A 57,671-nucleotide genomic window follows, 5' to 3' on the forward strand; every position below is an offset into this window, starting at 1 on the left:
GATGCGCTCGTACTGTATCCATAACCAGGATTACATCACCCAGGAGCCGTGTGCGGTGAAAGTCGCAAGCACGGTTTGTGCGGTTCGTTTCTATGAAACTAGCCTGTATGGGTTAGGGGATTAGAGCCTTTACGCCGCCTTGGGTGCAAGCCCTAAAAGATAGTAAAGGTAACTTCAGTTGAGTGTGAGTGCGTCAAACTCAAATTTGACAAGTCTTACCCGCTAGGAATGGCGTGATGCCAAAACTGCCCACATGGATAGAGAACAAACTCTAAAAATGAAGCTGGGGACAGAACGAGAATAACAAACCTGAGATGGGAGCAACTCGTATAGGTAAGTAGTCAAGGTTAAACATTAGTTGAACTCTCGGAAAAAGCGTCTGAGCGTGAACGACCGAAATCAAGGTCGAACAACGACACAACATAACACTTCAAGTGTGAAAATACCCGCATTATTTTGAACTGGATAAATGCAATTCTGGGAAATCGTGGGCGAAATGAGAGAACCTAAAACTACAAAATAACTCAACAGAGGAACGAATAAAACTGCTCTTTCAACCTTCAATTTTAGAAGATTAACTTTTCAAATTGTGGACTCCTTAAATAAGGGTTAGCGGGTAGAGTTGGTAAGATGTACTCAAAAATTCAAGAAATAAGGACTCTGGGAAAACTGGGTACGGTTTACATAGAAAATGTTCATTCAGGCGTAGAGAATGTTATGGCAACGGAGTTAAATCCAGTTGATAAATGGAAATCAATTCCTTGGCGCAAGCTGCGGAAAATTGTGTTTCGCCTACAAGTGAGAATATTCAAGGCTCAGAAGAACGGTAACGTGTTCCTAGTGCGTAAGCTTCAGAAACTTTTATTAAGCTCCAGAGCAGCGAAATTGCTTGCTGTTCGGCAAGTGACACAGTTAAATACTGGACGGAAAACCGCAGGGGTGGACGGAAAGAAAGCCCTCGAACCCTCACAAAGACTGGCACTATTTGAAGTGTTAGTTAAGAACTGGAAGCAATGGAAACATCAGCCCCTAAAGCGAGTGTACATACCCAAAGTAGACGGAACTAAAAGAGGACTAGGAATCCCGACCATTAGCGACAGAGCATATCAATGTCTCATCAAATATGCCTTGGAACCAGTAGCAGAAGCTACGTTCAACGCTCATTCTTATGGGTTTAGACCTAGCAGAAGCTGCCATGATATTCAGAGACAATTATTCAATAATCTCAACTCTAGCAGTAATGGGTTAGAAAAAAGAATTTTGGAATTGGATATTGAAAAATGTTTCGACAAGATTGACCACAAATTCTTAATGCAATCAGTCCAACTACCAAAGGCAGCAAAACAAGGGGTATTTCGGGCAATAAAAGCTGGAGTCAGAGGAGAATTTCCTTCATCAGAATCCGGTACGCCCCAAGGTGGAGTTTTCAGCCCATTACTAGCAAATATAGTCCTTCACGGATTAGAGAACGTTGGTCATGAGGTCAGATTAAAAATCAGAAATGGTGGCAGATATATAGACACTATTACTGGATTTCGTTATGCGGATGACGTTGTGTTTATTCTGAAACCAGAAGACGACCCTGAACCCCTCCGAGGACACATTGATAAATTCTTGGAAACAAGAGGATTAAAAGTTAAAGAAGCCAAAACCAAAGTCGTACATAGTACAGATGGTTTCGACTTCCTTGGGTGGAACTTCTCAGTTAAACCTGTCGGGTAAATTCATTTCAACACCAAGTCAAAAAGCTACAATTAGCATTAAGGCAAAAGTTAAAGAAGTGATAAAAGATAGTCGTTTCACTCTCGAACATCGCATCAACAAGTGTGGTTCGGTAGTAAGAGGGTGGAGAAATTACCATAGATTCTGCGATATGAGTCAACACAACCTGTGGTCACTGCGCTATTGGTTATGGAAATTCATTCGGAAACAAGGAAGATACAATCGTTATCAAACCAATAAGGTTATAAAAAGAGCAATTCCTGCAGTTAGTTGGTCAGCCTGCAAGTTTGTCATTGTCAAGGGAGATAAATCACCCTATGATGGCGATTTTGTTTACTGGTCAAAACGAGAGAATGCTCACTACGATGGGATAACGGCACGACTTCTCAAGAAACAGAATCACAAATGTACAGAATGTAATCTATCGTTCATTTCAGGTGATATTGCAGAATTACACCATATCGACGGCAACCATGACAATTGGAAACCTATAAATTTGGAAGTTCTACATCGTGAATGTCACCAGCATCAGACCGTTCATGGTCAGGTGAGAGTCCGAACAGCGGGTTAAACCCGACTTATTAGGTGTCAGACTAGGAGCCGGATGCAGTGAAAGCTGCACGTCCGCGTTCTGAACCAGAGGTGTCCCGTGGTAACACAGGCATCGACTCTAATTGTAGGAGAGATGGTGGGGGACACCCTACCATCGACTCTCTAACAGCATCGGAATTATTCCTCTCTGTATTCTCTCCCTCTGCGTTCTCTGCGCCCTCTGCGGTTAAATCATTCCGATACAACCGGAAACGATATGACTTGGGTGAAAATACTGATATTTGTCTGAGTGTGTCCGTTTAACCACCCCATATTTTGCAATCCACCGGGTTTGAGTGGATGTGATGCGTAACTTTTATAAGTAGGAGGATGTGGTGAGGCGGAGATTTTATACAATAACTAATGGCAGACTCATCTGATGCGTTAAAGTCGGCTATTGAGTTCTCCCTAAAAATAAAATGGCCCCACCGCTGAAGGGCTGTAGGGCGCAAGGACAGTTAAACGCTAACTTGATTGTCGGGAAATTTAGCATCAATGATACTCTGCTATGTGACGATTTTACGATCGTCCATTCACTAATCAACTCTCCCGTATCAAAAAATGTAACCCAGCACCGATCGAATTCAACCTGTCCTATTCTAAAAACAATACCTCATGCATTCTGACTAGCAGCTCCCTAAAGCTGCTTTTTTATTGCGATGAGTTTTTGGCTGCGGGACTTGCGGGTTCTTGGCAATAACATTTTGAGCAACAGTCGCTACACTTCAATACTGCCCTAGGGGTTTTCAGTTCCACTCCAGGTTTGTCGGTAATGGGTAATTAGTAATTGGGAATTAGTAACGCGCAACCGGGAATCGGCAATTGAGAAGCTTTACCTCACGAGGCTGGAAAACTGCTATGATTACGGCGCGGAACGGGGAATTAATCCGGGGGTGGGGGATTGAAAAAAAATAAGCTGTATTTATTGATGGGCGATCTGATAGTTTTCGGCTAAATATCCATTGCGAGTTATAGAATTTGGTTGGATGAATTTCCCGTTCCGAATTAAGAGAATACGAGCCTGCCTGTTTTTGCCCAAAACTCGATCGCTCCGCCCAACCCCACACCTGTTAAAGAAATGGTAGCTAATACCGCAAAAGCCCGCCAATTTTTCCAACCAGATATTTGAATATCGAGTCTTGCCAAAGCTCCGGCTGAAATCAAGAGTAAACAAGTAGCAAAAAGGTGCATCCAAGCAATAATTACTACTGCTACAAAAGCTCCTAAAATTATAGAAATAAAAGCACCCATATCACTCGAAAACCACCGCAAAATTAATGCTTTTATGTCTTTCAACGGGAACGAGAAGGCGGCAGTCAACACTAGAATTGAAGCTATGGCTAGAAACCAAGTCAGGTGCGGGGGAACATCAAACTCAGATAATTTCCAGCCAAAAGTGAAATAAGTAACAAAAAGTAGAGTTAGGGAAACCCAAGAGTTTTTTTTCATCCAATGGCACAATTAGGAGAACCAGGCAAAAAAAAAGATGATGCTCCCGATGAGTTTGTACAGGGCTTAGAGGTTAGTAGAAATAGCTTGCACCGGACAAGTAGGGATGCACTGCTCGCAAACGATACAGCGCGATCGAGCAAAACTTAGTTTAAAGCTTTCTGGGTCAAGGGTCAAGGCTTCTGTCGGGCAAACCCCCGTACATAAACCGCAGTCAACGCAGATATCTTCGTCTATAAGTATTTCCCGACTGGCTAGGGAAACGCCGATATTTTGCGATCGCATCCAGTCGATCGCGGCTTCTAGTTGGTCGATGTCCCCTGATAACTCTAGCACCAGTTTGCCCACCTGATTCGGAGCCACCTGAGCGCGGATAATGTTGGCTGCAACATTAAAATCCTTTGCCAGTCGATAGGTGACAGGCATTTGGATCGATCGTTGGGGAAACGTCAGTGTTACCCGTTTTTTCACCCTGCAAGTCCTCGGTAATTTACAAACAATCTTTGTTATCTTCTGTTTTAGCGCACTTAATCTAATTACTGCCTTTAGCACAAATTTTTATGAAATGGGTCTGATTATCTCAAAATGTGGTATAATCTGAATCTATTATTTAAAATAAAAACATAGAAATCAAAGCGCAATTTATTTTATGACCCAGAATTCGCCCAAGTCAACGGTCGCCCCCGTCGCCAAAAATCCCGAAACAAAAGTCGCCACGCGCCTCAGAAACTTATTGATCGTGTTAACAGCGATCGCCCTTTCAATATCCATCTTCTTCGGGCTGCAAACCCAAACGCCGTCAAGCAGTCTCACCGACATGGCAAAAGCTTCAACGCCATTAGAAACAGCTTTGGTAAATGGCAAACCGACACTCATGGAATTTTATGCTAATTGGTGCGGTAGCTGTCAGGCAATGGCTAAGGATCTGAGCGAAATCAAACAGAAATACGCCGAACCGATGAATTTTGTGATGCTGAATGTAGATAATGACAAATGGCTGCCCGAAATCACAAAATATCGAGTAGATGGCATTCCGCACTTTGTCTATTTGAACGATAAAGGCAGCGCCGTTGCTGAAACGATGGGCGAAATGCCGCGCAGTATTATGGAAGCTAACTTAGAAGCTTTAATTGCAGGAAAACCTCTGCCACACGCCCAAGCAGGCGGTCAAGTTTCTAATTTTACTCCCCCCACAGGGCCTGTGAAAACAAGTAGCTCCGACCCCCGCGCCCACGGCTCTCAAGTACAGTAAATGAAGGAAGTTCGGCAACGGATTCTGTAACGGATGTAACGGATGTCAGGAAGAAGGAAGAAGGAAGAAGGAATAAAGAAGAGGGAAAAGGGAAGAAGACTTTAGGAACAGGCAAGATTCCTGTTCCACAAGAAAGTTTATTTGTTGTGGAACAGGCATCTTGCCTGTTCCTGATGGCGATAAGTTAGAGAGATTCAAAAGCCCCTTGCAATTTCTGCCAATCTGCGTTGTGGGCGATCGACTACCTCTAAAGAAATATTCACAAAAACTTTTGGGAATATTTATTAAGATTTATTATACTCCTCGTAAGGTGCGTCAGTAGATATTCTCTCACCGCCTAGAAAAATTCAAGACTGACGCACCCTACTAGAATTAGTCTGAATGACGGGGCCGACTCTTCAATCTAAAATCTAAAATCTAAAATCTAAAATCGAATGACTCCTGACAAAACCGGATTCAGTATTAGCGCGACCGCGATTCGTCGCCACATCGGCACCCTCATGCTGACACTTGCTATCATAATCGTGGGCCTTTTCTACATCACCCAACTGCCCGTTGACTTGCTACCCTCCATCACCTATCCCCGCATCGGCGTGCGCTTGAACGCCCCAGGCGTATCCCCAGAAGTAGCAATAGACGAAGTTACTCGCCCCCTCGAACAAGGGCTGTCCGCCACTGAAGGCGTCATGCAAGTTTTCTCCCGCACTCGCGAAGGACAAGTCAGCGTCGATTTATTCTTCAGACCGGGGGGAAACATCGACCAGGCCCTCAACGACGCCACCGCCGCTGTCAACCGCATCCGCAACCGACTTCCCGATACAGTTGAATCGCCCACTCTCTTTAAAGTTGACCCTTCCCAGCAGCCGATTTACGAATTTGCCCTCACTTCCGACTCCCTGCAAGGAGTAGATTTGCGCGTATTTGCTGACGAAGAATTATCCAGAGAACTAAACGTAATTCCTGGAATCGCAGCAATTGACGTGGCCGGCGGCGTGCAAGAAGAAATTCAAGTAAATATTGACTTAAATCGCTTGCAATCTTTAGGTGTCAGTATTTCTGACGTTTTATCAGCGCTCGAATCCCGGAACCTGGACACTTCCGGCGGGCGGCTGCGGCAAGAAGCAGCAGAACCTTTAACCCGCACCGTCGGGCGATTTCAGAACGCGAAAGAAATTCAGGCAATTTCTTTTCAAGCATCGGGTTCCAATCCGCCAAAACGAGTTTTTCTGCGCGATTTTGCTCAGGTAATTGACGGTACAGAAGAAGAGCGAGTTAAAGTATTTCTCAATCAGAAATCAGCCGTAAAAATTAGCATTCAAAAGCAGCCAGACGCGAATACAATTTCAGTTGTAGATGGCATCAAAAAGCGGCTAGAAGAATTAAAAACATCCGGGGCAATTCCCGAAGGTACGACTATCGTTACTACTTTTGATGAGTCTAAATTTATCCGCGATTCTATTAGTAACGTCGTATTTTCTGGTTTAACCGGGGCTGTTTTAGCGGGGGCATCTGTATTGCTTTTCCTCGCTTCACTTCGCCAAACTTTGATTATTGTCCTGGCAATTCCCCTCGCAACTTTAATGGCGATTATCCTGATGGGAGTTTTTGGCCTATCTCTGAACGTTTTCAGTTTGGGTGGTTTGGCGCTGGGTGTGGGAATTGTGGTCGATAACTCGATCGTCATGCTGGAGAATATTGTCGAAGGAACCAGCAATGCAAACAGTGCCAACGGCAAGCAGCGTTTAAGTAACAAGCAGTTGATTCAGCAAGCAGAAAAAAGCAGCCAAGAATTAGAATCAGCTTTATTTGCTTCCACCATCACTAACTTAGTTGCCGTACTGCCATTTTTGCTCATCGGCGGCTTAGTTTCCTTACTTTTCAACGAATTAATTCTCACCATCACCTTTTCCGTCGCCGCCTCTCTGATTGTCGGATTGACAGTTGTACCGATGATGGCTTCTCGACTGCTAGCGCTGCGGGTATCCAGCGGTTTGAGCAACTTTTGGCCGCTGCGCGCATTCGATCGAGCTTTTACCAATGCTACCGCCGGCTACGGGAAATTTTTATCGGGAGTAGTGCGGTGGCGGTTGATTATCATTGCAGTAGCGATTATTGGATTGGGTGGCGGCAGTTGGCTGATGGCTGGTCAAATTCCCCAGGAAATATTGCCCAGAATTAATACCGGTCAAGCGAGATTGTTTGCTTTGTTTCCTGCAGGCACAAATTTGGCAACCAACCAAAAAATCATGGCAGAAGCTGATAAAATTATCCTCAGCCAACCAGAAACTCAATACACTTTGACGACGGTGGGCGGGCTGTTATTCGGCAACAATACGGTTGAGAATTTGCTGCGCGGCGGCTGCAACATTACGCTGAAACCGGGCACCAATACATTGGATTTTGTGCAGCGAGTTACGCAAGAATTGAATAAAATTGATTTGCCAAAAAACACTCGTTTGCGCCTGATTCCAGAAAATGTGCGGGGTTTGGTTTTAACTAATTCGCCAGTGCGGGGCGCTGAAGTAGATGTCCTGCTTCAGGGCGAAAATGAACAAATATTGCAGCAAACTGGCCGCGAGATATTGGCAACTTTGGATCAAAAGGTAAAATTAGCTCGTTTTCGCCCGGATGGAGACCCGCAGCAAACGGAAGTGCAGATTCGCCCCAACTGGGAACAAGCGGAAGTCTACGGGTTGAATGCGAGGCAAATTGGAGAGGCGATTCAGACAGCAATTCAAGGTTCTGTTCCCACGCAATTGCAGCGGGGAAACCGTTTGGTTGATGTGCGGGTACAGTTCGATCGCGATTCTGTCCAATCGGTTTCGGAACTAAAATTTATTCCTTTAACTGCTAGGGATAACAGCATTATCCGCTTGAGCGATGTGGCGAATATTGAACTGGGAAAAGCGCCGGGGGAAATTCAAAGGCTTAACCAGCGCCAAGTTTTCTTGATTGCGGGGAATATTAATAAGGGCGCGAGTTTGGGCGATGCTTTGAAACAAGTGGATGCAGTTTTGTCAGAAATAAAATTGCCGCAAGGAGTGCGAGTCATACCGAGTTCGGCGGCGGAAACCAACCGGGAATTGCAAAGTTCGCTGATTGTTTTGGGTTCTTTGGCGGCGTTTTTGGTATTTGTGGTAATGGCGGTGCAGTACAATTCGCTTGTCGATCCGCTGGTGATTATGTTAACGGTGCCCCTGGCTTTGGCTGGGGGGATTTTCGGGTTGTATGCGACTAAAACTCCGATCGGCGCAACGGTGATTGTGGGGGCGATTTTGCTGGTGGGAATTGTGGTAAATAATGCGATTATTATGGTGGAGTTGGCGAACCAAATTGGGGAAGATGAAAAGGTCGATCGCGCCACAGCAATTCTCAGGGCCGCACCTCAGCGCTTGCGTCCGATTTTGATGACAACTATTACTACAGTTTTGGGTTTATTCCCCCTAGCTTTGGGCATTGGCGACGGTTCGGAATTCTTGCAACCGCTGGGTGTGGTGGTGTTTTCCGGTTTGTCGCTGGCGACGCTGCTGACGCTGTTTATTATTCCGTGTTTTTACATTTTGCTGCACGATTTATTTGGTATGTTTGCAGGGAATAAGAAACCGCAGGCGGTTGCTATTCCTGTGCAGAAGGTGGGGAGAAAGACTCCGAATTTGTAATAATTTAGTGCCAGCAAATACGCGCTTTTCCCACAATCCGACAGGGAATGAATTCCCTGCCTCATAGCGAAAGTCGGTTAAAACCGACTGTAGATTTTGACGGGAAGTGCGATCGATTTTAGTCCTCTTTCAGAGGACTTTTGCTATGAGACAGGGAATTCATTCCCTGTCGGACTGTCGGTTAAAACCGACTGTAGATTTTGAGGAAAAATACGATCTATTTCAGTCCTCTTTCAGAGGACTTTCGCTATGAGACAGGGAATTCATTCCCTGTCGGACTGTCGGACTTACCAACAATACTGGTACGGCATTTGATGTTAAGTTGACGCGCCGATAATTAGTCGGTAAGGTGCGTCAGTAAACAGTCTCTGACTCCCCAAAGAAATTCCCGACTGACGCACCCTACGATAAATGCTGCAAGATTTCAGTTAAAATAGAGCTTATTTACGCTGAAATATCTTTATGCTGATTTTACCAAAACATGAAAGACAAATTGACTGGGGTATCTTAGCCATAAATCAACGCACTGATTCCGATTGGACTATTGCGACAAGTTGCGATAGCAAAAAAGTCACTTTAGTCGATCGCAACTTGTCCCCAAAATACGAATACCAGCTTCCCGACGAAATTAGCTGTTTAGCCATCAGTCCCAAAGGAGATTTGCTGGCAGCAATTATGGCAAATGGCAATCATTTAGCAATTGTGACAGCAGAAAACCAGCTAGTTTTTGAAGAACAGCTACCTCACCCTCCTGTTAAGTTTTCGTATAACAAAAATGGATTTCAGGACTGCTGGTTTGATGCAGACGGCGTGCGTTTTTGGTGCATGAAATTAATTGAAGGCGGGGAAGTCGAGATTCAAATTCGCGATACCAATTCGTGGCAAATTCAACGACAACTTTTGCTCGAAGACCCTTTTTGCTGGAGTTCCTTCTCGTTTCACCCGCACCCCGAAAATCAAATTTTAGCTCTTTGGGCTGCCGCAGGTCAGGACGGACAGCAAATCTACTGGCTTTATGACGATGGTACGGAAATTCACGCCGTGGAGGTTCCATGTCCCGATGACACAGGGCCTCCAGAATTTCATCCTGCTGGTGGCGAATTTGTGGTTGTACACGATTGCGATCGACAAATCAGCCGATTCAGTTTTCCTGACTGCAATCTACTTGGAATATGCGAATGCCCTTGTCCTGATTCGGATGACTGGTTTAGGTACTCTATGTGCTACCTATCAGACGATCGCCTTCTAATTGACACCGTTGAAGGGAGAATGTATTTAATCGATATTGACAAAATGGAAATGTTAGATGAACTGATTTTAAGCGGTCATGAACCGCGTCCTTCTCAAGAACTTTATCCTAATCTTAATGAGGAAGAAGGGCTTTGCAGCGACTTGGACTGCTTTTATAGATTTGATTCAGATAGGATTCTTTCGGTTCACTCACAACTGCCGAGTCAAAAGCCTGAGTCTAAACAGAAGACATTAGTTATCTTCGGCGGAAAAGAGCTGTTTGGTTCGCTGGCGGAGGTACAACAATCCGCACCATACAGTAAATTATTCATTCAATCTTTAGGCATTTCTTAATGATTTTCAATACAAAACGCTTCTTGTGCCGTGTTAGCTTTTCACTCGCTTTCCCACAATCCGACAGGGGTTGAAACCCCTGCCTCATAGCGAAAGTCGGTTAAAACCGACTGTAGATTTTGACGGGAAGTGCGAGGGATTTTAGTCCTCTTGAGCGAGGACTTGAGCTATGAGACAGGGAATTCATTCCCTGTCGGAGTGTCGGATTTACCAACAATACCGCTACTGCATTTGATGTTAAGTTGACGCGCCGATAATTAGTCGGTAAGGTGCGTCAGTAAACAGTCTCTGACTCCCCAAAGAAATTCCAGACTGACGCACCCTACGATAAATGCTGCAAAATTTCAGTTAAAATAGAGCTTATTTACGCTGAAATATCTTTATGCTAATTTTACCAAAAAATGAAATACAAATTGACTGGTCGTTCTCACACATAAATCAACCCATTAATTCCGAGTGGGCGACCATTGTCAGTGGCGATCGCAAAAAAGTCACTTTAGTCGATCGCAACTTGTCGCCAAAATACGAATACCAGCTTCCCGACGAAATTAGCTGTTTAGCCATTAGTCCCAAAGGCGATTTGCTGGCAGCAATTATGGCAAATGGCAATCATTTAGCAATTATGACAGCAGAAAACCAGCTAGTTTTTGAAGAACAGCTACCTAACCCTCCTGTTAAGTTTTCGTATAACAAAAATGGATTTCAGGACTGCTGGTTTGATGCAGACGGCGTGCGTTTTTGGTGTATCAAATTAATTGAAGGCGAGGAAGTCGAGATTCAAATTCGCGATACTAATTCATGGCATATCCAGCGAAATATTAGGCTCAAAGACCCTTTTTATGGCCGTGGATTCTGGTTTCAACGACACCCAGAAAATCAAATTTTAGCTGTTTGGACTACCGATGGTCAGGGCGAATCGCAAATCTATTGGCTTTATGATGATGGTATGACAATTCATGCCGTAGAGGTTCTCTGTGCCGATGATTACATGGGGCCTCCAGAATTTCACCCTGCTGGTGGCGAATTTATAATAGTACATGATTGCGGCCGAAAAATCAGCCGATTCAGTTTTCCTGACCGCAATCTACTGGGAATATGCGAATGGTCTTGGCCTGGGCTGAGTGACGGTTTTGGTAGCTATATGTGCTACCTTTCAGACGATCGCATTCTAGTTAATACTGATGAAGGGCTCATGTATCTAATCGATATTAACAAAATGGAAATATCAGAGGAACTAATTTTAATCGGTCACGAACCGCGTCCTTATCAAGAACTTTACCCTAATCTCAAGGATCTTAAAGAACAGCTTTGCGGCGACCTAAAATATTTCTATCGTTTTGATTCAGATAGCATTCTGTCCGTTCATTCACAAATCCTGACTCAAGAACCTGACTCTAAACAGAAGACATTAGTTATCTTCGGGGGAAAAGAGTTGTTTGGTTCCCTGGCGAAGGTACAAGAATCCGCACCCTACAGTAAATTATTCATTCAATCTTTAGGCATTTCTTAAGGATTTCCAATACAAAACGCTTCTTGTGCCGTGTTAGCTTTTCACTCGCTTTCCCACAATCCGACAGGGGTTGAAACCCCTGCCTCATAGCGAAAGTCGGTTAAAACCGACTGTAGAGTTTGACGGAAAGTGCGAGGGATTTCAGTCCTCTTTCAGAGGACTTTAGCTATGAGACAGGGAATGAATTCCCTGTCGGACTGTCGCTTAAAACTGAGATATTGCACCATTCTCAATTAGACGTAGGGGCGGGTTCGCCAACAGCCTTAAAGCTTGCAAATAGGTTCTATAAACCCGCCCGACCCCACGAAAAATCCTCTTATTGATATTGCTGCAAGATGTCGGTTAAAACCGACTGTAGAGTTTGACGGAAAGTGCGATCGATTTCAGTCCTCTTTGAGAGGACTTTTGCTATGAGACAGGGAATTCATTCCCTGTCGGAATGTCGGACTTACCAACAATACCGCTACTGCATCTGATGTGAAGTTGACGCGGCAAGAATTAGTGGGTAAGGTGCGTCAGTAAAAATTCTATGACTCCCAAAAGAAATTCCAGACTGACGCACCCTACGAGAATTAGTGTGTTTGACATCCGAAAGTCTTTGTGTTACACTCGTACTACATAACAAACTTGCAAAACCAACTTAAACAAAAATGCCCTACGAAAAATTAGACATATCAGCCCCAAAACCAGTATTATCTTGGGCAAATCACGCCCTGGGCGAAAAAGAAACCAAGATGACCGCAAACGTAGCATCTTTGCCCTTTGTATTCAAACACGTCGCACTAATGCCCGACGTACATTTAGGAAAAGGTGCTTTAGTCGGTTCAGTAATTGCCACAAAAGAAGCGATTATTCCGGCGGCTGTGGGCGTCGATGTGGGTTGCGGTATGTCTGCGATAAAAATGCCATTCAAAGCCAACAAACTAGAAGGCAAACTCAAACAAATTCGCCTCGATATCGAAGCAGCAATTCCAGTCGGATTTTCGGAAAACAAAGAAGTAGAAACAACTGTCACCAACTGGCAAGGATGGGGTGAATTTAAGGAACTTCATCAAGGTGTGCAGCATCAAAACAATAAAGCCTTAAAACAAATGGGTTCCCTCGGCGGCAGCAATCATTTTATTGAGGTTTGCGTTGATACTGAAAACTTTGTTTGGCTGATGCTGCATTCCGGTTCTCGCGGCATTGGAAATTTGCTCGCACAGCAGCATATCGAAACTGCTAAAGATTTAGCTAAACTGGCAGAAATTAATCTGCCTGACAAAGATTTGGCTTATTTTGTGGCGGGTACGCGGGAGTTTGCGGCTTACTGGCACGATTTACAGTGGGCGCAAGATTATGCTCGTTTTAATCGCGATGTAATGATGAATCGGTTTAAGCGAATTGTGGAAAAACACGTCGCGGGCGGCAAATCTGTTAAGCCGTTATTAGAGGTGAATTGCCACCACAATTACGCGGAAAAAGAGGTGCATTTTGGGGAAGATGTGTATGTGACTCGCAAGGGTGCTGTGCGCGCGGATGTTGAGGATTATGGAATTATTCCGGGTTCAATGGGGGCAAAATCTTTTATTGTTAAGGGGAAGGGAAATGCTGAGAGTTACTGTAGTTGCAGTCACGGTGCGGGGCGGTTGATGTCTCGCACTCAAGCGAAGAATGTATTCACTCTCGATGATTTTGTGCGGCAGACTGACGGGGTTGAGTGCCGCAAAGATGAGCAATTTTTAGATGAAATTCCGGGGGCTTATAAGCCGATTGATGAGGTGATGAGTCAGCAGTCGGATTTGGTGGAAGTTGTGGCGACTTTGAAGCAGGTGGTTTGTGTCAAGGGGTGACAGAAACTGGTTTATTTGTACTTCATATCGTTTCCGGTTGTATCGGAATGATTTAACCGCAGAGGGCGCAGAGAACGCAGAGGGAGAGAATACAGAGAGGAATAATTCCGATGCTACCGGATTTGATATCACTTACCTGGAAAGTGCTTTATGGGAAGAGGGGGGAAATCAAGCCGCTGCTGATTTCCCCCCTCTTTACAAACGCTTTGTTTTCTGAAGCTTTTTCTCTAACACACCATTTGTCTCGACTCAATTTCTAGCAAGCGCAGCAGTGTTTCATCGCCCTTGGCTTTGGCTGCTTGCTTTCTACGATCGAGAATATTGCAAAGATTCGCTTGGTGCACTTGCGCCACTTCCACAACTGTTGGGTAATAATCCACCCTCGCTGAGGCGCTAGCTGCTGCGACATCACGATCGCCAGCTTGAGCATCTCGCTTTTTGGTATGGTTTGGGCCGCCGTATTTTCTGGGGTTGGGAATGTGTCTCGGATACCGATAGTTCCAGTTTTGACCCCGGTATTTGCCCGCGACTTCCCCTTCGATCATATCGACTGTCGGAATGTCGTACTCGTAGTTTGAACCGCGATAAGTGAGTTTCATATTTTTTGATCCTTATATTTATCGAGATAAAAAGGGCAATCAGGTCAGCGTTGGTTTTCTTCGCTAAAACATTTTTAGTTTCTGTATTCAATTATACTGTTTTTTTAGATAAATCGCTTTTTTTTACAAAAATTAATATTTTGAGGGGGAGACGGCAAGAAAAAACCCGCCGCAGCGGGTTTAATCCAGTTTCATAAAGTAGCGCTAGATATTACCCCCCCAACCCCCCCTCCCGCGGGGGGGCTAAGACTTCATCCATAGCACATCTTTAGAAAAATGGTATTAATCCAGTTTTTGACTGCTTCGAGCAGCCCCGGAGCGAAACTACTTCGGTTCCGAATAACTAGCCGACTGTCACCTGATCGGTTTGCACGTTTGTGGCACCTTCTTCAGCAGAGGCGATCGCCACCAACTTGTCGAGAATTTCCTGACTGGGAACTTGACCTTTGAGAACAACCGTGCTGCTGAGCTGAGCAACCCAAACAGTCTCGATATCAGCAACTTCTGCATCGCTGTCAAAAGCTAAAGCAACCCGCTTCGCGAGGCCACTTTCGTCAAAATTTCCGTCTGGGCCGACTTTAGCAGGAGCGATGGATTGCGCTTGTGCTGCTTGCTGTACTACTTGTGCCATCGGTTCAGCCTGGGGTGCAGGCTTTTCGAGTCCGAACAGTCTTTTAAACCAACCCATAGTATTTGAGTCTCCTGAAAATACACTTTTTACACAATAGCTCTAGAAGTCCAAAAGACTCGTAATTGTTGCAAAACTCAGCGAAATTTATCAAAATGTTTTCCGGTAGACTTTCACAATCTCAAATCTCCCATGATATGCAGATGTTAATTTTGCTATTTTATGTCTAGGATGCTACGCCTTGGATTGCAGACCAGTAGTCGAAATAGTTCCCACTTTTACCTTGAACAAACTGCACAGCGCGCCGGAATACATTCCCGGTTTGTTTAACTACTGGGGACATCTTGTGCTGGTCATCGAACTGTGTCCACGGATACAAGGGACGCTAAACCCGCGCTTAATTGGGGGTAGCCCTGCATATACGCTGTCAATCTAATTCTTAACTTTTTAGATAATATTCTTCTGCTTCTGACCAATTGAGTTTAAGCAAGGAATCATCTCCCCATGTCAGCTTGAGACTCGGCTTAATGGCTTCCACGCCCAAAGCGCTAATAATTTGCGCTGCGACAGCTTTCGCCAATAGCGGCGGTACAGAATTTCCGACTTGGCGAAAACCGTGCCATTTTGTGACATGAAATCTAAACCAGTCAGGATAGGAATGCAGTCGCGCAGCTTCTCTGACTGTAATGCACCGAGGGGCGATCGGGTGAATCGGTCTCGGCGAAGTATAAGCCCCCCTAGCCCTGTCGGTTCCGGCCCTGAGAGTGTTGCAAACTCCGTCGGGGTGAAGCTTGTAAAAACGGCTGATCGGCTCTTTTTCGCCGCGTTTTGCCGCCTGAAACCTTTCTATACATTCCTGAGAATGTTTAGTTCGCAAACTACAAGAGAGGATTTGTCGATCGTACTCGCGATCGTAGGAATAATCATCATCCAAACCATCAATTCCGCGCATTATACTCGCATAAGTGCTGCACTTTCCGTACTCTGCCATTACCCAATCTCGGTGCAGCAACTCGCTGTAGTTTTCCACTTCCGGCAAATCTCCAATCGCATCCCAAACAGTCGGAACAGCAGGTAAATTAATTTTTTTATAGCGTTTAGGAATTTTAATTTTGGGCAATATAGTAGTTTGCTGAGGGTATTTGGGTAGCTCATAACCTGCTTTGCACCCAATCAAAAACAATCGTTTGCGAGCTTGCGGCACTCCATAGTTAACAGCGTTGAGAACTTGATAATTTTCTTCTACTTTATAGCCACGTTTCAGAAAAGAGCTAATTAAAACATTCAGGAGTTCTTTGTGTTCTCCTGATGCAATTCCCGGTACATTTTCCATTACAAAAAACTTGGGTTTTAGCTCCAAAACTAAGCGCTGAAAGTGAAAAATTAGAGAATTTCGTGGATCGTCCACATCGCGCTTGCCCATCATCGAGAATCCTTGACAGGGCGAACCGCTGATTACTACGTCTATCTCGCGCCCCCCGATCGCCGATTTTTTCCGAATTTCCGAGCCCGTAAGCTGTGTGACATCTTTACACAGAATAGAACACAGCGGGAAATTAAACTCGTGTGTGGCGCAGTGAATAGGGTCAATTTCGACTGAGGCAAGTACGTCAAAACCTGCTTGTTCAAAGCCCAGAGTCATGCCGCCCGCACCTGCAAATAAATCAACAGCGATCGGTCGCTTTTTCCGATTGCTTGGCATAACATTTCAATAAAAAAGTTGCTTTAATAGAAATTAAGGAAATCAACAGCGTTTCTGGTAATAAATCGTGAATTTGTCCACGAGCCAGCCACAAAGGAACCGGGTTTATACATAACTTTTAAATACAAAAAATGCTTTAAGAAGCTGTATTTAATTTGACATTTTTCATTATTTCCGCAGCCGCCCGATCGCACACGCCCACATCTCCGAGACTTTCCCGCATTTCCCGATAACCCGCCAAAGTTTGCTGGCGCCGATCGGCATTTTGCAGCAATTCCAATGCGTGATGCACTATATTTTCCGCAGTCGCCTCGTCTTGCAGCAACTCCGGGACGATCGGCTTCATTTGCACCAAATTGGGCGGAGACATAAAAGGAATCGAAAATTTCAGCACGTGGCGAAAAATCCAAGCCGTAATTGGACTGACGCGATAGAGGACAACTTGCGGAACATCCAGCAAAGCCAGCTCCAGATTAACAGTACCAGATTTAGTAATCGCCAGATCGGCAGCAGCCAAGATTTCCAGAGTTTGATTTTCTAACAGAGTAGCCCGCAAACCGTAATTCTCGATCGCCTGTTCAATTTTGTGGCGAAAAGCGTTATTAGCAAGCGGAATCCAAAAATGAACTTCCGGCAATTTAGCTTGAATAATTTGAGCTGCCTCAAATATAACCGGCATCAGGTACTTGAGTTCTTGGTGTCTAGAAGCGGGAATTAGGGCGATCGACACCTGTTCCGGTCCAATTCCCAAAGTTTTGCGGGCAACTTCCCGGCTGGGCGCAGATTGCATTCTATCCACCAAAGGATGACCAACCCAACTCACTTCGGCTCCTTTTTCTCGATAATAACAAGCTTCCTCTGGGAAAATTGCCAAAAGTTGGTCGCAAATATTGACAATCAGATCAGTATTGCGAGGAGAAATCGACCAAACCCATTCTTGAGGTGCGATGTACCAAACCACGGGCAAATCAGGCAAACAGCGGCGGATGTAGCTGCCAATACCGAGATTAGGAGTCAAATAATCAATCAATACAACAGCATCGGGGCGAAAGTTTTTGAGATATTGTTTAGCTTTTTGTTGAACTTTGATCGTTGGCCAAATATACGGCACTGATTCTATCAAACCCATAGAACCAATGCCCACAGTATCGCCTAAAATAGTAGCCCCAGCTTCTGCCATACGAGGGCCGCCCAATCCGGTTATTTCTAACTCCAAACCAGCGGCGACAGCGTAACGTTTTAAGGCTGCAACTAACAAAGCTCCTTGCAAATCGCCCGAAACCTCACCAGTGCTGATAAAAATTTTCATATTTTGACTTTATACAGGTGAGATGTTTGCTAATAACTCGGTAACAGCATCATATTGATCGAGCATATTAGCACAGCGTAGCAGTAATTCTAAGTCCAGAGCGGGAAGGAATGTACTCCGGGAAATCTGCTCATAATTTTCACCTGTTAAGTAATAGAGAGATAACTGACTATTTTGCCAAAACCAAACTTCCCGAACACCCAATCTTTTGTAGAATTCTAGAGTATTTATCCCGCCACTGGTAATTACTACTTCAATAGCAATATCTGGGACTATTTTTTGGGTTCCTATATCATAGGAATCATCCGGCTCTTTTCTACCGCCTAATTCTCTGTTACCCAGAGTCGGGCCGCCCTTGCCGTAAAATCTAATCCCATTTGCTCTCATATATGCCTCTAGCAGCATACAGAGAGTTTTCTTGATTATTTCGTGTTCGGGCGAGACAGTCATAATTTGCAGTATTTTATCGAGATAGAAAAATTTCACACCTCTGACATCTTTAAAAGCTGCTTCTATCGCTTCAAATTGCTCCCAACTAACATCTGAGAACCTGATGCAGCCATCTGGTTCTGTTTCAGGGGATGTAGATTTGACAGAAGTATATACATTCATAGGGCAACAGTCGCTTAGTTCATAGGTTTATTCTACCTCATTCACTTTTTGCCAGGAATCAAACCGCGTCGCCCTTTGGTTATAGACTGCTGCATAAATCTCCGCAGGTGCTGCAAGTGGGCGTTTTCTGGCAACAAATCCAACTGTTCCAAAGCTCGATCGAGAGTGTAGCCAGAACGGTATAGAATACGAAAAGTTTTCTTCAAAAGTAGCAAATCTTCTTGGGTAAAACCGGCGCGTTCGAGGCCTATTTTGTTGATTGCTCGCACTCTCGAAGGATTTCCCTCGACTAGCATATAAGGAGGCACATCTCGATCGATCCTGCTCAAGCCGCCCACCATAGACAAACGGCCGATTTGGACAAACTGATGAACCCCCAAAACACCGCTCAAGCGGGCTTGAGACTCGATTTTAACGTGTCCGGCTAAGGCTACAGCATTAGCGATAATTACTCGATCGGCGATCGCGCAATTGTGTCCCACATGAACATAAGCCATCAATAGATTATGATTGCCAATAGTCGTGCTTTCCCCCGCTCCAGTAGCGCGGTTAATTGTCACGTATTCCCGAATGAGATTGTTGTCGCCAATTTTCACCCTAGTTAGAGAACCCTCATATTTCAAATCTTGAGGTTCCAAACCAATCGCCGCACCGGGGAAAATTTGATTGCGAGCGCCTATTTCTGTTAGCCCGTCGATAATTGCATGAGCGCCAATCTTAGTCTCCGGCCCTATTTTCACTCTTTCCCCAATTACAGCATAAGCTCCCACTTCTACAGTCGGGTGAAGTTCAGCGCGGGGATGAATCACAGCAGTTGGGTGAATCAAAGTAAGCATTTTTTATTAGTCAGTTTTCAGTTTTCAGTTTTCAGTTTTCATACAAAATCAAGCTTAAATACCCCGTTTATTTCTTAGTCCGCGGCGGACTTCGTTTGTGTAGTAGCGATTGCAATCGCCGAATCATCAAGGAGTAACAAACCAGGATTTAGTATCAGTAGTCAATTGTCAATTGTCAATTGTCAGTGGTTATCAGGAATATAGAGAAATCCCCAAATAACACATAACCAATCACCAATCACCAATCACCAATCACCAATCACCAACTTAATCTACCATCGAAAACGTCAATTCTCCTTCACAAACTTTTTGTCCGTCTACTTCAGCCAGAGCCTGCATTTTTGCGAAGCGGCGGCGTTTTACCCACAGCAATTCTACAGTCATCAGCAACTGATCGCCCGGTACAACCTGACGACGGAACTTGACTCGATCAATTCCGGTAAACATCCACAATCCTTGCTTGATATCGGGCAACTGAGCCAGAACAATACCGCCAACTTGAGCCATCGCTTCGACAATTAATACTCCAGGCATAATCGGCCGTCCGGGGAAATGCCCTTGAAAATGCGGTTCGTTAAAAGTCACATTTTTAATTCCTACAGCCTTCTCGGACGGCACGTAATCAACAATCTTGTCAACCAGTGCAAAAGGATAGCGATGAGGCAATAATTTCTGAACTTCTTCGAGAGTAAAAGTAGATTTAACCGCTGGAGAATCTTCACCGTTTTTGGTGGGGACGGATTCAGAATTAGCAGTATTGAGGGTGTTAACTTCAGTCAGCGTAGACATTTCTTGAAGAATTTTGAGTGTGGTATGGCAGAAGGCAGAAGGCAGAAGGAAGATGTAATCTTAACAGAAGATCGCCTGTTTTTTCCTAACTTTTATCTAGCGTAGCTAGAGCTTGGGAGTTCAGGGCTTGGGCGAGTTGGACGTGCAGGTTGTGACTGGCTTTGTAAGCCAAGTAGTGAGCTTTTGGCCAAGTTCCGAGCAGACTGAGGTCGCCTACTAAGTCTAGGATTTTATGGCGCACTGGTTCGTTGGCAAATCTCAAAGGCGGGTTGAGCCAGCCGGATCGATCGCAAACTAGGGCGTTTTCTAGGGTACCACCTTTGATCAAACCAGCTTGTCGCAATTGGTCAACTTGGCGAGCAAGTCCAAAAGTGCGGGCTGGGGCGATCGCCGTCGCAAAACTTTCTGCCTCTGGCGACCAACTGTACCATTGATTGCCGATCGCCTGTTCCTCAAAATCAATTCCGTAACTAAATCGAGTTTCGGCTGAGGGTAAAGCTGCTGCAAAAGCATCCCCGTGGCGCACCCAAATTGGCTCACTAACGACAAAGGAGGAAGTGGGGTATTGCTTAGATTCTTGAGGAACTAAGCCGGTATGGGCGATCGCCTCTACCCAAACCAGAGCCGAACCGTCCAGCAGCGGCACTTCCGGCCCATCAACCTCAATTCGAGCATTATCCGCTCCCATCCCCGCCAAAGCGGCTAATAGATGCTCTACAGTGCGAATTTGAGCATCGATACCTGCCAGTTCCGTTGAAAGTGCAGTCTGGCAAACCGCCTCAATTTTTGCAGGAATTCTCGGAGCACCAGGCAAGTCAATTCTGACAAAATAGCGACCTTCCCCAACCTCTGCAGGCAAAACTCGGACGCGAGTTTGTTCGCCGCTGTGCAAACCGATTCCCGACAGTTCAAATTCAGATTTTAAGGTACGTTCAATAGTCATTAGTTAGTAGTCAGTAGTCATTAGTTAGTAGTCAGTAGTTAGTAGTCAACTGTCAACAGTCAACTGCCAACTGTCAACAGTCAACTGCCAACTGCCAACTGCCAACTGCCAACTGTCAACTTAGAATCGCTCACCAATTCCAAAGTGAATTTGATTGTCGCCAGTGTCGTTGATACCGTAATCGATCCGGATCGGCCCTAAAGGAGATTGAACCCGCACGCCGATGCCGTAACCGTAACCGCTACCGGGCTTTTCGCGGATACCTGCCGGGTCGCCTGGGACATCTTTGCCCGTGCCCAAGTCAGTGCCAGCATCCAAAAATAGCGCTCCGCCGATAAACGAAATAATCGGGAAACGGTACTCAACGCTGGCCTCTAGGAAGCTGCGGCCGGCTCCCATGTCGCCTTCGTCGTATCCGCGCACCGAGTTGGCGCCGCCCAAGGCAAAGGCTTCGTAGGGAGGCAAATCTCCGAATACGGTGCCGCCCCTAAAACTGAATGCCAGGGTTTGAGGGCCGGCGGTAAAGTTAGTGTACTTGACTGGTAGGTACAAGCTGTAGCTGGCCCGCAGGCGGTTTAACAGGATGCTGCCGGAACCTACAGGAATCGATTGTTCCATCCCAAATCTGAGCAGGGAACCGCTAGTGGGGCGGAGGGGGTCGTTGCGCCGATCGCGTACAACACCTGCTTGCAAAGTTGTCAAGTCATCCGAACCCGAATCGCTAAAACTCAACAGGTTGCCGAGTTCGTCCTCGGATTCGCGCCGGCCTTTGCGATCGGTAATTGAGACTCGCTGGTACTGCAAGCCTACTGAAGCTGTCCACTCAGAATCGGCAAAAGGATTCCGATCCAGGGGACGGGTGAAATTGATACCGGCACCAGTACGATTGATGCGGGGTCGATCGTCGTTGGGCAATCTGACTTCCCGTTCGCCGCCGTCAAAAATCACGCTGATCGATCGTCTTCTAAACGCATTAATCGTATAAGAAGTCCGGTAAGGATCGCCCGCAATCCAGGGATCTGTAAAACTCAAGTCAAACAGATTTTGGCGTTCCCCGATTTGTACTTCAGCCCCCAATTTCTGGTTCCTACCTCTCAAGTTTTGCTGCTGGTAACTCAGCGTACCGAACAAACCCGTCGCGGAACTCAAACCTGCACCAGCCGCCAGAGAACCGGTATTTTTCTCAATGACGTTGACAATTACTCTTGCCTTGCGGGGGTCAGTCGTTCCCGGTTCCAAGGCAAGTCGCACGTCTTCAAAAATTCCCAAACCAAACACCCGTCTCAAATCTCTTTCCGCCTTGGTGCGGTTAAAGATGTCTCCGGGCTTGAGTTCTACTTCGCGGGTGATGACAAACTGACGGGTGTTGCCTCCGATCGGCTGACCCGTCGCATCTGTTGCCTCTCCCTCCTTGTTCAGGAAGCGGACATCAACGGATTCGATCTGGCCTTCTGCCACTACCAGGGTGACAGTGCCGTCGTCTGCTACTTGCGGGGCATCAGTGATTTGGCCCAAAACATAGCCGTTCTCTTGATACCACGCATTAATTTTTTTCACTCCCTCTTCAAAGCGGCGGAGGTTGAGAATTTTGCCGTATTGATCGCGGAAGCTTTCGTCAATTACGCTTTGGGGCAGCACTTGCTGACCGGTGATTGTCACTCCCTGCAGCACCGGATTTGGCTGCACAATAAAAGTCACCCGGACGCCCAACGGGGTGTCTTCCGGTACTGCCCGCACGTTTCTAAAAAAGCCCGTGGCAAAAATGGCGTTGATGTCTTGTTGCAGTTGGCTGCGGTTGGTTGTGCGTCCCGGTTGGGTGCTGATGACTCGGTAAATTTCGGTTTCCAAGTCTTCCGTCGCGCCGGTGACTGTAACTTCTGCTACTAGCACTTGCGGTTCTGCCGCCCCGGCGGGTGCAGGGGCTTGTCTCGGCTGCGGTGCCCGGCCAGGGGGCAATGGAGGAACGGTGTTAGTCGGCGGTCCCGTCGGGGCCGGTATTGTCGGAACTTGGGCGTTTTGAGCGATCGCCTCGGATTCATCTGGTTTCCCTAGCTCTGCTGCGATCCAGGCGGGCGTTACCGCCGCTTCCGATGGGGGGAGCGAGCTTTCCTGTTGCGCCTCTGGCAGGGCGTTTTGGCTGCTAGAGGCGGGGGAAGGGTTGGATGCTAGCTCGGGTTTGAGTTCAAGGATCGGAGGTGAAACCGGGGATGGCGGGTCTGTGACTTGGTTTGGGGGTTCGCGGTCGTTCCCTCCTCTGGCAGGGGCCTCCGCTATTTTTAGGGCTTCCCCTTTGCTGGTTTTAGCGGCTTTAGGGTTTTGAGGAGGGTTTGGGGTTAATTCTGGAAGGGGGCGATCGGGTAATTCGATCGACGGGGCGGGCCCGGCGGCAGTCAAAGCTTCCTCTGCTGATTCAGAGTAGGATGTTTGGCCGGAAGCAGAATTTGATAACCCGAATGTTGCTGAGGCAGTAAAAACTGCCACCAATACAGCAGATAAACGCATTTTTGTTCACTTTTTTGGAATCCACACACCACATTAGTCATTAGTCATTAGTCATTAGTCATTAGTTATTAAGTCGGTTGAATTTCGCGCTGATCGCTAATTGATGACTGTTGACCGCTGATTGCTGACATCGAAAGCAGAAGGGTAACAAACTGTGCAATTCTAGCGCATTACCAAGGCCTCTAGACTTTCTGAGCGAGAACGCGTTGGAGAACTTGCTGGTAAGCGGTTTCTACCGATCCTAAGTCGCGGCGGAATCGGTCTTTGTCCATAACACGGGCGTCGGGGTCGGCTTCTGCATTGTCCCAGAGGCGGCAGGTGTCGGGACTGATTTCGTCGGCGAGGATCAGATTTTGATGTTGGTCGATACCGAATTCTAGTTTGAAGTCTACCAGGGTGATGCCGCACTGGCTGAAAAATTCTTTGAGTATTTCGTTAATTTCGCGGGCGGCGATTTCTAGTTGGTCTACTTGTTCGGGGGTGGCTAGCTGCATTAGCAGCAGCCTGTCGCGGGTCAGCAGCGGGTCTCCCAAATCGTCGTTTTTGTAATAAAACTCGACCAGCGGCGGATTGACAATTGTGCCGAGGGCGAGTCCGGTTTGCTTGCAAAGACTGCCGGCGGCAATGTTTCTGACTACGACTTCCAAGGGCAAGATTTGGACGCGACAGACTCGCATTTGGTTGGGGGCCGGGGTGTCGATGAAGTGGGTGGGAATGCCTTTGGCTTCTAGCATCCGAAACAGGTGGGCGGATACGGCGCAGTTGATTTCGCCTTTGCCGACGATGCTGCCGCGTTTCTGGGCGTTAAAGGCTGTGGCGTCGTCTTTGAAGTGGGTCAGCAAAATTTCGCTGTCTTCGGTGGAGTAGAGGATTTTGGCTTTGCCTTCGTAGAGTTTGCGATCGGCTGACATGGCGATTAATAATAATGTAGATGAGTTTTAGATTTTACCGTAGCTCGATCGGGTGTTATTGGCGAGTTTTTGGATCTCCGCTGCACCGCTCATCCTCTGACAAGCGAATTTCTTCATGTGGTACCCGCCACGTGATTTATCCGTGGAATCCATCCCAAATCTCAAATCTCAAATCCTCAAGCCCCCGCATTTATCCGTCGGGTCAATCCAAAATCTCAAATCTCAAATCCAAAATCGAATGACGGGCAAGTACGCCTGCAGGTAGATACTGTCATCGACCCCGGCATAAATGATTCTTGACAAAGGACAATAGATATTAAACCTGCTGGGTTCGCGATCCGTGCTGACAAAACCTCGCCAACGAGACGGGCGCTTAAAAAACATCTAGAAAATGGCTGATTTATGCAAGACAAAAAAATTCATATTCTTTTGGTAGAAGATGATGAGGTTGATGTGATGAACGTCCGGCGAGCTTTCAAAAAAAATAACATCGTCAACCCCCTCTACATTGCTGCCAATGGATTAGAAGCTCTAGCTATATTGCGTGGACAAGGAAAAATAGATCCTCCCATGCCTCAAGCGCGCCGGTTGATTTTGCTGGACTTGAATATGCCGAGAATGAGCGGGATCGAGTTTTTGCAAGAATTGCGACTGGATGAATGTTTGAGGTCGATTCCGGTAATCGTCCTCACAACTTCTAATGAAGATAGAGATAAAGTAAAAGCTTATAATTTGAATGTAGCGGGCTATATTCTTAAACCTGTTACTTTTTCTAACTTTGTGGAAGTGATGGCTACCCTAAACAAATACTGGATGCTGAGTGAAATTCCCTAAAATAGGGAAATTTGAATAGAAAAATTTTCAAGGGGGCTTTATGATTTTTCAGCGATGCAGTTGTTTTAAGTCCTTTTTCTTGACAGCAGCTTTTTCGGACTAATCCACAATTCGGTTTTTATGGACAAAATTCTCACAATTCTGATAGTTGATGACGATGCAGTCGATCGAATGGCAATCAAACGATCGCTCAAGTCTGCTGGTGTTTCTGCAGAAGTTACTGAAGCAGAAGACTGCGCGGATGCGCTGGCACAACTCTCGGTTAGCAAAAATTCTATGCAGGCTACCGCAAAACTCTCCCAACAAAATAAATCTCAACCTTTAAGCGAGGTTGAGGAGACAGAAAAGGGGCTGCTATTAAATCAAATATTTGAGTGCAAATTTGACTGCGTATTCCTCGACTACGGATTGCCGGACGGAGACGGACTGAGTTTGGTAAAACATCTACGAGAAGCTGGACTGAAAGTTCCCTTAATTGTACTCACAGGTCAAGGCGACGAACAAATCGCTGTGGAATTGATGAAGGCAGGAGCTTCTGATTATATTGCTAAAAATAAGCTTTCTCCCGATAGTTTGTCCCGCAGTTTGTCCAATGCGATGCGCGTTTACCGCGCCGAATTTCAGGCGTTTCATACCAGTCAAAAGCTTAAGGAAAGTGAGGAACGGTACAGGTTAGTTTTAGAGGGAGTGAACGACGGAATTTGGGATTGGGATTTAAGTAAAAATGAGGTTTATTGGAACGATCGCCTTTTGGAAATTATCGGTTTGTCGCGAAAGCAATTTGGCAGGACTATGGAAGCTCTATACAACCGCCTGCACCCCGATGACAAGGAGGGAATTGTCGCGGCGATCGCCGCTCACTTGGAACAAGAAATAGATTATAATGTAGAATTCCGGCTGCTACACTCGAACGGTGTTTACCGCTACTGCACTTCTCAGGGAAAAGCTCAGCGAAATTCCAAAGGAAAAGCGCTGCGAATGGCCGGCATGATTAGCGACATTACTGAGCGGAAACAGGCGGAATATGCTCTGGAAAGGGAACGGCAGCAACTGAAACAAATTATTACTTGCGTGCCGGTAGCAATGGCGATGTTCGATACGGAAATGCGCTATTTAGCTAACTCGCACAAATGGCTGACTCAATTTAATTTTGAGTGGCAGTCGCTGACTAATCTCAGTCATTACGAATTGTTTCCAGATACCCCGAATCGCTGGAAAGTAATGTATCAAGAAGTGCTCAGAGGTGAGGTCGTTTCTGTGAGCGAAGATGCTTGGGAACGAGCAGACGGCTCTGTTATCTACCTGCGCTGGGCCGCTCACCCTTGGTACAATCCAGACGGTAAAGTAGGGGGAATTGTGATGGTGGCCGACAAGATTAATGAGTTGGTGGAAGCGCGGGAAACTGCCTTAGAAGCTAGCCGGGTGAAGTCGCAATTCTTGGCGAACATGAGTCACGAAATTCGCACTCCGATGAATGGGGTTTTGGCAATGGCTCAATTGCTGCTGCGCGCTCCTCTGGAACAGAAACAGCGGGACTGTGCTCAGACGATTTACCGCAGTGCTGAACATTTGCTAAGTGTTATTAATGATATCCTTGATTTCTCTAAAATTGAAGCTGGAGAAATGCGACTTGAAAAGTCTAATTTTGATTTGGATAGTTGCGTTGAGTCGGTGATAGAAATTATAGCGCATTTGGCCGAAGAAAAAGGTATTGAATTGAATATTTTAGTTGACAGCTCAGTGCCGAGAAAGTTGGTGGGCGACTCGGGCAGATTGAAGCAAGTTTTGCTGAATTTGACGGGGAATGCCATAAAATTTACCGATCGCGGTCAAGTTCTAGTTCACGTAACTGTGAAACAGGGCAACAGACTGGCAGAGGGTAGACAAGAAGCAAGGTTGCTATTTTCGGTGCGGGATACTGGCATTGGAATTTCGGCCCAAGGACAAACAAAGCTGTTCCAATCTTTTTCTCAGGTAGATGATTCTCCTACTAGGCCTTACGGCGGGACGGGTTTAGGTTTGGCTATTTGTAAGCAGTTAGTGGAGATGATGGGAGGGGACATTGGAGTTCGCAGTTTGCTAGGCAGCGGTGCTACTTTTTGGTTTACTGTACCTTTGGAAAAACAGTTGCCAGTTGAGCCTCACGATCCCGAACTTGCGGGCAAGAAGTTGTTAGTAATCTCTGGAAGTGCTTTGAGGAGGGCAGCAGTGCGATCGCTCGCTCAAAGTTGGGGTGCGCGCTGCGACGAGGCAGAAAGTGCTGCTGAGGCTTGGAGTTGGTTGAAAAATACCCAGGGCGGGATTTCTCAGAATTCGGGAGAGGGGGGAAAAAGTTGGGATGTGGTGCTGGTGGACTTGCAAATGCCGGAGTTGGATGCGGAGGAATTTGCTAGGAAAGTGCGATCGACCTCGACAGTTGGCTCGTTAATCGCCATGACTGCTTTGCGAGAACAGCCGAAGGCTGAATCGCTTTGCAGTCGAGGTTTTAACGGATATTTGATCGAGCCGGTGCGGCCAAGTCGCCTGCTTGAGGCAATGGCGCCGATGAAGGGAAGGGGAGATTCTGGGAGAGTGGAGGCTGCTAATACTTGCAAGTTGCCACCAGTTAATACTCAATATGTTACTCCCAATTCGCTGTCATCGCTGAGAATTTTGGTGGCGGAAGACCACCCGATCAATCAACAAGTTCTTGTCGAACAGTTGGCAGTTTTAGGCTATCAGGCTGACTGCGTAGTCAACGGTCAAGAAGCGCTGGATTTGCTGGCAAAAAAAAGCTATGATTTAGTGCTGATGGACTGTCAAATGCCGGTACTGGATGGTTATAAAACGGCGCAAAAGTTGAGGGAAATCGAAGGAAGCGATCGGCATACTTTTGTGATGGCTTTAACTGCTCATGCTATGCCGGGGGAACGAGAAAAGTGTCTAGCGGCGGGGATGGACGATTATCTCAGCAAACCTGTAGATTTAGATGCTTTGGCGGCGGCCCTGAAAAAGTATGAAGCCCTAAATGTTCAGGATGAAAATAAGTATGGAGTTAAAACTATAAATTCGGAAAATAAATCTCAATTAGCAACAAATTATACAGAAGTTGTGGAAAAAGCGCAGGTTGTGGCCGGGCCGACACCAAGGGCGATCGCACTTCCAACTTGGGAACATAGAGACTGCGACGGACTGTTCGACAAGAGCAGATTGGAGCAACTCGGACGAGTTAATATTAAATTGCCAGAGCGACTCTTGCAAGCTTTTGTGGCAGGAGCCCAAGCTGATGTAGCTGCTGCCAAAAGAGCCGTAGAAGCTAAAGATTGGCAAGCTGTGGAATATCAAGCCCACCGTCTCAAGGGAACTTCGGCTAATGTGGGAGTTGCTCAGATGTCGGATTTGGCCGCACAATTGGAGCATCAAGCGCGAAGCTTTCAATCTGAACCAAAAGGGGTGGAATTGTCAAATAGTGAGAGGATTGAGAACCTATTAGTAAGTTTGTCCAGTCATTTAGCCCGGGTGCAAGAATTTGTGGAAAATCGAATGTTTAGTTAGTCGGTTAGTCGCTATTAATCGATATTAGTCGGCGCTTGAAATCGCGCCTAAACAAACGAAGTCCGCCTACGCGGACTAAGAAATAAATTCTTTGTTTCTTTGTTTGTTTATTTCTTTGTTTCTTTCTTTCTTCACTCTGTGTTCTCTGCGTTCTCTGCGGTTAATTTAAAAAAAATAATTAATTTAGCTATGAATTACGATACCATTACAAACACTATTTCAAATAGCAATTCCTTAGAAAACGAGGAAAAACTGCTAACGCCTTTGATGGTTTTTGCTCGCGAAATTTTATTGTATGAAAAAGAGGGTATTTCTGAGCAATATTCTGTAAATGCTGTGCCTTACCCGCTCGATGAAATCAATAATTTTTCTGTGGACAATCTAGTAGCAAAAGTGGCTCGCTGCTGTCGGGAAAGCAAGGTGGGAAAAAAATTACCTACGGCTTTTTACGTTCACGTTTCAGCTTTGCAGAGACTCAACCCTGTCCTCGGAATCTACGAAAATTGTGCCAGACGCACTCTCGAAAATATTGATGAAGCAACTTTAGTTAAATTTTTGCTTCATCAACCTAAAATATCTTATCTTTTTTACCCTGATTTCGATACAAATGCTCATCCTGATTTGCAAACCAGCATCCAGATTAATCTAGCAACAGGGGAAGTTAAATATTTTGATTACAGTAACTGCGAAAATCCCCCGGTTTTGCACCGCAAGGAAACTTTTGTAGCTGCGGATTATCCCCATTACGAAAAGTTTGCGAGGCTGACTCGCTGCGAGGAAAAGTGGGGACTGCTTGACAATACTAGCGTTATCGGAACTCGCGAAGGTTGGCTCAAATATTTGGGATATTGCGGTGTAGAAATTCAAGATCATACTGTTGTCGAGCGTTTGAAAGAGGAGAATAGTGAGCTATCAATTCCTAAAATCGAGCGACATAAAGCTGCAATGGTACGCAATTCGCTTTCTAAACCCCTGCGTCTGGTTTTAGAAGCTGATTTAGTGAGGGACGGGGCGACTTTTTTTGATTACGGTTGCGGTTACGGCGGGGATGTTAAATATATTGCACAAGAGGGTTATGCTATTTCTGGTTGGGACCCATACTATCAGCCGGATACTCCGCGAATGTGTGCGGATATTGTGAATATTGGTTATGTGATTAATGTAATTGAATCTTTGGCGGAACGCCGAGAAGCTTTGCTAAGTGCTTGGGAATTAACTAAGAGTTTATTAGTTGTAGCGGCTCAAGTTTTGATTGATGATAGCGATCGAGGCCAAATTGCTTATGGGGATGGGGTGATTACTTCTCGGAATACTTTTCAGAAGTATTACGAACAGGAAGAGTTGAAGGTTTATATTGACCAAGTTTTGAATGTTGATGCAATTCCTGTGGCTTTGGGAATCTATTTTGTGTTTCGGGATGCAGCGGAGGGTGAAAGTTTTCGTGCTTCTCGGTTTCGATCGCACTTATCGACTCCCAGGGTGCGATCGCAAGTTAAGCGGTTTGAGGATTATGCGGAAATGTTGGCTCCTTTGATGGCTTTTGTGAGCGATCGGGGCCGGCTTCCTGTTAAAGGCGAACTAGCGGAAGAATCGGCGATTAAGGAGGAATTTCACAGTTTTAATCGCGCTTGGAGGGTGATTTTGCAAGCAACGGATGCGGATGATTGGGAGAAAATCGCCGACAAGCGCCGCCAAGATTTGCTGGTATATCTCGCTCTCAACGGTTTGGGCGATCGACCTTCGATGCGCCGACTCCCAGCTCAAATCCGCAACGACATCAAAGGTTTGTTTGACAATTATCAAAAAGCTTGCACTTTGGCAGATTTAATGCTATATAGTCTGAGCAAACCTGATATTGTTGCGGATTGCTGCGAAGATAGTGCGATCGGCTACAAACAGCATGGTTCCCTTTCTGTTCACGTCTCTGCATTAGAAGAACTAGATCCTTTGCTCAGGCTCTACGAAGGCTGCGCCAACCGCACAATTGGCAGACTTGACGGCGCGACAATTATCAAATTTTACGCTCGCAGACCTCAGATTTCCTATCTATTTTATCCCGATTTTGACACTAACCCGCATCCAGCCCTTCACACTTCTATGCACATAGATTTGCGCGACCTTTCTGTGAGCTATCAAGACTATTCTGATGTGTACAATCCGCCAATTTTAGTGAGAAAAGAAGCTTTTGTTACTGAGAGTTATCCGCATTATGACAAGTTTGCGAAACTCACCCGCCAAGAAGAAAAGTTAGGTATTCTCGATCGTGGCGTAGTTAAGAAACATCGGGAATGGATGAAGTGTTTGGAGGAAAATTGCGTGAAAATTAAGGATCATAAGTTGTTTTGGCGATCGAATGCTGACCCAGAAAAGTTGAAAATGCTGCAAAAAGCTGCGTCGGAACGTCAGGCGCGAAAGATTGAGGTTAATGCAGGAAAGAGTGAAGGAACCGCAGAGGGCACAGAGAGCACAGAGGAAGGGAAAGAAGAGGAATAGTCATGGAAACAGAGAAAGTTTCTGCCTAACTACCCAAAATTGGGATTTCACACAGAAAATTTCTGCTTTTGACCCCATGACGGGAAGGGAGTAGTTCCCAAAATCTCAAAATATTGATAGACTTAATCAAAGATATCTTGTTCTGTTTAAAAGGTATAGCCATGACAAATCAAGAGTTTTTAGGTGAATTTTTATCTCTGCCGGCTGAAGCACAGAGTCAAGTGGTAAGTTTGATCGCCTTTTTAAAACAAAAGTACATATATGATGAACATGTCTCTTCGTCAGTAAATGTTGATTTAATGAACGATCCATTTATTGGAATGTGGCGAGATCGTCAAGACTTAGGTAGCACTACCTGGGTACGTAATCTCCGAGAAAACGAGTGGTAAAAAGCACATGGCTAGTTCAACTATCATAGATACCGACATAATCATCGATGTTGGTCGTGGTATTCCTGATGCAGTTAATTGTTTGCAAGGACTAAAATCAAGTTCTCGATTAGCAATTAGCATAATCACACAAATGGAGCTAATTGTTGGTTGCGCTAACAAGGTAGAGTTACAGACTCTAGAAAAATTTCTCCAGCAGTTTGACGTGATTAGAATTGACCAGTCTATTTCAGATAAGGCGGTTGACTTGTTACGGTTGTATCGGCTAAGTCACGGCTTACTAATTGCCGATGGCTTGATCGCAGCTACAGCAATAGTATGGGAGTACCCTTTCATCACTAAGAACCAACGAGATTATCGATTCATTCAAAACTTAAATTTATTGCCCTATCCGTAGCAATCAGAAAGCCTAACAATGCGTTGGAGTCGAGTATCGGTATTGGTTTACTTGATGGACGAATTGTAGTTGTTGTCTACACGGAGCTTGATGAGGAAACAGTTCGTATTATCTCCAGGGCGAAAGTCACTGTCTTATGAACGCAGACGCTATGAACAATACCTCACAAACCGACTGGGCGAGAATCGACGCAATGAGCAATGAAGATATCGATACTTCCGATAGTCCACCACTATCGGAGGAGTTCTTTACTAGAGCGCAATTACGAATGCCTCAGTCGGCTATTACTATGCAAGTTCAAGTCGATCCTGAAACATTTGCTTGGTTTCAGGCACAAGGAGAAACTGCCAGCAAATGTCTGTAGCACTTAGGATTTATGCAGATGCACACAAAACCTATCCTGCATTCGTAGCAAAGCCAGCATAGCGACAGCTATAATTATGGTTGGCTTTCATTACCTTCCGACAAAGAATTAGGCTTCTTGCTACAATGTTTTGATACAGTTCAAGTCAGGTAGAATATGTCCCTAATGTAATGAGCGCCCCAGCAAAATTCCAAGCAACCTCTCCTCCTTTCCGTTGGGATGAAGCGGGAGGTATCCGTATAGGTTCGAGTCGAGTCACCCTAGATAGCATACTTGCTTCATACCACAATGGCTCCACTCCCGAAGAAATCGCTATTCAGTATTCAGTTGTTCGCTTAGAAGACATATACAGTACCATTGCTTACTATCTAAACCATCGTCAGGAAATTGACAGTTATTTGGAACAGCGCAGCCAACAATCTCAGCAACTGAGACAAGAACTTTCTCGACAACACAACTTAGTTGATCTGAGACAACGTTTGCTTACTCGTTATCAGTCAAAAGGGGAGTCGATACCAAGTGCGCCTTCTAACTGATGAAAATTTTAATGGAGCCATATTGCGTGGGCTGGTGAGACGTTTGCCTGAATTAGATATTGTTCGTGTCCAAGATGTAGGGCTGATTCACACTGACGATCCAGATATTTTAGAATGGGCGGCTAATGAAGGACGCATCTTACTTACCCATGATGTGGCCACTATTACGATGTATGCCTACGAGCGAGTCAATCAAGGACTACCTAGGGCTTGGAGTTATTGAGGTTATTGCAACAGCACCCATTGGTAAGATCATTGATGATTTAGAACTATTTATTTGTTGCAGTCAGCCTGATGAATATGAAGGTCGAATTCTTTTCATCCCTTTCCCTATACTGTGATTTGGCTAGATAGTCGGTGGAATCTACTGTATGTGGTTCACATTGAGCGTGAAGAAAATGTCATTCGGATTATTTCAGCACGTAAAGCAACTCGTCAGGAGAGGGCAGAGTATGAAAGTTGAAGCATTAAAACAGCGATTAAACCGCAACCGTCCAATGACTAGCGTGACGATTCGTATGCCCGAAGATGTTGTGGAATATCTAAAGAAAGTTGCACCCTTGTTGGGTTTTTCGGGTTATCAGCCATTAATTCGTGCTTATATCGGTCAAGGTTTGCGCGTTGATTTAGAACGATTTGAGAGCGAGACAGTAAGAGCCTTAGTAGCAAGTTTGAAGCGCCGAGGTGTCAGCGATGCAGTGATTGATGAGGCATTAAAGGAAGTCGTTCATGCTAAATCATGTTAATTGTATCTAGCCAGCAGCATCTCATATCCAACCCGTTGACATCGGAATTATTCATCTCTCTCTTCTGGAGACTCTGCGCCCTCTGCGCCCTCTGCGGTTAAATCATTCCCATACAATCGGAATTGATACCATTACAAAAGTCATTGTCTCATAAACGCAGACGCAACCATCCTACTTTTGACGAAGCAGTTCGCCTCAGACAAGAAGGGCGTAAGTCTGCTGAATAGCTCAATACCTGCACGCGGGCCAAAAACCCGGTTTCTGCGTGAATATCTCAAGGGATAATCCACGATTTTTCCTAGAAACCGGGTTTTTTAGGTAGAAGCGTGCGTAAGTCTTGTTAAGCAAACTTAATCTTCAAATAATCATCCTCCATCTTCGCCCCCGAAGGTTGCAGCGCCGCTAAAGCTTGCGGCAACACCAAATTACGGCGGTGATTCCCAATCCGAACATTCAACTCATCTCCCGTTTTGGTCAACTGGATCTGATCCTTAGCAATTCCGGGCAAATACAGTTCAAGACTATATTGATTGTTTTCCTGCACGATCTTAATCGTATTTTCTTTGTAATAAACTTGACTTGGATCTTCGTCTTTGTAAAGCGTTTCTTTCAACCGTTCCAAAGCTGGCAAACCGCACATTTCTTCGGAATAAAGTGGCACCTCCTTAACTGGCAGCGGCATGAAATCTGAGTGAATTTCCTGACGGTACTGTTCCTGGCTTTCTTTCCACCGTTTAAAAAATGGGTCAGTTACTTCTGCGGGAATAATCCGGTTAGCTACTACTAAATCTGTGGCTACATTGTACAAACTCAAATAGGCATGAGCCCGCAGAGACTCTTTAATTACCATTTTTTCTGGATTGGTAACTAACCTTACCGAAGTCACAGTATTGTCAGTTAAAACCTTTTCCAAAGCTTCGATTTGCTCGTAAAATTCGTAAGGTGCATCCATCACCTCTTTGTCTGGTAAAGAAAAACCCGCAATTGGTCTAAAAATAGGTTCAACTAAGGGTCTAAGGGCGGCGGATATGCCTTGCAGCGGCTTGTAAAATTTTCTCATGTACCAACCGCCAACTTCCGGCAAACTTAGCAGTCTCAATGCTGTGCCAGTCGGAGCAGAATCGATAATTAAAACATCAAATTCGCCTTCGTCGTAATGCCGCTTCATCCGCACCAAACCGAAGATTTCATCCATTCCTGGCAAGATGGCTAATTCTTCAGCTTGCACCCCTTCGAGTCCCTGGGCACGCAAGACTTGAGTAATGTAGCGCTTAACTGCTCCCCAATTGCCTTCTAATTCCCTGAGAGCGTCTAATTCTGCTCCCCACAAATTCGGTTTCACCAGCCGCGAATCGTGTCCGAGTTCCATGTCGAAGCTGTCGGCTAAGGAGTGAGCGGGATCTGTGCTCAGCACTAGGGTTTTGTATCCCAATTCGGCACAGCGCAGCCCTGTCGCAGCGGCTACGGAGGTTTTGCCGACGCCGCCTTTTCCGGTCATTAATATTAAGCGCATTGATTGTTTAGCTCGCCTGAAAATTCTTTACTTCTTTATTGTAACGTTCTGTAACAGAGATTAATTTAGTCGGCGCTTAATTTTGGCGACAAGCACCAGCCGGACACAGCACATTTCCTGTGACTCACGAAATTGCTGCAATGTCAATATCAGTTAAAATTATTTATCTCAGATATCAATTGCAACAAATAAAAATCCATCAGCGTTCATCTGTGTTTATCTGCTAACATCTGCAGTTAAAAAGGGCATCTCGCTCTGGAAACACTATTTTTTATTGCTAAAAAACCTAATAAAAATTCTCAAACATTAGTTTTCACAGGAAATACAAGCTGTTTGAGTACATCCAACCGCGAACAGTCCCAGTAATCGATGTGAGAAACAATTAAACCGTCGCTGTTGACTTTCAGTTCGCTCCTACCGGCGATCGCCATTTTCGGTTTCCAAGGTAGCGGTGCGATCCAGCTCAGAGTCCAGCGAGTGTCTATAGTATCTCCCGATCGCGAAATCCCGTGCAAATCGAGATTTATATCCTGAAAAAAAGTCCCCATAAACCCGATCATTTTGCGGTAGCGATCGACTCCTGTAAATCGATTCACTGGGTCTTCAAAATAAACATCTTTTGCATAGATGCTGTAAGTCTGATTATCGGGAAATCTTTGATAATCGTCTTTGAGAATTTCAATAAGATCCATTATGATTAGCTATTTGCCTGAAATTATTATAATATAGTTTATACCTGCTTGAGAAAAGGCGGACAACTTATGATCGACCTATACACTTTTACCACACCGAACGGCCGCAAAGTTTCGATCATGCTCGAAGAAATAGGTTTACCCTACAACGTGCACGTCATCGACATCACAAAAAACGACCAATTTAGCCCAGAGTTCATCGCCATCAACCCCAACAGCAAAATTCCGGCGATAGTCGATCGAGATAACGGCATCACCGTCTTCGAGTCCGGCGCTATTCTGATCTATCTTGCCGAAAAAAGCGGCAGATTTCTGCCCACAGACAAACAAAAATACTTTCAAGTTATGGAATGGCTGATGTTTCAAATGGCCAGCGTCGGCCCGATGTTTGGTCAGCTAAACCACTTCAAACGCTTTGCACCCGAACAAATTCCCTATGCGATCGGGCGCTACGAAAAAGAAACCTTGCGCCTCTACGGAGTATTAGACACTCAACTAGCAAAATACGAATACATCTGCGGCGACTATTCTATTGCCGACATTGCTACCTATCCCTGGGTTGCTATTTACGAATTTCAAGGATTAACCCTCGACAACCACCCCCACCTCAAACGTTGGGTAGAAACCTTGCAGAAGCGTCCCGCCGTTGAGCGCGGAATGGCTGTCCCATCATTATAAACCCCGCCTCTAAATTGTATTTTCAGGAGGGCAGGACACCCCACAAACAAGTTGACTTTTGTGGAACTCAGAGGTTGCACCATTCTCAATAAGCTTTTTAGGAACAGGCTTTCCGGCCTGTTCCACAAGAAAATTCCCTCTTTGTGGAACAGGCATCTTGCCTGTTCTTGACAATGGTGCAAGATGTGAGGTGGAACGGGCACGCGAGCCCGTTCTTAATCAACAGCGGGCGGGCTCGCGTGCCCAACCCCTACTCCCCACAAAGCAAATTGACTGGTTGTGGAACGGGCACGCGAGCCCGTTCAAAAAAAGCCCTCAAACTCAATCCACGAAATGCTTAATAATCGCCTCAGCAAACTCTGAACACTTCAACTCAGGCACCGGCGGCTCCATCAACCTCGCCAAATCATAAGTAACTTCACCGTTAGAAATTGCCGCTCCCAAACCCTTCTTAATCAAGTCTGCCGCTTCCTGCCATCCCATGTATTCTAACATCATCACCCCGGACAAAATCAGGGAACCGGGATTGACTTTATCCAAACCAGCGTGTTTCGGTGCAGTGCCGTGAGTCGCCTCAAAAACTGCACATTCATCACCAATATTCGCACCGGGGCCCATGCCCAATCCACCGACAATGGCGGCGGCCGCATCGGACAAATAATCCCCGTTCAGATTCATTGTCGCCAAAATCGAATACTCGGCCGGTCGGGTTTGAATTTGTTGGAAAATACTGTCAGCAATTCGGTCGTTGACCATGATTTTTTCTTTCCACTGGCCGCTGCCGTGACTGTCCCAAATTGCAAACAGAACGTCGGCTACTTCTTGACGAATTTTGGCTTGTTTTTCTGGGGTCAAAGCATCGTATCCCGGATCTATTTGGCGAGCATTATCTTCTAAGCTAATGTCGGGATTTTTTTCTTTGTTGCTCAGAATCCAGGACTCTCTTTCCGTTACGCACTGTTGGCGAAACTCGGTGGTGGCTAATTCATAACCCCAATCTCGGAAAGCTCCTTCAGTATATTTCATGATGTTGCCTTTGTGCACCAAAGTCACTTGCTGCTTATCTTTCGGCAACCGTAAAGCGTGGGTAATGGCGCGCCGCACTAAACGCTGAGAACCTGTTTTGCTAATGGGTTTAATTCCGATGCCAGAATCGAGGCGAATTTGTTTTTTGCCATGTTCTGGTGTTGCCGGAATTAACTCATTATTGAGGAATTCAATCAATTTTTTGCCGATTTCGCTGCCTTTGGCCCATTCAATTCCGAGGTAAATATCTTCTGTATTTTCCCGGTAAATAATTACGTCTAGGAGTTCAGGAGTTTTGTGTAGCGATGGTGTTCCAGCATAATATTTGCAGGGCCGCACGCAGGCGTAAAGGTCAAAGATTTGCCGCAAAGCTACGTTTAGCGATCGAATTCCGCCACCTACGGGCGTTGTCAGCGGCCCTTTGATGGCGACTCCGTATTCTTTGATGGCGTCTAAGGAATCTTGGGGCAGATATTGGTAAGTACCGTAGACATCGCAAGCTTCGTCGCCTACATAGATTTTAAACCAGTTGATTTTTCGATCGCCACCGTAAGCCTTTTCTACCGCAGCATCCATGACTTTCTGGGATGCAGGCCACAAGTCAACGCCCGTACCGTCGCCGCGAATGAAGGGAATAATTGGGTCATTGGGGACGATCGGCAAACCGTCTTTGAAAGTAATTTTAGAACCTGTTGTCGGGGCTACAATCTTTTCGTACATATCTTAACAGCGCGGATAGGAATGTTCCCTATTTTGCCACGATTATCTGCCTAAACCTCCACCAATCCTAAATATTTGTATAAATTTAAGTTGGATTTTTGGGCGATCGGCTGCCCGTCACTGTGACTTTTGGGCGATCGCCCATTTAAAAGTTAATTTAAAAAAGTAGCCAAGATAGCAGAATTTTCTATCAAATTTCCCTCTCTATCTTTCAGCGCTACGGTTGAGAGGATGCTGGAAACAAGTCAGTGGATTTTAGATTTTACATTTTAGATTTTTAGATTTACTCCCCAGATTAATCGGGGAGGTTGAACCTTAGTCTAAAATTTTGGGTTGATAACGCACGACTTCTGTCGGAAAGTTGTATGCGTTTTGGGGTGGGGTCAAAATGGTGATTGTAGCCGCCGATGAACGCAAATAAAGGCAGATTATTTTCACAAATTTTGCATTTATTTGCGATATTTTTCCTTCTGCATATTCTTCTTCACAACCCACAAAATACACCAAATGACAATAATCACCACAACTATTTTGGAAACCGGGGCCAGATATTCCTCTACAAGTGTATAATTTTGCCCTAATTTATATCCGGTAAAAGTCAGGAAACTTACCCATAAAAGAGTACCTCCTGTTGAGTAGATTAAAAAAGGAATTAAAGGCATATTATTGATGCCAGCGGGCAGGGAAATTAGGGTGCGAACTCCGGGTACTAGGCGACACAAAAACACGGCTTTGTTGCCGTGTCTGTTAAACCATCTATTTGCTTTGTCAATATCGGCCCCCGATACAGTAATCCACTTGCCGTATTTGTCGGCTAAATTCCTCAAGCGTTCTTCGCTCAATAATTTACCAGCATAGTACCAGGGAAGCGCCCCCAAAACTGTACCGATTACCCCTGCGGCGATCGCCGGTGAAAACTCCATTCGGTTCTGGAATACCGTGAACCCTGCCAGCGGCATAATCAATTCTGAGGGTATGGGGGGGAAAAGATTTTCTAAAAACATCAACAGTCCTATTCCGAAATAGCCCATAGACTGCATTGTGTTAGTTATCCATTCAACCATTTTGATTCCCTAATTTGGTAAGAAGAAGTCATTAGTCATTGCTCGTTCCTAGGCTCTGCCTGGGAACACATATCGAGAGGCTCTGCCTCGACTCCCCATGAGGGAGGCAGAGCCTTGCTGCATTCATTCCCAGGCAGATCCTGGGAACGAGAATACTATGATTAAGTACCCGAAGTCCAAGAGTTTGTGTACTCAATTTGTTCGGCAGTCAAGGTATCAATGTGAATACCCATTGCTTCCAATTTGAGACGGGCAATTTCTTTGTCAACTTCCACGGGAATTGAGTGAATACCAGGCTCTAGTTTGCCTTTGTTCGTAACTAGATATTCGCAGGCTAAAGCTTGGTTAGCAAAGCTCATATCCATCACGGCGCTGGGGTGTCCTTCGGCGGCTGCCAAGTTGATCAAACGGCCTTCGCCCAACACAATAATCGACTTGCCATTATTGAGGTGATATTCTTGAGTGAAAGACCGGACTGTTTTCACGTCGGTGCTTTTTGCGCCGAGGGATTTGAGGTCAATTTCAATGTCGAAGTGACCGGAATTGCAAACAATTGCGCCGTCTTTCATTGTCTCGAAATGTTCGGCACGAATGACGTGTTTGTTGCCGGTAACGGTAATGAATATATCTCCGACTGTTGCTGCTTCGTCCATCGGCATGACGCGGAAACCGTCCATCACTGCTTCGATCGCCCGAATCGGATCGATTTCGGTGACAATTACGTTAGCACCCATGCCGCGGGCGCGCAGTGCCGTGCCTTTGCCGCACCAACCGTAACCTGCAACCACAATATTTTTACCGGCTAACAAAATATTGGTAGCGCGGATAATGCCGTCTAGGGTAGATTGACCGGTACCGTAGCGGTTGTCGAAGAAGTGCTTGGTGTCGGCGTCGTTGACGTTCATTGCGGGGAAAGTCAGCACGCCGTCTTTCAACATGGCCCGCAGGCGCACGATGCCTGTGGTAGTTTCTTCGGTAGTTCCGATTAAGTCGGAAATTTGGTTCGGGCGGTGCTGGATCAGGGCCGCTACCACGTCGCTGCCGTCGTCGATGATAATATTGGGGCGGTGGTCTAGGGCTGTGTAGACGTGACGTTCGTAGGTAGCCGCGTCTTCTCCTTTGAGGGCGAAGACGGAAATGCCGTAGTCTTCAACTAAGCAAGCTGCTACGTCATCTTGAGTGCTCAAGGGGTTGCTGGCGATCAGTACGGCGTCGCCACCGCCGAGTTTGATGGCGATTGCCAAATGAGCGGTTTCTGTGGTTACGTGGCAGCAAGCAGCCAAGCGAATGCCAGCGAAAGGCTTTTCTTTAGCGAAGCGTTCTTGAATTTGCCGCAAAACGGGCATTTCCCGGCCGGCCCACTCGATACGTTGCTTTCCCAAGGGGGCGAGGGACAAGTCTTTGACTTCGTGTTTAATCTTGACGGATGTAGCAACCATGTATGTTATTTCTCAGAAATCATCAAACTTTGTTAGTTTTAGCAGATTAACCCATCGGCGGGCAAGTGCTGTGATTTTACTCGATCGGGGTCGGCGCTGCTAATCTTAAATTTTGATTAGGTTTTAATGATTAGCGAACGAGTAGATGGAGTCACCCGCACCGTGAGAGTCAAACATTCTTGTCGGGCGATCGAGCTCAATCTTTTGTGTTAGCGTGGCCTTCTTTAATTTTTTGACAATCAAGCATCCAGGATACAAGCCCCCGAATTGATCCGTGGGGTCAAGGCTTCAATCGAAAATCGAAAATCTAAAATCTAAAATCGATTGACACTCTCACTTGGGCTGCTGGCAGTTTGAGCGCCTGCGTGGCGTTCCCAGCTTGGCACCCTGCAGATATCATCAGTTGGTTAGGACTTGGTTCCGTAGGGATTAGTTTCCCGTTCCCAGACATCTTCAAATACTTTTTATCGGAAATATTGTTGCTGTGGCACGAACCGTTTCAATTGGGCGATCGGATAATTGTGGAAGGCTTTGAAGGTACGGTTGAAAAGATTTTGCTGCGTTCAACTCAAGTTATTAGCGATCGGGGAGAGCGAGTTATCGTGCCGAAGGCGATCGTATTTGCCAATTCAGTGCGGGTAAGCTAATCCGCATTTAAATTGCATAGTCAAATAAATCTTTACTGGTGTGGGGAGTAGGGGTTGGGCAGGAGATCGCGCCCTCAATATACAATTTAAATGCACAACAGCTTACTAATAGGCCTGCCCCGCAGGCGAACTAACTTGCCTTTAAATGTAGCCTATGATGTTGATACTTCAGGCTTTAGCGATGGTTCTTTGGATCTTATTGTCCGCTATTGGACGCTGCGCGAACCAGCATAGGTGCGACGGACAAACACCAGGGCTGTAGTGGCGATTAAAGTAGCGTGCATCCGGGCGGACATTAACATTCCTCAATCGGTACTGGTGACTTTGTACGATCGAACAATTTACCGTGAGTGAGTTTTGAATTTTGATTGGGGAGAGGGAGATAGCGGGAGAGTGGGAGAGTGGGAGAGTTGGAAAAATCCTCTTGCTTCACGCTTGACTTCTTCCCTCAACACCCCTCCGTTAACTCCGTTAAATCCCTTATTCTGGGCGGGGCCGAACTTCCCTCCGATCTCAAATCCGCCCTTGGAAAGTCGGGCGTAAAATCGAGTCAACATCCAACACTCAACCATCATTCAGTTTGGCGACCCCTCCTTCTACAGTCAACAGTCAACAGTCAACAGTCAACAATTCCGGATGTGTGCAACCAGAATTGATATGACTTCTCCCTTCTGACATTTCAAATCAAGCAAAAGGCGAGCCGATTTCTCATTAGCGCGCCTCCTAATTGAATTTTATTTTGTAACACGTAAAAGAGGAGATTGTTCCGGTTGACAAAATCATGAAGTCGTCTTGCTAGCGCGACGGCGGCGGGCTGCAACCAAACCACCCAAACCGAGAGCCAAACCAGTCATTGTCATGGGTTCGGGAACTGCTTCTGCGCTGACTGTGAAGTCTTGGAAGTCTGCGTCATTGCCGTTACCGCCATCGTCGAAGGAGATTAGTGTGCCTCCATTGAACAGAGAACCTATTCCGTTTGTGAAGTTTCCGGCAGCTCCGAAGCTGTTCGTTTTTTCTGTGTTGAGTGCGTCCCACAGTTGCGATTGCGCGCCAAACACTGCTTGCTGGTTGCGCGTATTCAAGGCTGAGGTCGAGTAGACAGTGCCACCCCAGCCGCTGTTGAGTCCCAAAGTATAAATTTGATTGGCCAGGAATGTGAATACTGTCGAGCCAGAACCCAAGACTGTATTGCCCAGAGTTCCTTTCCATTCGTTACTCGAGCCGTTGTCTGAGGATTTAGTTTCCGAAAACAGGGTGCTAACTAGAGTGGCCGCCGAGTTGTTCACACTGTAGATGCCCAAAGAGGAAGTATACCCACCGTGAGATTCTTTGAAGTTAAACTTGACGCTGGTATCTTGGCTGAATGTGATGCCGTTGGTGCCAAAGGAGAAGGCTTGAGCTGGAGCTCCGGCGCCAAACAGAGCTGTGGCGGCGGCGGTAGCTGTTAGGGCGGATAAGAGTTTGGTATTCATAAACCTGTTCCTTTTGTGCGATCGTCTTAATAATTTCATTATGCGATACTTTGTTTGTATTTGGCGCACTTTAGGTAAAGTTTGACATATTCTTTATCAAGGCTTTACATATCCTTCATAAATTCTCTCTATCACATCTGCGGGCGGGGGATCGATCCCTAATAATACCCACTAAATAATTATAAATATTGTGGTCTGAAACCTTGCAGTCGCGGGCAGGGGAGCGCGGATGAACTTAAGTGATTTGGATCGGGCTTATGGCTACTTTTTTTTATAGTCTCAAGTCTAAATCCTCAATAGCAAACACTTAAGTATAAATACGGTAATATTCGTGGGTACTGACAGTTCCAGAAGTTTTCTATTAACCCTAAACTGGGAATATTTGTTTTTTGGGGCTTATGTATGGGAGTTAAAGTAGTTTATCTATCAGGTAAATTACGTACAAAATGCGATCGTGTGGTCTACGTATTTTGGTTGAATTAAATAGAACCCCTGGTGTGAGATATCCCCAAGATGGGATCGAGAAGATGCAATTTCCGCAGATTGAAGCGGTAAAAGACCGGATTGCCCCTCAACAAAGATTGTATAGAGAAGCTGTGGCCCCGTCTTTGCTCCCGATCGCCCGCATCAAAACAGACCGCTGTAGCGTTCCTCTGCCCAAGGTTCGCCCCGCCGATGGTAGCCGTTGCGTTCCCAAAAACCGAGTTCTTCGGTTTCTGTAAACTCCAGGCCGTTAATCCATTTGGCGCTTTTCCAAGCGTACAAGTGGGGAACTACGAGCCGCATTGGGCCGCCGTGGTCTGCGGATAGAGGTTCGCCGAAGACGGTGTGGGCGAAAAAGTTTTCTTCTCTCAGGAAGTCGGCGATCGCAATGTTAGTCGTGTAGCCGCCGTAGCAGTGTTCCAGGACGTGCATAGCTTTCGGATCGACTTCTATGCAGTTCATAAAATCGGTGACTTTGACTCCCGTCCACTGCACGTCGAGTTTTGACCACCGGGTGACGCAGTGAAAATCCGCAGTAAAGTTACTTTGGGGCATGGCCTGGAAGTCCGACCAACTGAAGGTTTGTGGTTTTGCCAATCCCCAGACTTTAAATTCCCAACTCTCAATGCTGACGGAGGGTGTATCGCCGTAGGTCAGCACAGGAAAGCCGTTGGCGAGGTATTGACCCGGGGGGACGCGATCGATGTTTTCTGATTCTGGCTTGCGAAAAAATTTGCCCAGCATGGATTCACGCTCTACAGTAACTGACTGCAATCCTGAGTATAACTTGCATAGAGGGGCGCATCGCAATTCTTCTCAAGGTAGAAAGCTTTCTGGACTTCTCTAGAAAGAAAAATCCCTAAATCCTGCCTGATGCCAACCTACTTCTGCCTTCTGAGAGAGACCAAGCTAAAAATTATAAAATTTATCACCCCAGCGGATGAATTTCCTAACCTTAAATTTTACCGTAATTAATGGCGCATTTCCGAATCTTTGATGTATTGTTACAATATGCTCAGATGCCATATGTAAAAAAATTGATGGGGTAAAAATCATGATCGCAAGTTGCTTAATTCCGTTGACGATCTGCTTGATTGCTTGGTGGGTGACAGCCGGGACTGACAACAGAACGCTAGACGGAATTCCGGCTCCCATAGCTGCAATTATTGGAATTTGTTCGTTAATTTGGTTGGTGGCGGCGTGTCCTTGGCCTGTTGAACTTGCTCTAGTATTGGCGGTACTGGTTTTGGGCAAAGCTTATTTGCAAAAAATCTTGAAAGTCGGCTGAAATTTTAGGGCTAGCGCTCCTAGGGTTTGCGGGAGCGCGACGATCGAGTGCTGCTACCTTGTTAAAATTTTTTGCAATGTGTCTGGCTAAGTTCTCAAAGGGGGTCGCAAAGGCGGAAAAAACCCTAGAATTGGTGAAATTCAATTTACATATTTTAGTTAAAAATTAGAACATAAAGATGGACAGGAAAACCCGGTTTATCTAAAATAAACCGGGTTTGTGAGGGTCTGAAATTGTCACACATCCAGCAATAATTGCTTAGGAGTGAGACACTCGGAACACAAGACACTGGGTTTCTGAGTCGAGGACTGTTGCTGTATGTGGGTAAAATGTCGATCTGTTAAATTGGCAAGCGATTAATATCTTTGTTAGAACCAATTACTACCATCACCTCGCCTTTTCTCAAGCGTTCGCTTGGCTGCGGATTGATCTCGAACTTGTCGCCACGACCGACTGCTAGCAAATTCAAACCATACCTGCGCCGGAGTTCCAATTCGGAGATGGTTTTGCCATCAAACTTTTCAGGAACTAGCAACTCAACGATGCTGTGAGCTGGGTCGAGGTCAAAGCGTTCTAAAATGCTGGGTTTTGTAAGGAGGCGGGCCAAAGAGCAGCCCATTTCTCGTTCGGGAAAAACTACATGATCTGCGCCGACTTTTTTCAACAGTTTTAAGTGAGTTTCCGAAGAAGCTTTGGCTATTACGTGAGCTACCCCGCCTTCCTTAAGATTTAAGGTTGTGGTAATGCTTTCTCCTAGATAATTGCCGATCGCAACAATTACTGTTTCAAATTCAAATATACCGGCTTCCGCAAGAGCGCTAGGCTCAGTAGAATCTAACTGCAAAACGTGAGCCGCAATGCGATCGTTCAAAGCTTGAGTTACTTTTTTTTCATCGGTGTCAATTCCCAGGACTTCGTAACCCAAACCGTGCAGAGTAGAACACACAGCTTTGCCGAAGCGTCCCAAACCAATAACGGCAAACTGCTTGTTGTCGGCGCGCAAAGTGCGAAAAAAATTTAAAGATGACAGGTTCACTGAATATCCAGCGCTGAGCGTCTTGCTGTTTAAATGTTAGCAGAGACAGCGCCGCCTCCTTTTGATTTTTGGGTAAGTAGTAAAAGTTGATTTGGGTTGTCACCCATTGTTTAGATTATCAGCAACGAGGCAGGATTTTTTATCCCACTAACAAACTTTCCTCAGCATACTTAAAAGGTCTGGGTTTGGGGTCGCCGACAGCGGCACTCATCAGCATCAGCACGCCAACACGACCTATGTACATTGTAGCAATCAAAACCAGCTTACCGATCGCTGAAATCTTGGCTGTAATCCCTGTGGAAAGGCCGACCGTAGCAAAAGCTGAAACTGCTTCAAATAGCACTTCGATAAATTTTAGTTCGGGATTGGTCAACTCAATTAAGATTGCAGATGTGAACGCGACCAACATGGAACCGAAGACTACACTAATAGTTTTTAGAATCATTGCTGGCGGGATTTGACGCTGATAGCACTCCACATCTTCCTGACCTTCGAGAACTGCTGTGGTACAGCAAAACAATATTCTAAAAGTTGTGGTTTTGATTCCGCCGCCGGTGCTGCCAGGACTGGCGCCGATAAACATCAGCGCGACAGTCAGAAATAGCGATGCTTCGCTCATTTTGCCAATGTCAATTGTATTGAATCCCGCCGTGCGGGAAGTAACAGATTGAAACCAAGCTGCCATCACCTTTTGAGGAAAATTTAGAGAGCCGAAAGTTTCTGGGTTGTCGTATTCCAGCACAAAAAAGGCTAGCGTTCCTAAAATCAAAAGGACAGCAGTTGTAGTGGTAACGACTTTGAAATTTAGGGAATAAACTGTGCAGATAGGGCTTTTGTTGAAGCGATCGCGCAGCCACAGGTACAATTCCATAATGACTTGATAGCCGATTCCCCCAAATATGATTAAACTGCAGACTGTGAAGTTAACCATAGGCGAATTGATGTAGCCGATCAAATTATCTGAATAGATGCTAAAACCCGCGTTGTTAAAGGCATTAATGCTGTGAAATACCGCCAACCACAGACCGTCTTTAAATCCGTACTGGGGGACGAAAACCGTCATCAGCAAAAACACTCCTGTTAATTGAAACAAAACGGTTGTTGCTAGAATTGACTGCACGAGTTGCACTACGCCGGCTAGCCCGGATTTGTCGAGAGATTGTTGCAGGGCAATTTTTTCTTTCAAGCCAAAGCGACGGCCCAATAACAGCAGCAAGATAGTCGTGGCTGTCATGTAGCCCAAGGCTCCTATTTCCACCAGTAAAACTAGGCACAGTTGCCCCCAAAAAGAGTAATATTTTCCGATATCTACAACCGACAAGCCCGTGACGCAGACAGCGGAAGTAGAGGTAAACAGTGCTGTTATTGGATCGCTCCAAGTTCCATCAATTGTGGAAAAGGGCATCATCAGCAATAGAGTACCTGCGAGGATGACAGCGAGAAAGCCCAAAGCAATGGTTCGCGAGACAGTCATTCGATTTTAGATTTTAGATTTTAGATTTTAGATTTGGGATTTGAGATTTGAGATTTTGGATTTGGGATTTGAGAGGGAACCCACAAATATATCGTCGGGCTTGAAATCAGGACATCTCTATCTGGCGAAGGCCGGAGACCGATCGAACTCAATCGCCAATTTCTATGACAACAGCGGGAAAATAACGGTAGAATTCCTTTAATAACTTGCGATCCGGCGATGACATCAACACTTTACCAGCAAATTCAGCAACTTTACGACGCTTCTAGCGGTTTGTGGGAGCAGGTGTGGGGCGAACATATGCACCACGGTTACTACGGCCCGGATGGCAATTTGAAAAAAGAGCGCCGACAGGCTCAGATAGATTTGATAGAAGAACTGCTGGCTTGGGCTGGAGTCCCGTCAGAGAAGGCACTGGGTGAATCTTACCGCATTCTCGATGTCGGTTGCGGGATCGGCGGCAGCACGCTGTATTTGACGGAAAAGTTTAGTTCGTTAGCGCAGCCCTCGAAGAGGATCGCTCAAAATAATTTAAAGTTGGATGGCGGGGTCGATCGAGATTTTAGCCGATCGCCCGAACTCAACAAAACGGGCGCTAGCGTTACAGCTACCGGGATTACTCTGAGTCCGGTACAGGCCAACAGAGCGACCGAACGCGCTAAAATTGCTGGGCTTGAAAGCAATGTGAATTTTTTGGTGGCCGATGCTTTGAATATGCCTTTTCCTGACGAGTCATTCGACTTGGTTTGGTCGCTCGAAAGCGGCGAACATATGCCAGACAAAATTAAGTTTTTGCAGGAATGCTGCCGCGTACTCAAGCCGGGAGGAACTTTGATATTGGCAACTTGGTGTCACCGCCCGCTGGGAGAAACGGCGGGTGAATTAACTGATGAAGAGAGAAAGCAATTGGCAGAAATTTACCGGGTTTATGCTTTGCCTTATGTGATTTCTTTGCCGGAATATGAGGAAATTGTCCGCAGTTTGCCTTTGACAAGTATTCGCACGGCTGATTGGTCAAAATCTGTTGCTCCTTTTTGGGATGTGGTGATCGATTCTGCTTTGACTCCGAGCGCGATTTGGGGTTTGCTAACTAGCGGTTGGACGACTATTCAAGCAGCACTTGCTCTCGGATTGATGAGCCGTGGATATCAGAGCGGGTTGATTCGTTTTGGCATGATTTGTGCTGTAAAATAACAGGCATATATCAGAGAATTTTTGAGTTTTGAGTTAATGAGTAAGGTGCGTATTACGCACCCTACAGAATATTATTTTTTTGGCGTGGGTGTGAGATTTATGGGCAATGATTCGATTGGCAAGTCTTGGATTGATAAGAATGGCTCGGCTCCGCAAAGCTGGGTGAGCGCATTTTGGGAGTTTTCTCGGCCGCACACAATTGTGGGTACTAGCTTGAGTGTATTGGCTTTGTACGCGATCGCCCAAAGTTCGCGGCTATTTGTTAATCCTGTACTTTTGCCCCTAGCTTTTGCCTGGTTGGCTTGCATTTGCGGCAATATTTATATTGTGGGATTGAACCAGTTAGAAGATGTTGAAATTGATAAAATTAATAAGCCGTATTTGCCGATCGCGTCGGGAGCGTTTTCTAGGAAAACCGGGGAATTAATTGTAATTGCAACGGGAATTATAGCAATTTTGACTGCTGTTTTACAAGGCCCGTTTTTGCTGGCTACTGTTGGTGTTAGTTTGGCGATCGGGACTGCTTATTCTCTGCCGCCAATTCGGCTGAAGCGGTTTCCTTTGTGGGCGGCGCTGTGCATTTTTACGGTGCGGGGCGCGATCGTAAATTTAGGGTTATTTTTGCACTTTAATTGGGTGTTGGGTTTGGGAGGGGCGAAAAGCGCTTTTTCTGGCTGGAGTTTGGAGAGTGTGTCTTTTGAGATTCCTGCGGAAGTTTGGGTGCTGACGGTTTTTGTTGTGGTGTTTACGTTTGCGATCGCCATTTTTAAAGATATCCCCGACATGGAAGGGGACAAGCAATATAATATTACTACGTTTACGATTGAGCTGGGCAAGCCGGCTGTCTTTAATTTATCTCGCTGGGTGTTGACGGTTTGTTATTTGGGCGCGACTTTTGCGGGAGCGATCGTATTGTCTAATGTTAATTTAGTGTTTCTGGCAGTTTCTCATTTGGCGGCTTTGGGTTTGATGTGGTTTTGGAGCGCGAAAGTTGATTTGGACGATAAAATAGAAATTGCGGCATTTTATCAGTTTATCTGGAAGTTGTTTTTCTTAGAATATCTGATTTTCCCCGCAGCTTGTTTGTTGGGGTAGAAGTTCGGCAACTGATTGTGTAACGGATGTAACGGATGTAACGGATGTAACGGATGTCACTCCGATGGAAGGGGGAAGAAGCAAGAAGGAAGTCGGAAGTTCGGCAACGGATTATGTAACGGATGTAAAGGATAGAAGGAAGAAGGAAGAAGGAAGAAGGAAGAAGGAAGAAGGAAGAAGGAAGGAAGAGTTAACACATTAGAAGAAGTTGGCAATTACCAGTTAGCGAACTCCCAAACAACTAAGACAACTATGGCTTCTCAAAAAAAATTGCGGAAATCTGCCTGTACACTGGGTGCCGAAGACTCTTTGAAATTAGCTTGGGAACATCACCAAGCGGGACGTTTGTTAGAAGCTGAGAATTTGTATCGGCAAATAATAGAAGTGCAGCCGGAATCAGCAAACGTGCTGTGTTTGTTGGGAATAGCGGCGAGACAGCAGGGAAAGATTGCAGAGGCGATCGACTTTTACGAAAAGGCGATCGCCCAAAACCGCGATTTTGTAGAAGCACATTTAAATAAGGCTAATCTTTTGCTCGATGTAGGCGAGTATCAAAGGGCGATCGCCAGTTACGAACAAGTCATCAAAATCCAGCCCAACTCCGCACTCGCCTACAATAATTTGGGCTGGTCAAAACAGCAATTAGGCGAAATAGATGCAGCTATTTTATATTACCAAGCAGCGCTGCGAATTGACCCCAATCTGCACGAAACAGCGCACAATTTAGGACATATATTTAAACAGAAGAATTACTTAAATGAGGCAATTGCCTGTTACCAGCACGCTTTAAAAATCAATCCAAATTTGACATATTCCCTGATGGGTTTGGGAACAGTTTGGCAGCAGCAAGGTAAATTAGCAGAAGCTCTCAACTGCTACCAGCAAGCGGTAAAACTAGACCCCAACAATCCCGAAGCTCACAACAATGTAGGAGCATTTTTTCACGAACAAGGCAATGCAAAAGCAGCAATATCCCACTACCGACAAGCCCTAAATTTAAAGCCAGATTTCGTGGAGGCTATTAATAATCTCGGACACGCTTTGGTCGATTTAGGAGAATTTCAAGAAGCTTTTTCTTGTCACAGTCGAGCCTTGGAATTGCAGCCAGAAAACGCGATCGCCCACCTGGAATTCGCCTTAACTTTGCTATTGTTCGGAGATTTTCAGCGCGGTTTTGCTGAATATGAGTGGCGGTGGCGCACTCCGCAACTACAACCGAGGCAATTTAAACAGCCGGTTTGGGATGGTTCGGATTTGCAGGGAAAAACTATTTTACTCCACGTCGAGCAAGGCTTTGGCGATTCTATTCAGTTTATTCGCTACGCGCCGATTCTTCGCAGCCGAGGGGCTAAAGTTATGGTGGCTTGCTATCCAGAACTGATGCGGTTGTTTGCGACAGTTGCCGGCATTGAATATTTATCAGTTCGTTTGGAAGGTTTACCAGAATTTGATGTTCACGCGCCGCTGATGAGTTTGCCGCGAATTGTGGGGACAACTCTGGAAACAATACCAGCAAATGTTCCTTATTTATATCCGCCTGCTGAGTGCAAATTTGCGCTTTCTTCTGATGCCAAGTTGAAGGTAGGGATTGTTTGGGCGGGAAGTCCGAAGCGCCGGAAAGACAATCAGCGTTCTTGCAGCTTGAGCGATTTTATTCGATTTTTGGATGTTCCGGGAATTGCTTTTTATAGTTTACAAAAAAACTTGTCCGAGAGCGATCGCACTTTGTTACACCAACACTTAGTGCCGGATTTAACTCCGCATTTGAACGACTTTGCTGATACCGCTTCGGCTATATCTCAACTGGATTTAGTCATTAGTGTCGATACGGCTGTGGCGCACTTAGCTGGTGCTTTAGGAAAACCGGTTTGGGTGCTGCTTTCTTTTGCTCCTGACTGGCGTTGGCTGCTGGATCGCGAAGACAATCCTTGGTATCCAACTGCGAGGCTTTTTCGCCAAAGTCAGCCGGAAAGTTGGCAAGAATTGTTTGAGGAAGTACAGGCGGCTTTGAGTTTATTTGCGATCGCCAATACTGCTAGTTATTCCGAGGAGTCTGCCAAAGATTCGCTTGACTTCGTTTCACTCGCAATGACGGCTAATCATAAGCCTGACCTCGATTATGTAGCTGTCAAAATGACAGGTGCAAGCGTAGTTCAAGAGAGTAAACAAATATTTGCGATTGCGAGCGAAGGGTTAGCAGAAGGCTCTGCAGCTAAGCAATCGCAGGGGATTGAGACATCGATTGCGATCGGAAACAGCGGGGAGAATTTGGTTGTTTTAGAGGATTTATTGCGGCAAGCAGAGCATTTAATGGAAACAGGCGATCGGGAAGAGGCGATCGCCCTTTACGAACAGATTATATCTCTTGAGCCAAATTGCGTTCAAGCGCGGATTAATTTTGGTTTTCTCAAGCAAGAAAAGGGCGAATTAGAAGCCGCTATCCCGCACTACCGAGAAGCTTTAGCCATCGCTCCAAATATTCCTCAAACAGCTTACAACTTGGCCAAGATTTTTGAGGAACAAGGTCAAGCGGAAGAGGCGATCGCACATTACGAGCAAGCTCTTGTAGCTCAACCGGATTTCGTACCTGCACTGATTAATTTAGCCGTGGCGCTGCAAGAAAAAGGCGAACTTTTCAGGGCGATCGAGCTGTACCGGCGAGCGCTGGAAATTAATCCGCATAGCTGGGAAGCTTACAACAATCTGGCAACTGTTTTGCAAGAACAGGGCAATTTAGAAGATGCGCTGGATTATTATCACAAAGCTCTAGAATTGCTGCCGGATTTTGTGGAAGCTATCAACAATTTAGGCAGGACATTTCTGGAAAAAGGTGCGGTAGAAGATGCGATATCCTGCTACAGACGAGCGATTCATTTAAATCCAAATCATGCTAGCGCTCACCTGAATTTATCCTTGGCTTTGCTGTTGGTGGGAGATTTGGAAAATGGTCTCGCTGAATACGAGTGGCGCTGGCAAATTAAAGAATTTCACACTGGTCATTCCTGTTTTTTGACGGGGCCGGATAATAGTGTTTCGGCAAGAGAATACCGGCCTCTATGGGACGGTTCTGATTTGCTGGGAAAGACTATTTTGCTGCACGCCGAACAAGGTTTAGGTGATTCGCTTCAGTTTATTCGCTACGCTGCGATCGTCAAAAATAAAGGCGGTAGGGTTATTGTGGGCTGTTACCCGCAATTGCACCGTTTATTTGCAACGGTTGAGGGCATTGATTTGCTAATAGTTAAAGGGGAGCCACTGCCGGAATTTGACGTGCAAGCGCCGATGTTGAGTTTGCCCTATATTCTTGGTACAAATCTGCAAACAATCCCGGCAAATACTGCTTATTTATCTCCGCCAGCGGGTGCTGAATTTGGACTTTTGCCCGATCGCACTTTGAAAGTTGGGATTGTCTGGGCGGGGAATCCAAAACACCGCAAAAACAAGCAGCGTTCGTGCAGTTTGAGTCAGTTTCTGCCGCTTTTGGACGTTTCGGGGGTAAGTTTTTACAGCTTGCAGAAAGAGGTTTCTGAGGCCGATCGCGCGCTGTTGAATCAAAGGTCGATCGTAGATTTGAGCCCGCATTTTGGCGATTTGGCCGATACTGCTGCTGCGATCGCCAAACTGGATTTAGTCATTAGCGTCGATACCGCTGTCGCCCATTTGGCGGGGGCTTTGGGCAAACCAGTGTGGATTTTGCTGGCGTTTTCGCCGGATTGGCGGTGGCTGTTGCAGCGCGAAGATAGTCCTTGGTATCCGACGGCGCGGCTGTTTCGCCAGCATCAGCGGGGCGACTGGGAGGACGTTTTCGATCGGGTGGCGGAAGCTCTAGGCGCGGTTGCTGCTGCATTTGTCCCGTCGGATGGGGCGGATGCAGAGTTTCGGTTGGGCGTGGATTTGCAGCAGCAAGCCGATTGGGGCGGTGCGATCTCTTGTTACGAGCGAGCGATCGCGATCGATCCTAATTACGCAGCCGCGCACAGCAATTTAGGCGTTGTTAAACAGCATACCGGCCAGCTAACAGAGGCGATCGCGCACTACCGACAAGCCCTCTTCATCGACGGTAATTTGGCGGAAACTGCGAGCAATTTGGGCAGCGCGCTCGCGGAAGCAGGGGAGACTGAAGAGGCGATCGCAGAATATCAGCGGGCGCTTTCTTTGAACCCGAATTGCGCGGAAGCGCTGATTAATTTGGGCCTGTTGCGGGAAGAGCAAGGGGATGTGGCGGAGGCTATAAGCTGCTACGAGCAAGCGATTCAAGTCAATCCTAATTGCGCGGCGGCTTATTTGAATTTGGGAATTGCTTTGGAGGCACAAGGGGAGGATGCGATCGCGAATTACGAACGGGCGATCGCGAATTACGAACAGGCGATCGCGATCGCTCCCAATGATGTGGAGGCTTTGCAGCATTTAGCATACGCCTCGATCCGACAGGGCAAAATTTCCGATGCGATCGCATACTACGATCGAGCTCTGGCGCTGCAACCGGATTGGGCAGAAACTGATCTCGCTTATCTGAGTTCACTGTCTAGCCCAGATAAGTTGGATGAGGATTTAGCTGTTTGCCAGCAAGCGATTCAGGCATCGCCAGCCAGTGCACAGGCTCACGGCAATCTGGGAATTGTCCTGCACAAACAGGGCAAAATTGAAGATGCGATCGCCTGCTACCAGCAAGCTTTGAGGCTGAAACCCGACTTTCCACAAGCTTTGAACAATCTCGGCAAAGCTTTTGAGGAAGCGGGAAATATGGCAGAGGCGATCGATTGTTACCGTCGGGCGATCGTACTCAAACCCGGTTATATCAATCCCCTCACCAGTTTGGGAAGTGCTTTGCACGATCGCGGACAATTTGCGGATGCTCTCACCTACTACAGCCAAGCAGTTAAATTTAATGTCGCTAGCCCCGAATCTCACCTAAATTTAGGTTTAGCTTTGCTGCTGGCGGGAGATTTTCAGCGTGGTTTTTGCGAGTACGAATGGCGACTCCTAGTTAAAGAAAAACAGTTCCGGCGCCACAACTTTATTCAGCCGGTTTGGGATGGTAAAAATTTGGAGGGAAAAACTATTTTGCTTTGCCCGGAACAGGGTTTAGGCGATGCAATTCAGTTTATCCGCTATGCAGATTTAGTCAAACAAAAAGGCGGTAGGGTAATTGTTTGGTGTTTGCCGCACTTGCAGCGCTTGTTTGCAGAAGTTTCTGGAATCGATGCGTTAATAGTTAATCCAGAGGATGCGCCGGATTTTCAAGTGCGCGCGCAGCTCATGAGTTTGCCTCATCTTCTGGGAACAACTTTAGAAACTATACCCGCCAAAGTTTCTTATTTAGCTCCGCCGCCCGGTTGGGAATTTACTCTCAATCCAACTACTAATTTGAAAGTGGGAATTGTATGGTCAGGAAATCCTAAAAATTCCCAAAATAAGGTGCGATCGTTACCGCTAAAATTGTTGACAAAACTGTTAGATATTCCGGGAGCAGATTTTTACAGCTTGCAACAGGAAATGACAGCAGACGATCGCGCTTTGTTAGAGCAAATAGCCGTAACAGATTTAAGCTCTTATTTGCACGACTTGGCGGATACTGCGGCGGCAATCTCGGCTCTGGATTTAGTGATTTCTGTAGATACTTGTGTGGCACACTTGGCTGGTGCTTTGGGCAAACCCGTGTGGATTTTGCTGTGTTTTGTGCCGGATTGGCGGTGGATGTTGCAACGCGAAGATAGTCCTTGGTATCCCACGGCGCGGCTGTTTCGCCAGTCTACAGCGGGAGATTGGGAAGGAGTTTTAGAACAAGCTGCTTTGGCGCTGAGAGAAAGAATTGTCCAGCATAAACCAGCTATACCGCCCAGAGAAAGTCTAACCAATATTGAATTATATCAAAGACAGTTTAATCAGGGAAATATTCTCAAGGCGCAAGGAAGATTTGCCGAGGCGATCGCTTATTTTAAAAATGCTTTGGTTTTGCAGCCAAATTCGATAGAGACCGCCACGAATTTGGCAGTGACGCTGCACCAAACAGGCGATTTAGCCGAAGCTGCCACCTATTATCAGCGCGCGAGCGAAATTGACCCTAACTGCGCTCAATCTCACAATAACTTGGGTATTTTGCTGCAAGATCAAGGCAATATAATGGCTGCTATATCTTGCTTTCAAAAGGCGATCGCCCTGAATCCGGTTTACGTCAAAGCTCTCAACAATCTCGGCGCGATACTCCAGCAGCAGGGCGAGTTGCCAAGTGCGATCGCGTGTTTTCATCAAGCACTTTCTGTCAATTCCAATTACGTGCCGGCGCTGGTAAATTTGGGTGCGGCGATGCAAACACAATCTCAGCTAGACGAGGCTCAACGGCTTTACGAGCGGGCAATTGAAGCAGAACCTAACAATCCTGCAGGACACTATCACCTGGGAACGTTACGCTTGGGGGCGGGAAAAATAGAACAGGCAATTTCTAGCTTGGAACGAGCCATATCTTTGAACCCTAATTATCTAGAAGCTCTTACTAATTTAGGCAGTGCTGTTGAACAATTAGGAGACGTAAATCGAGCAATTTTGTGTTACAGTAAAGCTCTCGAACTTGATGCAAATTGTGTTAAAAGTCACTTCAATTTAAGCTTAGTTTTGCTGTTAACTGGGGACTTGCCGCGCGGTTTAGCAGAATACGAGTGGCGGTGGCAAACAGAACAGGCGAAAAAATTGCCACGGTTGAATTTTAATCGACCAGTTTGGGATGGTTCAGATTTGAATGGGCAAACTATTTTGCTCCGATCCGAACAAGGTTTGGGCGATGCTATTCAATTTGTGCGATACGCAGCCATTGTGCAGCGAAAAGGCGGCAAAGTAATCCTTTCTTGCTATCAAGAACTGAAGCGTTTATTTAAGCAGATTCCTGGCATCGAACAAGTGGCGGTTCGGATGGATGAATTGCCCGATTTCCAAGTGCAAGCACCGCTGATGAGTTTGCCTCATATTCTGGGAACAAATTTAGAAAATATACCCGCAAATGTTCCTTATTTAGCTGCGCCGCCGCATTGGCAATTTTCTCTAAATTCCGATGGCAATTTCAAAGTTGGGATTGCGTGGGCGGGAAGTTCGGAACATTTGAAGGATTTTCAGCGATCGAGCGATTTAAGCTATTTCCTGCAATTGTTAGATGTTCCCGGTGTAAGTTTTTACAGTCTTCAGAAAGACTTATCGCCTGAAAATCGTACTTTGTTAACTCAAATTCCCGTGATAGATTTGAGCGACAATTTGAACGATTTTGCCGATACTGCGGCGGTGATATCGCAACTAGATTTAGTAATTTGCGTGGATACTGCGATCGCGCACTTAGCCGGTGCTTTGGGTAAACCCGTATGGATTTTGCTGTGTTTTATGCCGGATTGGCGGTGGATGTTGGAACGCGAAGATAGCCCTTGGTATCCGACAGCGCGGCTGTTTCGGCAGCAAACACCGGGCGATTGGGAGGAAGTATTCGATCGCGTAAAAACAGCCTTGCTAGAGAGCATAAAAACAGCCTTGCTAGAGAGGGCGAGCACGGGGGCACCGCCCCTACAATCTACTCGTTTCCAGGCTGTGCCTGGTAACGGAGATACCGAAGCTTCGCCTCGATTTGCCTTATCGCCGCCACAGGTACAATTTTACATAGCAAAGGCCTTAGAAAAACAAGGTAAAAAAGCAGAGGCAGCCGCTCGTTATGAACAAGTAATTGCCGCCTCACCCAGCCACGCAGAAGCCCACAGTTGTTTAGGTTATCTCAAACAGGAAAACGGGCAAATAATCGAGGCAATTTCGCATTACAAACAAGCGCTAGAAACCGATCCCAATCTGAGCGAAACAAACTTATATTTGGGTTCCGCCCTCGAAGAACAAGGAAAAGTCGCAGAGGCGATCGACTTCTACAATAAAGCAATTCAACTACGTCCCAACTCGCCAAATTGGCGCTTGAGACTAGCCTTAGCTTTGCTCTTAACTGGAAATTTTGAGCGTGGTTTTGCGGAGTACGAATCGCGCTGGCAAACTCAACAATTGGATCCGCGCTCTTTTGAGAAACCACTTTGGGACGGCTCTGATTTGCAGGGAAAAACAATTTTATTGCACCCTGAACAAGGTTTTGGTGATACGATACAATTTATC

Annotated in this window: 44 protein-coding genes (1 of these 44 running past the window's edge); 23 read left to right on the plus strand and 21 right to left on the minus strand. The window is 46.0% G+C overall.

Annotation, left to right across the window (positions count from 1 at the left end; genetic code table 11):
- Positions 1 to 630: 630 nt before the first annotated feature.
- Positions 631 to 1,722 carry a reverse transcriptase domain-containing protein gene (locus tag QUB39_RS06960; RefSeq protein WP_333208283.1) on the plus strand — a complete coding sequence of 364 codons (1,092 nt, stop codon included), beginning with the start codon at positions 631 to 633 and terminating at the stop codon, positions 1,720 to 1,722.
- Entirely contained in the window at positions 1,673 to 2,293 is a 621-nt protein-coding gene (locus QUB39_RS06965; protein ID WP_333208284.1) for a group II intron maturase-specific domain-containing protein, read from the plus strand. Before QUB39_RS06960 ends, QUB39_RS06965 begins: the two co-directional genes overlap by 50 nt.
- 1,025 nt (positions 2,294 to 3,318) lie before the next feature.
- Here the strand turns inward: QUB39_RS06965 and QUB39_RS06970 are convergent.
- Together QUB39_RS06970 and QUB39_RS06975 are read right to left on the minus strand one after the other, a co-directional pair.
- The gene (locus QUB39_RS06970) at positions 3,319 to 3,762 is read right to left on the minus strand and encodes a hypothetical protein (RefSeq protein WP_333058561.1); all 444 of its coding nucleotides are present in this window, start codon (positions 3,760 to 3,762) and stop codon (positions 3,319 to 3,321) included.
- A 66-nt stretch (positions 3,763 to 3,828) separates the two neighbouring features.
- Positions 3,829 to 4,233, minus strand: a complete 405-nt coding sequence (locus QUB39_RS06975; RefSeq protein ID WP_190741019.1) for an NIL domain-containing protein — start codon at positions 4,231 to 4,233, stop codon at positions 3,829 to 3,831.
- Between the two features lie 178 nt (positions 4,234 to 4,411).
- On the opposite strand from QUB39_RS06975, the gene QUB39_RS06980 reads away from it, so the two are divergent.
- The 5 genes from QUB39_RS06980 to QUB39_RS07000 all read left to right on the plus strand — a co-directional run bounded on the left by QUB39_RS06980 (position 4,412) and on the right by QUB39_RS07000 (position 13,599).
- Complete coding sequence (locus tag QUB39_RS06980) at positions 4,412 to 5,014, plus strand: thioredoxin family protein (RefSeq protein ID WP_333058562.1); 603 nt, start codon at positions 4,412 to 4,414, stop codon at positions 5,012 to 5,014.
- A gap of 434 nt (positions 5,015 to 5,448) precedes the next feature.
- Complete coding sequence (locus tag QUB39_RS06985; RefSeq protein WP_333208285.1) at positions 5,449 to 8,673, plus strand: efflux RND transporter permease subunit; 3,225 nt, start codon at positions 5,449 to 5,451, stop codon at positions 8,671 to 8,673.
- 462 nt (positions 8,674 to 9,135) lie between these two features.
- Positions 9,136 to 10,257, plus strand: a complete 1,122-nt coding sequence (locus QUB39_RS06990) for a hypothetical protein (protein WP_333208286.1) — start codon at positions 9,136 to 9,138, stop codon at positions 10,255 to 10,257.
- A 382-nt stretch (positions 10,258 to 10,639) separates the two neighbouring features.
- Entirely contained in the window at positions 10,640 to 11,767 is a 1,128-nt protein-coding gene (locus QUB39_RS06995; RefSeq protein WP_333208287.1) for a hypothetical protein, read from the plus strand.
- A 650-nt stretch (positions 11,768 to 12,417) separates the two neighbouring features.
- A complete protein-coding gene (locus tag QUB39_RS07000; protein WP_333208288.1) occupies positions 12,418 to 13,599 on the plus strand; it encodes an RtcB family protein in 1,182 nt (393 codons plus the stop codon).
- A gap of 227 nt (positions 13,600 to 13,826) precedes the next feature.
- Here the strand turns inward: QUB39_RS07000 and QUB39_RS07005 are convergent, their stop codons facing one another.
- The 10 genes from QUB39_RS07005 to purC form a co-directional block, all read right to left on the minus strand.
- A complete protein-coding gene (locus tag QUB39_RS07005) occupies positions 13,827 to 14,198 on the minus strand; it encodes a DUF4278 domain-containing protein (RefSeq protein ID WP_333208289.1) in 372 nt (123 codons plus the stop codon).
- Positions 14,199 to 14,541: 343 nt separating this feature from the next.
- Positions 14,542 to 14,886, minus strand: a complete 345-nt coding sequence (locus QUB39_RS07010) for a BON domain-containing protein (protein ID WP_333053154.1) — start codon at positions 14,884 to 14,886, stop codon at positions 14,542 to 14,544.
- A gap of 379 nt (positions 14,887 to 15,265) precedes the next feature.
- Positions 15,266 to 16,528: a DNA cytosine methyltransferase gene (locus tag QUB39_RS07015; RefSeq protein ID WP_333053155.1), complete on the minus strand. Its 1,263-nt coding sequence runs from the start codon at positions 16,526 to 16,528 to the stop codon at positions 15,266 to 15,268.
- 136 nt (positions 16,529 to 16,664) lie between these two features.
- Entirely contained in the window at positions 16,665 to 17,837 is a 1,173-nt protein-coding gene (gene lpxB / locus QUB39_RS07020; RefSeq protein WP_333208290.1) for a lipid-A-disaccharide synthase, read from the minus strand.
- A gap of 9 nt (positions 17,838 to 17,846) precedes the next feature.
- Entirely contained in the window at positions 17,847 to 18,449 is a 603-nt protein-coding gene (locus tag QUB39_RS07025; protein ID WP_333208291.1) for a Uma2 family endonuclease, read from the minus strand.
- Positions 18,450 to 18,490: 41 nt separating this feature from the next.
- Entirely contained in the window at positions 18,491 to 19,285 is a 795-nt protein-coding gene (lpxA, locus tag QUB39_RS07030; RefSeq protein WP_333208292.1) for an acyl-ACP--UDP-N-acetylglucosamine O-acyltransferase, read from the minus strand.
- A 267-nt stretch (positions 19,286 to 19,552) separates the two neighbouring features.
- Positions 19,553 to 20,074, minus strand: coding sequence for a 3-hydroxyacyl-ACP dehydratase FabZ (gene fabZ / locus QUB39_RS07035; protein WP_333053161.1), 522 nt, complete (start codon positions 20,072 to 20,074; stop codon positions 19,553 to 19,555).
- An 85-nt stretch (positions 20,075 to 20,159) separates the two neighbouring features.
- Positions 20,160 to 21,017 (minus strand): UDP-3-O-acyl-N-acetylglucosamine deacetylase, encoded by an 858-nt coding sequence (gene lpxC, locus QUB39_RS07040; RefSeq protein ID WP_333053162.1) that lies wholly within the window; start codon positions 21,015 to 21,017, stop codon positions 20,160 to 20,162.
- A gap of 120 nt (positions 21,018 to 21,137) precedes the next feature.
- Positions 21,138 to 23,519: a BamA/TamA family outer membrane protein gene (locus QUB39_RS07045; protein ID WP_333053164.1), complete on the minus strand. Its 2,382-nt coding sequence runs from the start codon at positions 23,517 to 23,519 to the stop codon at positions 21,138 to 21,140.
- A 182-nt stretch (positions 23,520 to 23,701) separates the two neighbouring features.
- The gene (gene purC, locus QUB39_RS07050) at positions 23,702 to 24,430 is read right to left on the minus strand and encodes a phosphoribosylaminoimidazolesuccinocarboxamide synthase (protein WP_333041222.1); all 729 of its coding nucleotides are present in this window, start codon (positions 24,428 to 24,430) and stop codon (positions 23,702 to 23,704) included.
- A gap of 402 nt (positions 24,431 to 24,832) precedes the next feature.
- On the opposite strand from purC, the gene QUB39_RS07055 reads away from it, so the two are divergent.
- The 10 genes from QUB39_RS07055 to QUB39_RS07095 all read left to right on the plus strand — a co-directional run bounded on the left by QUB39_RS07055 (position 24,833) and on the right by QUB39_RS07095 (position 33,723).
- A complete protein-coding gene (locus tag QUB39_RS07055) occupies positions 24,833 to 25,264 on the plus strand; it encodes a response regulator (protein WP_333053165.1) in 432 nt (143 codons plus the stop codon).
- Between the two features lie 120 nt (positions 25,265 to 25,384).
- On the plus strand, positions 25,385 to 28,798 hold the full coding sequence (locus QUB39_RS07060) for a response regulator (protein WP_333208293.1): 3,414 nt from the start codon (positions 25,385 to 25,387) through the stop codon (positions 28,796 to 28,798).
- 189 nt (positions 28,799 to 28,987) lie between these two features.
- Positions 28,988 to 31,291: a DNA phosphorothioation-associated putative methyltransferase gene (locus tag QUB39_RS07065; RefSeq protein ID WP_333053169.1), complete on the plus strand. Its 2,304-nt coding sequence runs from the start codon at positions 28,988 to 28,990 to the stop codon at positions 31,289 to 31,291.
- A 161-nt stretch (positions 31,292 to 31,452) separates the two neighbouring features.
- The gene (locus QUB39_RS07070) at positions 31,453 to 31,680 is read left to right on the plus strand and encodes a hypothetical protein (protein ID WP_333053171.1); all 228 of its coding nucleotides are present in this window, start codon (positions 31,453 to 31,455) and stop codon (positions 31,678 to 31,680) included.
- A gap of 7 nt (positions 31,681 to 31,687) precedes the next feature.
- Positions 31,688 to 32,077, plus strand: coding sequence for a type II toxin-antitoxin system VapC family toxin (locus tag QUB39_RS07075; protein WP_333053173.1), 390 nt, complete (start codon positions 31,688 to 31,690; stop codon positions 32,075 to 32,077).
- Positions 32,078 to 32,213: 136 nt separating this feature from the next.
- Positions 32,214 to 32,441 (plus strand): hypothetical protein, encoded by a 228-nt coding sequence (locus QUB39_RS07080; RefSeq protein ID WP_333053175.1) that lies wholly within the window; start codon positions 32,214 to 32,216, stop codon positions 32,439 to 32,441.
- 170 nt (positions 32,442 to 32,611) lie between these two features.
- Entirely contained in the window at positions 32,612 to 32,977 is a 366-nt protein-coding gene (locus QUB39_RS07085) for a DUF433 domain-containing protein (RefSeq protein WP_333053176.1), read from the plus strand.
- Complete coding sequence (locus tag QUB39_RS07090) at positions 32,961 to 33,200, plus strand: DUF5615 family PIN-like protein (protein WP_333053177.1); 240 nt, start codon at positions 32,961 to 32,963, stop codon at positions 33,198 to 33,200. Before QUB39_RS07085 ends, QUB39_RS07090 begins: the two co-directional genes overlap by 17 nt.
- A gap of 114 nt (positions 33,201 to 33,314) precedes the next feature.
- Complete coding sequence (locus tag QUB39_RS30535) at positions 33,315 to 33,440, plus strand: BrnT family toxin (RefSeq protein ID WP_445243088.1); 126 nt, start codon at positions 33,315 to 33,317, stop codon at positions 33,438 to 33,440.
- Positions 33,430 to 33,723: a hypothetical protein gene (locus tag QUB39_RS07095; protein WP_333053179.1), complete on the plus strand. Its 294-nt coding sequence runs from the start codon at positions 33,430 to 33,432 to the stop codon at positions 33,721 to 33,723. Before QUB39_RS30535 ends, QUB39_RS07095 begins: the two co-directional genes overlap by 11 nt.
- 340 nt (positions 33,724 to 34,063) lie before the next feature.
- Here the strand turns inward: QUB39_RS07095 and QUB39_RS07100 are convergent, their stop codons facing one another.
- Positions 34,064 to 35,236, minus strand: a complete 1,173-nt coding sequence (locus QUB39_RS07100; protein ID WP_333053180.1) for a TRC40/GET3/ArsA family transport-energizing ATPase — start codon at positions 35,234 to 35,236, stop codon at positions 34,064 to 34,066.
- 299 nt (positions 35,237 to 35,535) lie between these two features.
- Complete coding sequence (locus QUB39_RS07105; RefSeq protein WP_333053182.1) at positions 35,536 to 35,928, minus strand: DUF2358 domain-containing protein; 393 nt, start codon at positions 35,926 to 35,928, stop codon at positions 35,536 to 35,538.
- A 69-nt stretch (positions 35,929 to 35,997) separates the two neighbouring features.
- Between QUB39_RS07105 and QUB39_RS07110 the strand changes: the two genes are divergently transcribed.
- Positions 35,998 to 36,606, plus strand: a complete 609-nt coding sequence (locus QUB39_RS07110) for a glutathione S-transferase N-terminal domain-containing protein (RefSeq protein WP_333208294.1) — start codon at positions 35,998 to 36,000, stop codon at positions 36,604 to 36,606.
- 321 nt (positions 36,607 to 36,927) lie between these two features.
- On the opposite strand, the gene QUB39_RS07115 is transcribed toward QUB39_RS07110, so the two are convergent.
- The 3 genes from QUB39_RS07115 to ahcY all read right to left on the minus strand — a co-directional run bounded on the left by QUB39_RS07115 (position 36,928) and on the right by ahcY (position 40,855).
- Entirely contained in the window at positions 36,928 to 38,352 is a 1,425-nt protein-coding gene (locus tag QUB39_RS07115) for an NADP-dependent isocitrate dehydrogenase (protein WP_333208295.1), read from the minus strand.
- A 449-nt stretch (positions 38,353 to 38,801) separates the two neighbouring features.
- A complete protein-coding gene (locus tag QUB39_RS07120; protein WP_333053186.1) occupies positions 38,802 to 39,416 on the minus strand; it encodes a DedA family protein in 615 nt (204 codons plus the stop codon).
- A 161-nt stretch (positions 39,417 to 39,577) separates the two neighbouring features.
- On the minus strand, positions 39,578 to 40,855 hold the full coding sequence (gene ahcY / locus QUB39_RS07125) for an adenosylhomocysteinase (RefSeq protein ID WP_333047387.1): 1,278 nt from the start codon (positions 40,853 to 40,855) through the stop codon (positions 39,578 to 39,580).
- A gap of 353 nt (positions 40,856 to 41,208) precedes the next feature.
- Between ahcY and QUB39_RS07130 the strand changes: the two genes are divergently transcribed.
- On the plus strand, positions 41,209 to 41,502 hold the full coding sequence (locus QUB39_RS07130) for a mechanosensitive ion channel domain-containing protein (protein WP_333053187.1): 294 nt from the start codon (positions 41,209 to 41,211) through the stop codon (positions 41,500 to 41,502).
- A gap of 779 nt (positions 41,503 to 42,281) precedes the next feature.
- Here QUB39_RS07130 and QUB39_RS07135 read toward each other — a convergent pair.
- Together QUB39_RS07135 and QUB39_RS07140 are read right to left on the minus strand one after the other, a co-directional pair.
- Positions 42,282 to 42,974, minus strand: coding sequence for a PEP-CTERM sorting domain-containing protein (locus tag QUB39_RS07135; protein ID WP_333208296.1), 693 nt, complete (start codon positions 42,972 to 42,974; stop codon positions 42,282 to 42,284).
- A gap of 627 nt (positions 42,975 to 43,601) precedes the next feature.
- The gene (locus QUB39_RS07140; RefSeq protein WP_333053320.1) at positions 43,602 to 44,201 is read right to left on the minus strand and encodes a sulfite oxidase-like oxidoreductase; all 600 of its coding nucleotides are present in this window, start codon (positions 44,199 to 44,201) and stop codon (positions 43,602 to 43,604) included.
- Between the two features lie 310 nt (positions 44,202 to 44,511).
- On the opposite strand from QUB39_RS07140, the gene QUB39_RS07145 reads away from it, so the two are divergent.
- The gene (locus tag QUB39_RS07145; protein WP_333053190.1) at positions 44,512 to 44,745 is read left to right on the plus strand and encodes a hypothetical protein; all 234 of its coding nucleotides are present in this window, start codon (positions 44,512 to 44,514) and stop codon (positions 44,743 to 44,745) included.
- Positions 44,746 to 45,085: 340 nt separating this feature from the next.
- On the opposite strand, the gene QUB39_RS07150 is transcribed toward QUB39_RS07145, so the two are convergent.
- Both QUB39_RS07150 and QUB39_RS07155 read right to left on the minus strand, forming a co-directional pair.
- Positions 45,086 to 45,781, minus strand: coding sequence for a TrkA family potassium uptake protein (locus tag QUB39_RS07150; RefSeq protein ID WP_333053191.1), 696 nt, complete (start codon positions 45,779 to 45,781; stop codon positions 45,086 to 45,088).
- A gap of 139 nt (positions 45,782 to 45,920) precedes the next feature.
- Positions 45,921 to 47,255, minus strand: coding sequence for a TrkH family potassium uptake protein (locus tag QUB39_RS07155; protein ID WP_333208297.1), 1,335 nt, complete (start codon positions 47,253 to 47,255; stop codon positions 45,921 to 45,923).
- Positions 47,256 to 47,474: 219 nt separating this feature from the next.
- Here QUB39_RS07155 and QUB39_RS07160 point away from each other — a divergent pair, with 219 nt between their 5' ends.
- From QUB39_RS07160 to QUB39_RS07170, 3 genes are all read left to right on the plus strand, one after another.
- Positions 47,475 to 48,449: a methyltransferase domain-containing protein gene (locus QUB39_RS07160; protein ID WP_333208298.1), complete on the plus strand. Its 975-nt coding sequence runs from the start codon at positions 47,475 to 47,477 to the stop codon at positions 48,447 to 48,449.
- 36 nt (positions 48,450 to 48,485) lie between these two features.
- On the plus strand, positions 48,486 to 49,544 hold the full coding sequence (locus QUB39_RS07165; RefSeq protein WP_333208299.1) for a homogentisate phytyltransferase: 1,059 nt from the start codon (positions 48,486 to 48,488) through the stop codon (positions 49,542 to 49,544).
- A 252-nt stretch (positions 49,545 to 49,796) separates the two neighbouring features.
- A protein-coding gene (locus tag QUB39_RS07170) for a tetratricopeptide repeat protein (RefSeq protein WP_333485041.1) crosses the window boundary here: on the plus strand, positions 49,797 to 57,671 show its 5' portion. The gene runs 1,992 nt beyond the window's last position; the window shows 7,875 of its 9,867 coding nt (coding positions 1-7,875); the start codon lies at positions 49,797 to 49,799; the stop codon falls past the right edge of the window.

This window comes from Microcoleus sp. AT8-B5, from assembly GCF_036705565.1.
GTDB lineage: Bacteria > Cyanobacteriota > Cyanobacteriia > Cyanobacteriales > Microcoleaceae > Microcoleus.

Coding starts and splice junctions, on each gene's coding strand:
- QUB39_RS06960 (WP_333208283.1), top strand. CDS start 631: ATGTACTCAAAAATTCAAGAAATAAGGACTCTGGGAAAACTGGGTACG.
- QUB39_RS06965 (WP_333208284.1), top strand. CDS start 1,673: ATGGTTTCGACTTCCTTGGGTGGAACTTCTCAGTTAAACCTGTCGGGT.
- QUB39_RS06970 (WP_333058561.1), bottom strand. CDS start 3,762: ATGAAAAAAAACTCTTGGGTTTCCCTAACTCTACTTTTTGTTACTTAT.
- QUB39_RS06980 (WP_333058562.1), top strand. CDS start 4,412: ATGACCCAGAATTCGCCCAAGTCAACGGTCGCCCCCGTCGCCAAAAAT.
- QUB39_RS06985 (WP_333208285.1), top strand. CDS start 5,449: ATGACTCCTGACAAAACCGGATTCAGTATTAGCGCGACCGCGATTCGT.
- QUB39_RS06990 (WP_333208286.1), top strand. CDS start 9,136: ATGCTGATTTTACCAAAACATGAAAGACAAATTGACTGGGGTATCTTA.
- QUB39_RS06995 (WP_333208287.1), top strand. CDS start 10,640: ATGCTAATTTTACCAAAAAATGAAATACAAATTGACTGGTCGTTCTCA.
- QUB39_RS07000 (WP_333208288.1), top strand. CDS start 12,418: ATGCCCTACGAAAAATTAGACATATCAGCCCCAAAACCAGTATTATCT.
- QUB39_RS07005 (WP_333208289.1), bottom strand. CDS start 14,198: ATGAAACTCACTTATCGCGGTTCAAACTACGAGTACGACATTCCGACA.
- QUB39_RS07010 (WP_333053154.1), bottom strand. CDS start 14,886: ATGGGTTGGTTTAAAAGACTGTTCGGACTCGAAAAGCCTGCACCCCAG.
- QUB39_RS07015 (WP_333053155.1), bottom strand. CDS start 16,528: ATGCCAAGCAATCGGAAAAAGCGACCGATCGCTGTTGATTTATTTGCA.
- lpxB (WP_333208290.1), bottom strand. CDS start 17,837: ATGAAAATTTTTATCAGCACTGGTGAGGTTTCGGGCGATTTGCAAGGA.
- QUB39_RS07025 (WP_333208291.1), bottom strand. CDS start 18,449: ATGAATGTATATACTTCTGTCAAATCTACATCCCCTGAAACAGAACCA.
- lpxA (WP_333208292.1), bottom strand. CDS start 19,285: ATGCTTACTTTGATTCACCCAACTGCTGTGATTCATCCCCGCGCTGAA.
- fabZ (WP_333053161.1), bottom strand. CDS start 20,074: ATGTCTACGCTGACTGAAGTTAACACCCTCAATACTGCTAATTCTGAA.
- lpxC (WP_333053162.1), bottom strand. CDS start 21,017: ATGACTATTGAACGTACCTTAAAATCTGAATTTGAACTGTCGGGAATC.
- QUB39_RS07045 (WP_333053164.1), bottom strand. CDS start 23,519: ATGCGTTTATCTGCTGTATTGGTGGCAGTTTTTACTGCCTCAGCAACA.
- purC (WP_333041222.1), bottom strand. CDS start 24,430: ATGTCAGCCGATCGCAAACTCTACGAAGGCAAAGCCAAAATCCTCTAC.
- QUB39_RS07055 (WP_333053165.1), top strand. CDS start 24,833: ATGCAAGACAAAAAAATTCATATTCTTTTGGTAGAAGATGATGAGGTT.
- QUB39_RS07060 (WP_333208293.1), top strand. CDS start 25,385: ATGGACAAAATTCTCACAATTCTGATAGTTGATGACGATGCAGTCGAT.
- QUB39_RS07065 (WP_333053169.1), top strand. CDS start 28,988: ATGAATTACGATACCATTACAAACACTATTTCAAATAGCAATTCCTTA.
- QUB39_RS07070 (WP_333053171.1), top strand. CDS start 31,453: ATGACAAATCAAGAGTTTTTAGGTGAATTTTTATCTCTGCCGGCTGAA.
- QUB39_RS07075 (WP_333053173.1), top strand. CDS start 31,688: ATGGCTAGTTCAACTATCATAGATACCGACATAATCATCGATGTTGGT.
- QUB39_RS07080 (WP_333053175.1), top strand. CDS start 32,214: ATGAACGCAGACGCTATGAACAATACCTCACAAACCGACTGGGCGAGA.
- QUB39_RS07085 (WP_333053176.1), top strand. CDS start 32,612: ATGAGCGCCCCAGCAAAATTCCAAGCAACCTCTCCTCCTTTCCGTTGG.
- QUB39_RS07095 (WP_333053179.1), top strand. CDS start 33,430: ATGAAAGTTGAAGCATTAAAACAGCGATTAAACCGCAACCGTCCAATG.
- QUB39_RS07100 (WP_333053180.1), bottom strand. CDS start 35,236: ATGCGCTTAATATTAATGACCGGAAAAGGCGGCGTCGGCAAAACCTCC.
- QUB39_RS07105 (WP_333053182.1), bottom strand. CDS start 35,928: ATGGATCTTATTGAAATTCTCAAAGACGATTATCAAAGATTTCCCGAT.
- QUB39_RS07110 (WP_333208294.1), top strand. CDS start 35,998: ATGATCGACCTATACACTTTTACCACACCGAACGGCCGCAAAGTTTCG.
- QUB39_RS07115 (WP_333208295.1), bottom strand. CDS start 38,352: ATGTACGAAAAGATTGTAGCCCCGACAACAGGTTCTAAAATTACTTTC.
- QUB39_RS07120 (WP_333053186.1), bottom strand. CDS start 39,416: ATGGTTGAATGGATAACTAACACAATGCAGTCTATGGGCTATTTCGGA.
- ahcY (WP_333047387.1), bottom strand. CDS start 40,855: ATGGTTGCTACATCCGTCAAGATTAAACACGAAGTCAAAGACTTGTCC.
- QUB39_RS07135 (WP_333208296.1), bottom strand. CDS start 42,974: ATGAATACCAAACTCTTATCCGCCCTAACAGCTACCGCCGCCGCCACA.
- QUB39_RS07140 (WP_333053320.1), bottom strand. CDS start 44,201: ATGCTGGGCAAATTTTTTCGCAAGCCAGAATCAGAAAACATCGATCGC.
- QUB39_RS07145 (WP_333053190.1), top strand. CDS start 44,512: ATGATCGCAAGTTGCTTAATTCCGTTGACGATCTGCTTGATTGCTTGG.
- QUB39_RS07155 (WP_333208297.1), bottom strand. CDS start 47,255: ATGACTGTCTCGCGAACCATTGCTTTGGGCTTTCTCGCTGTCATCCTC.
- QUB39_RS07160 (WP_333208298.1), top strand. CDS start 47,475: ATGACATCAACACTTTACCAGCAAATTCAGCAACTTTACGACGCTTCT.
- QUB39_RS07165 (WP_333208299.1), top strand. CDS start 48,486: ATGAGTAAGGTGCGTATTACGCACCCTACAGAATATTATTTTTTTGGC.